Origin of the sequence: Vibrio sp. D401a (assembly GCF_030248515.1) — a bacterium.
In the GTDB taxonomy this organism is placed as follows: domain Bacteria; phylum Pseudomonadota; class Gammaproteobacteria; order Enterobacterales; family Vibrionaceae; genus Vibrio; species Vibrio rotiferianus.
In genome coordinates this window covers 173,015-230,685 of sequence record NZ_JAHGAI010000019.1, presented here as the reverse complement: position 1 = coordinate 230,685, position 57,671 = coordinate 173,015, and the positions used below count along the sequence as shown (strand labels likewise).

The 57,671-nt window shown below is 45.1% G+C and carries 51 protein-coding genes (2 of these 51 running past the window's edge); 32 read left to right on the top strand and 19 right to left on the bottom strand.

Annotated elements, in window-relative coordinates:
• Window positions 1-2,065, bottom strand: the 5' portion of a protein-coding gene (locus KIV41_RS09945; protein WP_285336209.1) for an amylo-alpha-1,6-glucosidase. Its footprint begins 812 nt before the window's first position; the window shows 2,065 of its 2,877 coding nt (coding positions 1-2,065); the start codon lies at window positions 2,063-2,065; the stop codon falls past the left edge of the window.
• A 222-nt stretch (window positions 2,066-2,287) separates the two neighbouring features.
• On the opposite strand from KIV41_RS09945, the gene KIV41_RS09940 reads away from it, so the two are divergent.
• The 4 genes from KIV41_RS09940 to KIV41_RS09925 are packed head-to-tail and all read left to right on the top strand — an operon-like array spanning window position 2,288 to window position 4,486.
• Window positions 2,288-3,199, top strand: coding sequence for a LysR family transcriptional regulator (locus KIV41_RS09940; RefSeq protein WP_010452915.1), 912 nt, complete (start codon window positions 2,288-2,290; stop codon window positions 3,197-3,199).
• 19 nt (window positions 3,200-3,218) lie between these two features.
• On the top strand, window positions 3,219-3,596 hold the full coding sequence (locus tag KIV41_RS09935; RefSeq protein WP_045385637.1) for an MmcQ/YjbR family DNA-binding protein: 378 nt from the start codon (window positions 3,219-3,221) through the stop codon (window positions 3,594-3,596).
• Window positions 3,597-3,604: 8 nt separating this feature from the next.
• Window positions 3,605-4,144, top strand: a complete 540-nt coding sequence (locus KIV41_RS09930) for a nucleotidyltransferase family protein (protein WP_045385634.1) — start codon at window positions 3,605-3,607, stop codon at window positions 4,142-4,144.
• 36 nt (window positions 4,145-4,180) lie between these two features.
• Window positions 4,181-4,486, top strand: a complete 306-nt coding sequence (locus KIV41_RS09925) for an NIPSNAP family protein (RefSeq protein ID WP_045385631.1) — start codon at window positions 4,181-4,183, stop codon at window positions 4,484-4,486.
• A gap of 106 nt (window positions 4,487-4,592) precedes the next feature.
• Here the strand turns inward: KIV41_RS09925 and KIV41_RS09920 are convergent, their stop codons facing one another.
• Window positions 4,593-5,513, bottom strand: a complete 921-nt coding sequence (locus KIV41_RS09920) for a LysR family transcriptional regulator (protein WP_045385629.1) — start codon at window positions 5,511-5,513, stop codon at window positions 4,593-4,595.
• 122 nt (window positions 5,514-5,635) lie between these two features.
• Between KIV41_RS09920 and KIV41_RS09915 the strand changes: the two genes are divergently transcribed.
• The 5 genes from KIV41_RS09915 to KIV41_RS09895 all read left to right on the top strand — a co-directional run bounded on the left by KIV41_RS09915 (window position 5,636) and on the right by KIV41_RS09895 (window position 9,752).
• Window positions 5,636-6,304 (top strand): SDR family oxidoreductase, encoded by a 669-nt coding sequence (locus KIV41_RS09915; RefSeq protein ID WP_045385626.1) that lies wholly within the window; start codon window positions 5,636-5,638, stop codon window positions 6,302-6,304.
• 100 nt (window positions 6,305-6,404) lie between these two features.
• Complete coding sequence (locus KIV41_RS09910) at window positions 6,405-7,592, top strand: MFS transporter (protein WP_045385623.1); 1,188 nt, start codon at window positions 6,405-6,407, stop codon at window positions 7,590-7,592.
• A 79-nt stretch (window positions 7,593-7,671) separates the two neighbouring features.
• Complete coding sequence (locus tag KIV41_RS09905; RefSeq protein ID WP_045385621.1) at window positions 7,672-8,301, top strand: GrxB family glutaredoxin; 630 nt, start codon at window positions 7,672-7,674, stop codon at window positions 8,299-8,301.
• Window positions 8,302-8,311: 10 nt separating this feature from the next.
• On the top strand, window positions 8,312-9,403 hold the full coding sequence (locus KIV41_RS09900) for an alkene reductase (RefSeq protein WP_285336206.1): 1,092 nt from the start codon (window positions 8,312-8,314) through the stop codon (window positions 9,401-9,403).
• A gap of 163 nt (window positions 9,404-9,566) precedes the next feature.
• Window positions 9,567-9,752 carry a hypothetical protein gene (locus tag KIV41_RS09895; protein WP_020194668.1) on the top strand — a complete coding sequence of 62 codons (186 nt, stop codon included), beginning with the start codon at window positions 9,567-9,569 and terminating at the stop codon, window positions 9,750-9,752.
• Between the two features lie 52 nt (window positions 9,753-9,804).
• Here the strand turns inward: KIV41_RS09895 and KIV41_RS09890 are convergent, their stop codons facing one another.
• The gene (locus KIV41_RS09890) at window positions 9,805-11,247 is read right to left on the bottom strand and encodes a glutathione synthase (RefSeq protein WP_285336205.1); all 1,443 of its coding nucleotides are present in this window, start codon (window positions 11,245-11,247) and stop codon (window positions 9,805-9,807) included.
• 195 nt (window positions 11,248-11,442) lie between these two features.
• Here KIV41_RS09890 and KIV41_RS09885 point away from each other — a divergent pair, with 195 nt between their 5' ends.
• A complete protein-coding gene (locus tag KIV41_RS09885; protein ID WP_005439241.1) occupies window positions 11,443-11,964 on the top strand; it encodes a DUF2058 domain-containing protein in 522 nt (173 codons plus the stop codon).
• Window positions 11,965-12,025: 61 nt separating this feature from the next.
• On the opposite strand, the gene KIV41_RS09880 is transcribed toward KIV41_RS09885, so the two are convergent.
• The gene (locus KIV41_RS09880) at window positions 12,026-12,913 is read right to left on the bottom strand and encodes a LysR family transcriptional regulator (protein ID WP_045385615.1); all 888 of its coding nucleotides are present in this window, start codon (window positions 12,911-12,913) and stop codon (window positions 12,026-12,028) included.
• A gap of 152 nt (window positions 12,914-13,065) precedes the next feature.
• On the opposite strand from KIV41_RS09880, the gene KIV41_RS09875 reads away from it, so the two are divergent.
• The gene (locus tag KIV41_RS09875; RefSeq protein ID WP_045385613.1) at window positions 13,066-14,049 is read left to right on the top strand and encodes a zinc-binding dehydrogenase; all 984 of its coding nucleotides are present in this window, start codon (window positions 13,066-13,068) and stop codon (window positions 14,047-14,049) included.
• 66 nt (window positions 14,050-14,115) lie between these two features.
• Here KIV41_RS09875 and KIV41_RS09870 read toward each other — a convergent pair whose 3' ends face one another.
• From KIV41_RS09870 to KIV41_RS09860, 3 genes are all read right to left on the bottom strand, one after another.
• Window positions 14,116-14,565, bottom strand: a complete 450-nt coding sequence (locus KIV41_RS09870; protein ID WP_020194663.1) for a YHS domain-containing (seleno)protein — start codon at window positions 14,563-14,565, stop codon at window positions 14,116-14,118.
• A 99-nt stretch (window positions 14,566-14,664) separates the two neighbouring features.
• Window positions 14,665-15,156: a DUF2059 domain-containing protein gene (locus KIV41_RS09865; protein WP_045385610.1), complete on the bottom strand. Its 492-nt coding sequence runs from the start codon at window positions 15,154-15,156 to the stop codon at window positions 14,665-14,667.
• A gap of 183 nt (window positions 15,157-15,339) precedes the next feature.
• Window positions 15,340-15,732 carry a ribosome recycling factor family protein gene (locus KIV41_RS09860; protein WP_045385607.1) on the bottom strand — a complete coding sequence of 131 codons (393 nt, stop codon included), beginning with the start codon at window positions 15,730-15,732 and terminating at the stop codon, window positions 15,340-15,342.
• Window positions 15,733-15,916: 184 nt separating this feature from the next.
• On the opposite strand from KIV41_RS09860, the gene KIV41_RS09855 reads away from it, so the two are divergent.
• Window positions 15,917-16,351: a DUF6795 domain-containing protein gene (locus tag KIV41_RS09855; protein ID WP_045385604.1), complete on the top strand. Its 435-nt coding sequence runs from the start codon at window positions 15,917-15,919 to the stop codon at window positions 16,349-16,351.
• A 3-nt stretch (window positions 16,352-16,354) separates the two neighbouring features.
• Here KIV41_RS09855 and KIV41_RS09850 read toward each other — a convergent pair whose 3' ends face one another.
• Window positions 16,355-17,221 carry a LysR family transcriptional regulator gene (locus KIV41_RS09850; RefSeq protein WP_045385602.1) on the bottom strand — a complete coding sequence of 289 codons (867 nt, stop codon included), beginning with the start codon at window positions 17,219-17,221 and terminating at the stop codon, window positions 16,355-16,357.
• A 107-nt stretch (window positions 17,222-17,328) separates the two neighbouring features.
• On the opposite strand from KIV41_RS09850, the gene KIV41_RS09845 reads away from it, so the two are divergent.
• Window positions 17,329-18,585: an adenylosuccinate synthase gene (locus KIV41_RS09845; protein ID WP_038886489.1), complete on the top strand. Its 1,257-nt coding sequence runs from the start codon at window positions 17,329-17,331 to the stop codon at window positions 18,583-18,585.
• Window positions 18,586-18,828: 243 nt separating this feature from the next.
• Window positions 18,829-20,349 carry an EAL domain-containing protein gene (locus KIV41_RS09840; protein WP_082038688.1) on the top strand — a complete coding sequence of 507 codons (1,521 nt, stop codon included), beginning with the start codon at window positions 18,829-18,831 and terminating at the stop codon, window positions 20,347-20,349.
• Window positions 20,350-20,389: 40 nt separating this feature from the next.
• On the opposite strand, the gene KIV41_RS09835 is transcribed toward KIV41_RS09840, so the two are convergent.
• Entirely contained in the window at window positions 20,390-21,226 is an 837-nt protein-coding gene (locus tag KIV41_RS09835) for a pyruvate, water dikinase regulatory protein (protein WP_005439262.1), read from the bottom strand.
• A 349-nt stretch (window positions 21,227-21,575) separates the two neighbouring features.
• Between KIV41_RS09835 and ppsA the strand changes: the two genes are divergently transcribed.
• From ppsA to KIV41_RS09810, 5 genes are all read left to right on the top strand, one after another.
• Window positions 21,576-23,945, top strand: coding sequence for a phosphoenolpyruvate synthase (gene ppsA, locus KIV41_RS09830; protein ID WP_027726571.1), 2,370 nt, complete (start codon window positions 21,576-21,578; stop codon window positions 23,943-23,945).
• Between the two features lie 183 nt (window positions 23,946-24,128).
• Window positions 24,129-24,908 (top strand): lipoprotein, encoded by a 780-nt coding sequence (locus KIV41_RS09825; protein WP_045385600.1) that lies wholly within the window; start codon window positions 24,129-24,131, stop codon window positions 24,906-24,908.
• Between the two features lie 117 nt (window positions 24,909-25,025).
• Window positions 25,026-25,847, top strand: coding sequence for a LuxR family transcriptional regulator (locus tag KIV41_RS09820; RefSeq protein ID WP_285336256.1), 822 nt, complete (start codon window positions 25,026-25,028; stop codon window positions 25,845-25,847).
• Window positions 25,848-25,928: 81 nt separating this feature from the next.
• Window positions 25,929-27,185 (top strand): tyrosine--tRNA ligase, encoded by a 1,257-nt coding sequence (tyrS, locus tag KIV41_RS09815; RefSeq protein ID WP_078609897.1) that lies wholly within the window; start codon window positions 25,929-25,931, stop codon window positions 27,183-27,185.
• 157 nt (window positions 27,186-27,342) lie between these two features.
• Window positions 27,343-27,639, top strand: a complete 297-nt coding sequence (locus KIV41_RS09810) for a Dabb family protein (protein WP_171358852.1) — start codon at window positions 27,343-27,345, stop codon at window positions 27,637-27,639.
• On the opposite strand, the gene KIV41_RS09805 is transcribed toward KIV41_RS09810, so the two are convergent.
• Window positions 27,636-27,995 (bottom strand): DUF6559 family protein, encoded by a 360-nt coding sequence (locus KIV41_RS09805; protein ID WP_045385591.1) that lies wholly within the window; start codon window positions 27,993-27,995, stop codon window positions 27,636-27,638. The two genes, KIV41_RS09810 and KIV41_RS09805, sit on opposite strands and share 4 nt — an antisense overlap.
• A 113-nt stretch (window positions 27,996-28,108) precedes the next feature.
• Here KIV41_RS09805 and KIV41_RS09800 point away from each other — a divergent pair, with 113 nt between their 5' ends.
• The 8 genes from KIV41_RS09800 to KIV41_RS09765 all read left to right on the top strand — a co-directional run bounded on the left by KIV41_RS09800 (window position 28,109) and on the right by KIV41_RS09765 (window position 38,893).
• The gene (locus tag KIV41_RS09800) at window positions 28,109-28,990 is read left to right on the top strand and encodes a LysR family transcriptional regulator (RefSeq protein WP_285336201.1); all 882 of its coding nucleotides are present in this window, start codon (window positions 28,109-28,111) and stop codon (window positions 28,988-28,990) included.
• A gap of 103 nt (window positions 28,991-29,093) precedes the next feature.
• The gene (locus KIV41_RS09795; protein ID WP_285336200.1) at window positions 29,094-30,176 is read left to right on the top strand and encodes an efflux RND transporter periplasmic adaptor subunit; all 1,083 of its coding nucleotides are present in this window, start codon (window positions 29,094-29,096) and stop codon (window positions 30,174-30,176) included.
• 9 nt (window positions 30,177-30,185) lie between these two features.
• Entirely contained in the window at window positions 30,186-33,242 is a 3,057-nt protein-coding gene (locus tag KIV41_RS09790) for an efflux RND transporter permease subunit (RefSeq protein ID WP_285336199.1), read from the top strand.
• A gap of 2 nt (window positions 33,243-33,244) precedes the next feature.
• Window positions 33,245-34,735, top strand: coding sequence for an efflux transporter outer membrane subunit (locus KIV41_RS09785; protein WP_045385579.1), 1,491 nt, complete (start codon window positions 33,245-33,247; stop codon window positions 34,733-34,735).
• Between the two features lie 207 nt (window positions 34,736-34,942).
• Complete coding sequence (gene gltS / locus KIV41_RS09780) at window positions 34,943-36,169, top strand: sodium/glutamate symporter (protein ID WP_285336198.1); 1,227 nt, start codon at window positions 34,943-34,945, stop codon at window positions 36,167-36,169.
• A gap of 148 nt (window positions 36,170-36,317) precedes the next feature.
• A complete protein-coding gene (locus tag KIV41_RS09775) occupies window positions 36,318-36,572 on the top strand; it encodes a hypothetical protein (protein ID WP_038886516.1) in 255 nt (84 codons plus the stop codon).
• A 400-nt stretch (window positions 36,573-36,972) separates the two neighbouring features.
• Window positions 36,973-38,001 carry a GGDEF domain-containing protein gene (locus KIV41_RS09770; RefSeq protein ID WP_010452981.1) on the top strand — a complete coding sequence of 343 codons (1,029 nt, stop codon included), beginning with the start codon at window positions 36,973-36,975 and terminating at the stop codon, window positions 37,999-38,001.
• A gap of 67 nt (window positions 38,002-38,068) precedes the next feature.
• Complete coding sequence (locus KIV41_RS09765) at window positions 38,069-38,893, top strand: helix-turn-helix transcriptional regulator (protein WP_010452983.1); 825 nt, start codon at window positions 38,069-38,071, stop codon at window positions 38,891-38,893.
• A gap of 54 nt (window positions 38,894-38,947) precedes the next feature.
• Here KIV41_RS09765 and KIV41_RS09760 read toward each other — a convergent pair whose 3' ends face one another.
• Complete coding sequence (locus KIV41_RS09760) at window positions 38,948-41,356, bottom strand: glycoside hydrolase family 2 protein (RefSeq protein WP_285336197.1); 2,409 nt, start codon at window positions 41,354-41,356, stop codon at window positions 38,948-38,950.
• A gap of 292 nt (window positions 41,357-41,648) precedes the next feature.
• Here KIV41_RS09760 and KIV41_RS09755 point away from each other — a divergent pair, with 292 nt between their 5' ends.
• A complete protein-coding gene (locus KIV41_RS09755; RefSeq protein ID WP_285336196.1) occupies window positions 41,649-43,232 on the top strand; it encodes a BCCT family transporter in 1,584 nt (527 codons plus the stop codon).
• A 105-nt stretch (window positions 43,233-43,337) separates the two neighbouring features.
• Here the strand turns inward: KIV41_RS09755 and KIV41_RS09750 are convergent, their stop codons facing one another.
• The gene (locus tag KIV41_RS09750) at window positions 43,338-44,939 is read right to left on the bottom strand and encodes a long-chain fatty acid--CoA ligase (protein ID WP_285336195.1); all 1,602 of its coding nucleotides are present in this window, start codon (window positions 44,937-44,939) and stop codon (window positions 43,338-43,340) included.
• A 303-nt stretch (window positions 44,940-45,242) separates the two neighbouring features.
• Here KIV41_RS09750 and KIV41_RS09745 point away from each other — a divergent pair, with 303 nt between their 5' ends.
• The gene (locus tag KIV41_RS09745; RefSeq protein WP_285336194.1) at window positions 45,243-45,902 is read left to right on the top strand and encodes an HAD family phosphatase; all 660 of its coding nucleotides are present in this window, start codon (window positions 45,243-45,245) and stop codon (window positions 45,900-45,902) included.
• Between the two features lie 158 nt (window positions 45,903-46,060).
• On the opposite strand, the gene KIV41_RS09740 is transcribed toward KIV41_RS09745, so the two are convergent.
• From KIV41_RS09740 to KIV41_RS09720, 5 genes are all read right to left on the bottom strand, one after another.
• Window positions 46,061-46,915 carry a DNAase gene (locus KIV41_RS09740; RefSeq protein WP_285336193.1) on the bottom strand — a complete coding sequence of 285 codons (855 nt, stop codon included), beginning with the start codon at window positions 46,913-46,915 and terminating at the stop codon, window positions 46,061-46,063.
• A complete protein-coding gene (locus KIV41_RS09735) occupies window positions 46,915-47,532 on the bottom strand; it encodes a hypothetical protein (RefSeq protein ID WP_285336192.1) in 618 nt (205 codons plus the stop codon). The genes KIV41_RS09740 and KIV41_RS09735 overlap by 1 nt, the downstream gene beginning before the upstream one ends.
• Entirely contained in the window at window positions 47,504-48,139 is a 636-nt protein-coding gene (locus KIV41_RS09730; RefSeq protein ID WP_285336191.1) for a hypothetical protein, read from the bottom strand. The genes KIV41_RS09735 and KIV41_RS09730 overlap by 29 nt, the downstream gene beginning before the upstream one ends.
• Before the next feature lie 176 nt (window positions 48,140-48,315).
• Window positions 48,316-50,190 carry a DUF4105 domain-containing protein gene (locus KIV41_RS09725; protein ID WP_285336190.1) on the bottom strand — a complete coding sequence of 625 codons (1,875 nt, stop codon included), beginning with the start codon at window positions 50,188-50,190 and terminating at the stop codon, window positions 48,316-48,318.
• Window positions 50,191-50,264: 74 nt separating this feature from the next.
• Window positions 50,265-50,747, bottom strand: coding sequence for a DUF3015 family protein (locus KIV41_RS09720; RefSeq protein WP_038884464.1), 483 nt, complete (start codon window positions 50,745-50,747; stop codon window positions 50,265-50,267).
• Window positions 50,748-51,058: 311 nt separating this feature from the next.
• On the opposite strand from KIV41_RS09720, the gene KIV41_RS09715 reads away from it, so the two are divergent.
• The 3 genes from KIV41_RS09715 to KIV41_RS09705 are packed head-to-tail and all read left to right on the top strand — an operon-like array spanning window position 51,059 to window position 56,128.
• Window positions 51,059-51,715: a TetR/AcrR family transcriptional regulator gene (locus KIV41_RS09715; RefSeq protein WP_027726685.1), complete on the top strand. Its 657-nt coding sequence runs from the start codon at window positions 51,059-51,061 to the stop codon at window positions 51,713-51,715.
• Complete coding sequence (locus KIV41_RS09710) at window positions 51,702-53,030, top strand: efflux RND transporter periplasmic adaptor subunit (RefSeq protein WP_045483781.1); 1,329 nt, start codon at window positions 51,702-51,704, stop codon at window positions 53,028-53,030. Before KIV41_RS09715 ends, KIV41_RS09710 begins: the two co-directional genes overlap by 14 nt.
• Entirely contained in the window at window positions 53,027-56,128 is a 3,102-nt protein-coding gene (locus KIV41_RS09705; protein WP_285336189.1) for an efflux RND transporter permease subunit, read from the top strand. Before KIV41_RS09710 ends, KIV41_RS09705 begins: the two co-directional genes overlap by 4 nt.
• A gap of 104 nt (window positions 56,129-56,232) precedes the next feature.
• On the opposite strand, the gene KIV41_RS09700 is transcribed toward KIV41_RS09705, so the two are convergent.
• Complete coding sequence (locus KIV41_RS09700; RefSeq protein ID WP_285336188.1) at window positions 56,233-56,937, bottom strand: hypothetical protein; 705 nt, start codon at window positions 56,935-56,937, stop codon at window positions 56,233-56,235.
• 681 nt (window positions 56,938-57,618) lie between these two features.
• A protein-coding gene (locus KIV41_RS09695) for a hypothetical protein (RefSeq protein ID WP_010453008.1) crosses the window boundary here: on the bottom strand, window positions 57,619-57,671 show its 3' portion. Its footprint extends 214 nt past the window's final position; 53 of the gene's 267 nt are visible here — the last part of the coding sequence; its start codon lies beyond the right edge, outside the window; its stop codon occupies window positions 57,619-57,621.

Here is a 57,671-nt window from a genome sequence, read left to right as displayed (position 1 = left end):
CCACTGGATAGTAACCGTTTGACTCGCCTTGTGCTTCTGGCAGGTGAATCGTCACAGAGTAATTTTTACCCTTGAAGCTAAAGTTCTCCAATGTAATCTGATCTGATTGAGCAAAAAGTTGATTGCGAACCCATCCTGTAATGAACGGTTTAACTTCCAATTGTCCTGTTTCAGTGTGAATACCAAAGATAGTTTCGACTACCATATTGAGGTAACCACCTACCGACCATAGCTGGCGCTGGGAGTTAATTACTGGGCCATCAAGAGAAGCATCTGCACCATGATCACTGTGAATAATGAACGATTTACCAGACAACCACTCCAAATTTTCCATATTTGACAGGTTCGTTGCGGTACCACGAACTAGGGATTGAATCGCATTGTTAGCCGCTGCCACGTTTTGAGTATGATGTGCAGCGCGTAAGCTATATGCGGTGACAAATGGCCAAATCGCGCGGTTGTGATAAACAGGAACACCTGGCTGTTGAGGGAAATAAACTGGCACACCAAACTCACTATGAGGATAGTTTTCCATAATTTGTTTCGCCTGAGCATCACTGGCAATGCCACTTATAATTGCAAGCGCTTCACCTAGCATGTCATATTTATCGACGGCAATATCCTGCCCGTTGTCAAACAGGTAGCTGACGTACATACCGCGGTTCTCATTCCAAAAGTGCGTATTGATTGATTGCTTCAACTGATTCGCCCAATCGGTATATTTGACGGCATTTTTAGAGTCAAACTGCTCTGCCAACTTCGCTGCTAAGCGCATTGCTCGATAGTGAACAACGTTTGTTGATAGCGCCTTGCTACTACCAATCGCATTAACATCATCTGGCGTCCAAGTAGAATATGTCTGTTCACGCCAATCCAAGAAAGACTGTTCGCCAGTGTATAAACCTGAGTCTTGATCAAACGCTGCTAATCGATCTGCTTCTAGTGTATTGCTAACCGCATTGTAGGCGCGCTCTGCAAACTGGTTGTAGTCTTCCCCATCAAGTGCCGACAGTAAACGTTCTGCCCCTAGCGCCCAAGTTGTTCGGTCGGTACTGATCGGCCAACTGCCACCAGTGCCTGTATCTTGGACGATTTGCTCACCGTCATATTGTTTATCGGTTGAATCACGGAACGCAGATAATTTGAATTCCAAACCATTTTCAACACGAGTAGGGTTCATCAATGCCAAAGACAAATCAGCCGCATAGGCAAGATCACGTGTCCAAACATAGTGCCATTTAGCGCCTGTTTCGAACACTTCTGCTTTAATTGGCTTGTTGTAGTTATAGTTGCCATCTTTGATCTCAGAGACAGCGAGCTGGTCGAGCTCTTTAAGAGTTAGCGCAAACAACGCGTCAAACGCAGTGTCACCAGACACAACTCGTGGGCCATCCTGCTCGGTAATCACCATACCTTGATCGAGAGCATCTCGTAACTCAGTTGTCGTTGATATACCAAACTCACGTTGTGCCGCTTTTGGATCGTTGACTGAGAAAGTCACCGTTTCATTACTACCGTCGTAATTAGCGAAGAGTTTGACTTCTTTTACTTGGTGACCTTCGTGCACCATGGCTGGATCAATAATAGCATCAGAATAGTACTTCTCGGCTTCGGCCTGCGTCGCTTTGGTGACCGTCATCGTTGCGCTACTTTCATTGGCAAAGTTCACTGAGAACTTGTAGTACCCTTTATCAGCGAACGTAATTTCCGAGTTACAGTCATTGTTCATGCACGCTTCATTCGTCTCTGGCTTAGGCAGATAGTCTTGAGGCTGGTCAAATACCGCAGGATCTGAAAAGTGTGTGTATTCAATTTGCCAACCCGGATCGGCAATCTTGAATTGGTTACTACCACGAGCGACGCGCAGAACCGTCTCATATTCATTGTTGCCTAAATAGTTAAGCTTAGCGTGTTCGGCGGTTCCCCAATCGCCGTTTAAGCCACGTAAGTACAGGTCAGCAGAAATAATTGGTTTGTCCACTACTTCCGGACTATCTGAATCGGAACCGCAGCCCGATAAACCGATACATGACGCGACAGCAAGCGCAATAATACTTGGTTTCATAGTTATCCCTTAGATTGTTATTTTGGGCGATAGTCTAAGAAACCATTGGTTCAACGGAAAATAGGCGAACCACAAACAGATATAGATAACATCTATATCCACTAAACCGAACGTGACTGAGATCTACGAAAGGCATTTATCTTCGAATAAATGAGGTTTTAAATTTGTGATTTATAAATATTATTGTGCAAAATACTCCCACTTAAACTATGGGTAACGCGTATGGATAAATCACTTCAGCAGTTTTTACTTGTAGCTCGCTGCAAAAGCATCAGTGCAGCTGCAAGGTTAGCAGGGTTAAGCCAACCTACGGTCACCCACAACTTGAAAAAGCTAGAAGACAACCTTGGTGTCATGTTATTTGAACGACACGCAAACGGTATGGAGCTAACCGAGTATGGGCGCATCCTCTATCGTCATAGCAATGCAATGCAGCACGAGTACAACCAGATGATGCAAAGCATTGGTGAACGAAAACAATACCAAGTAGGCAAAATTAAAATGGGAACGGGCGATGCGTGGTGGCCTTTGTTTGCCAAACGCGCACTCGACGAGCACCTTGCTCAATCTCCCTCCGCATCTACTCACGTAGAGTTTGGCAATCACCTCGCTTTGATGGATTCGTTAATCAACGAGCAAATCGAATTCTTTATTGGGCATGAGATCGTTGGCCTATCAGAAAAATGTGATGTCACGTTTATCCCTTTGTTTCAAACCGCTGATGACTTCTTTGTTTCACCAAGCCACCCTCTTCTCAGTCAAGTCGTCACAGAGCGAATGCTGCACGAATACCCAGCGCTCTCAGTAACTTATGACGCAAAAAAGTTCAATCACGTCATTGATAATCCCATTCCAAAGCAAAATGAAAGAGAACGCCAGCAACTGGATGATAGACCGACGTACGAAATTGACTCATTACTTGCCAGCATTGATACCCTTAAAGACAGCGTTGCTGTAATGTCCTATACCAGCCATCTGAGTGATTATTTGGAGTCGTTCGGTTTGCAGAAACTAACTATGGAAAAAAAAGCTAAACCGGGAACGGTAGGAATTTATCGTCACCGACGAGAGACCTCGGAATCTCACTTAGCTTTGATCGAAAGAATAACGAAACTGGCACAGAGTTTAAGTTGAAAATGGACGAGGTGTAACGATGACATACGATGAATTTAATCAGTTCTGTGGCTCATTCGCTGCCACTTCCCATATTGTTCAATGGGGCGACGCGCACGTTTGGAAAGTAGGCGGAAAGGTGTTTGCTATTGGTGGCTGGAGTAAAGACAAGCAGCCTGCATTTACGTTTAAGACTTCCCCTTTAAACTTCGATTTTTTAAGTGATTATGAAGGCTATATTCCTGCCCCTTATTTCGCAAACCGAGGTATGAAGTGGATTCAGCAAACGGAAACCTCTGGACGCCTAGACGAAGAGCTAAAGTACTATTTATCAGAATCTTATCGATTAGTTGCACTTGGCTTGAGTAAGCGGAAACGCGAAGAATTGGGCATTGAACTGCCACTAGCCAAATCCTAAGGATTAACATGGAAGGTCTTGTTAACTTATTGCTCGCCGACCCTGAGCGTATGAGGGTTATGAAGTGCGTTCGTTCACTGGCTTTACCAGATTGCTACATTGCTGCCGGCTTTGTTCGAAATCTAGTTTGGGACCATCTTCATCACAAACCGCAGCCAACCCCACTTAATGACCTTGATATTGTCTACTTCGACCCAAATGAAACAGATGACAAGGCAGCGTTTATTTATGAAGCCCAGTTAGCTGCAATGATGCCAGAGCTCAACTGGCAAGTTCGCAATCAAGCAAACATGCACCTAAGGAATGGTGATATACCTTACCAAAGTACCTTGGATGCGATGAGTTACTGGCCAGAAAAAGAGACGGCTGTTGCTGCAAGACTGAACGAAAAGAACCAGATAGAGTGCATCTCAGCGTTCGGATTTGAGTCTTTGTTTTCTGGTTACCTTACTTGGAATCCAGAACGACCATTGGTTTTATTTCGACAACGATTAACTAAGAAAAATTGGCTAACAATTTGGCCAAACCTAAAACTTGTACTCAAGTAACCTCAACATAAACTAAATAAGAAGGACTTTATCTTTATGATCACTTGCTACGTTCGTTATGTCATTGATGCCAAAAAGACCAAGGAGTTTGAAGAATACGCAAAAATGTGGATTCCGTTAGTAGAAAAATTTGGCGGACAACACAACGGCTACTATCTTCCATCTGAAGGCGCCAACAATATTGCACTGGCATTATTTACATTCCCAAGCCTCGCGGCGTATGAGGAATACCGAGAAAACTCACTCAACGATGAAGAGTGCATCCAAGCCTTTAAATTCGCGGAAGAGACCGACTGTGTATTGAGTTACGAACGCAGCTTCTTCAGACCTGTTTTTAGCTAACTCAGACACACCGCGCTTGATGCCAATATCCTTAAAAGCGCGGTGTTACTAATCCCCAACCTCTGTACGATGCAACCTTTTCATGCGACACATCGAAACGTTCGCCTTATTGAAATTGAGTGTGAAAACGCTCAATCAAGAAGTCCAAAAACAAACGAAGTCGCTTGGGTTGATATTGGCGACTCAGGTAAATCACATTCAAATCTGCACCTGCGGAAGAAGTTGATGCGTTGAAGTTCTTCATATAGCCATTTAACACCGTCACTAAACGCTGCTGTTTGATGTCCTCTTGTACATCAAGAATCGATTTCAACGCAATACCTGCCCCATCTAACGCCCATTGACGAATCACTTCGCCATCATCAGAAAAACGCTTCGGTACGACAGTAACTACATTGTGCTGCTCTTCATCTTGAAAGTGCCATGTTTTCAACTCTTCATTGCTGCGAACCATGGCTAAACAATCGTGCTGTGCTAAATCTTGTGGCGTGATCGGCGTGCCTTTCTTTGCCAAATACTGAGGAGAAGCGCAAAGCACTCGGCGACTGGACGCCAATTTGCGAGAGATAAGGTTGCTGTCGGCTAGCTCCCCATATCGGATAACGATGTCCAAACCGGACTCAGCTAAGTTGGATAAGTTATCGTTCAAATACAGATAAGGAATCACATCGGGATAGAGCTGACTAAATTCCGACAGTATTGGCGAAATGTATTGCTTTCCAATATCACGAGGAGCCGAGATTTTAAGTGTGCCGCGCACTTCTTTGGTGCCAGTTTGGAGTAAGTTCTCCGTCTCTTTAACGCTGTCGATGATTTCCAAGCATGCCTGATGGTACATAGCGCCAGAATCCGTCAGTGAGATATGCCTTGTACTGCGATTAAGTAATTTCACCCCATAACGGTCTTCCAGCGACTGCAATCTTGCCGTCACTGTTGCTGGCGATAAGCCGAGCTCTCTACCAGCCGCCGCCAGCCCTTGGTTCTTCACTATGCTGACAAACAGCGTCATATCCGAAAACTTGTCCACATTCCCTCCTAAAACCTCATTATTCGACTGAACTGAATAATCAATTCAAATATTACCCAATTATCAAATTTCTTCCAATCAATATACTGGCTTCAACGAAACAAGAATTGGAGAAACAAATCATGAAAACAGAAAAAACTGTTTACGTCGTACTAGGTGGCACATCAGGTATTGGTGCTGAACTTAGCCAACAACTTGCAAGCGACAATGCGATTGTCCACGTCGCAAGCCGCAAAACAGGGTTAGACATCAGCGATGAACAGTCGGTTTACCACTACTTCGAAACCATTGGTGCTTTTGACCACCTGATCGTCACAGCAGGCTCTTATGCTCCGGCAGGCAAAGTGGTGGATGTAGAAGTTTCCCAAGCAAAATACGCGTTCGATACCAAATTTTGGGGCGCAATCAACGCGGCGAAACATGGCGCACGCTACATCAAGAAAGGCGGCTCAATTACGCTAACGTCTGGCATGTTATCGCGCAAAGTTGTTGCTAACACCTACGTCAAAACTGCCATCAACGCGGCCATTGAAGCGACCACAAAAGTGCTAGCGAAAGAGTTGGCTCCTATCCGAGTGAATGCGGTCAGCCCTGGTTTGACTAAAACTGAGGCGTATCAAGGCATGAACGAAGACGACAGAAATGCCATGTTCAGACGCTCACAAAATAGCTTGCCCGTAGGCAAAGTTGGTGAAGCCAGTGACGTTGCAAAAGCTTACTTACTTCTGATTGAAAACAGCTACATGACTGGCGCCGTGATTGATGTTGATGGTGGCGCACTGCTTGGCTAACAACACACGTTCAGCTAACCGCAAATAAAAACAAGGTGCCAGAGCAATAAAGAAGCATGGCACCAATGGGTTCAAACGAAATAAAAAAAGAGACTCCCCCATGAATAAAGAAAAAATGCCGCTGCAGGTATGGATCTTAACGCTTGCAGCTTTTGCTATCGGTACCGCGGAATTTGTTATTGCAGGAATCCTTCCTCAAGTCGCCAACTCTTTGTCCATCACGGAAGGGCAAGCGGGTTATCTAATCAGTGCCTACGCGCTTGCCATTGTGTTTGGCGGCCCGCTACTTACGATTTACTTGGCACGCTTTAACAAGAAAGCCGTACTGGCTGGGCTGATGGTGCTGTTTATTCTCGGCAACGTATTGTCCGCTTTCGCACCGAACTACTTTGTGTTGATGGTCAGCCGAGTGATCACAGGTTTGGTTCAAGGTCCTTTCTACGGCATCGGAGCCGTGGTGGCGACCAATTTGGTTTCAGAAAAAATGGCAGGTCGTGCGGTCGGACAGATGTTCGCAGGCCTCACACTGGCTAACGTTTTAGGTGTGCCTGGCGGTACTTGGATTGGCTTGCAATTCGGCTGGCACACCACTTTCTTAACCGTTGCCGCTTTTGGTTTAGTGGCTCTGTTCTTTATCACTTCAGTGATCAAATCGACTGGTCATGGGGAAGCAAAAGATGTCAAAGCGCAATTGGCTGCGTTCAAAAACCCAATGCTACTTATCAGCCTTGCGATCACCGTATTTGCTTGGTCGGGGTTTATGACTTTGTATGGCTACATCGCCCCTATCGCCATGCACATCACTGGCTTTGGTGAAAGTGACGTGACTTGGATTTTGGTTATCGTTGGTGTCGGTCTGATTGTCGGCAACACCATGGGTGGTCGCTCATCGGATAAAAACCTACAAAAAGCGTCCATGTTCTGGGCTATCGCGATGATTGTGTCACTGGTACTGGTCGGCCTAACTGTCGACAGCAAAGTTCTGTTTATTGCCACCGCCTTTGTATTTGGTATTGCGTCATTCGCTAACGTGCCAGCAATGCAGCTTCGAGTAATGAACCACGGTGGTGAAGGTCAAGAGCTAGCGGCGACGGCAAACATCTCTGCGTTCAACTTAGCCAATGCCTTTGGCGGCTTCTTAGGCGGCATGGTGCTCGATAGCCAAATGGGCGCTGGCATGCTCCCTTACGCAGCCATCATTGTTCCACTAATTGGTTTGCTATTCATCGCCAAGGCAAACCGCAAAGAAAGCAAACAAACTGAGCTAACACCAAGCTTCAACAACTAATTTCATCCCTACTGGTAGCCCTGACTTAACGCCTCCCGAACAAGCGGGGCTACCCAATACGAATCACCAGGAAAATACTATGAAACTCTACATTTACGAACATTGCCCATTCAGTGCTCGCGTCCGCTATGTTGCTGGCATGCTGAATATCCAACTCGATGTCATCAATATTGCTTATGACGACGACAAAACCACAACAGACCTGATTGGAACCAAACAAGTACCACTTCTTATCAAAGACAACGGTGAAGCGATGGCAGAAAGCCTAGATATCATCGCTTACTTCCTTGAACTGGCTACATCAAGTGAAACAAGTCACCCATCTCAACAAGCGCTAGATTGGCAAAAAATCGCGTTTCTTCCACTGCAGAAGGTGGGTTACCCACGTTGGTCAAACATGGATTTACCAGAGTTTGCCACTCAGTCTGCACAGCTCGCTTGGCGCGCGAAAAAGGAAACTGACGCACTCAATTTTGACGCACTTCTGCAAGACACACCAAACATTGCCAAAGAGGTAGAAGCGCTCATCGAACGTGCGAAAAGTGTGTTGAACCTAGACTCTTATCAGCATGTGACTTTGGTAGACGAAGCGATCCTATTTTCTATTTTGCGCGGGTTCTTCAGCGCCGCAGAAATCCAATGGGACAACGCCGTGAAAGATTGGATGGAATCGGTAAGCAACAAAACCCAAGTACCACTACTTAAGTAAGGAACCAATCATGAGCAAGCTATTTGAACCAGCACAGCTGAAACAACTAACTCTACAAAACCGCGTAGTCATGGCACCAATGACCCGAGCGCGCACTAGCCAACCGGGAAATATTCCAAACCAAATGATGGCGACTTACTACAAGCAGCGTGCAACCGCAGGCTTAATCATCTCTGAAGCCACCCAGATTTCAGATGATTCGCAAGGTTACTCGTTCACACCAGGCGTCTACACTGATGAACAAGTGGCAGGCTGGAAAACCGTCACTCAAGCAGCAAAAGAGCAAGGCGCAGCGATGTTTTGTCAGTTGTGGCATGTTGGTCGTGTATCACACCCAACATTCCAAAAAGGCGAACAGCCTATTGCCCCATCAGCACTAAAACCCGTAGAAACCCAAGTGTGGATTGCCGACGAGCAAGGCAATGGCAACATGGTCGATTGTGTAGAGCCACGAGCGATGACTCAAGCCGATATTGACCGCGTAGTGAGTGATTTCGCCCATGCCGCGAAACGTGCGATTGAAGCAGGCTTCGATGGCGTCGAAATCCACGGCGGTAATGGTTACCTGATTGACCAGTTCCTACGTACCAATTCAAACCACAGAACCGACAACTACGGCGGAACTCGCAAAAACCGACTTCGCTTTTTGTTAGAAGTGGTCGATGCGGTGAGCGAAGCCATTGGTGCCAACAAAGTGGGTGTACGACTCGCACCTTTCATCACTTTCAAGGACATGAACTGCCCAGACATTGTGCCAACCATCCTTGATGCATCGAAACAACTTCAAGCTCGTGATATTGCGTACTTGCACCTGTCTGAAGCGGATTGGGACGACGCACCAGTGATTCCAGAAAGCTTCCGCACCGAACTGCGCGAATACTTCACCAACACGATTATCGTCGCTGGCAGTTACACCCAAGAGCGTGCTGACGAGGTACTTGAGAAAAGTTATGCGGATTTAGTCGCGTTTGGACGCCCATTTGTGTCTAACCCAGATTTGGTTGCGCGCTTACAGTCCCAACAACCTCTGGCAGAACTGGATAGCTCGACACTATTTGGTGGCAGTGAACACGGCTATACAGATTACCCAGCGCTTGGTTGAGAGGCTTTACCCGCTTGTGATAGCGATTCATAGCGTGCCGTATTTCTCAGATTAATCAGTTGCTATCCCATAAAGGGAAAAGCGCAACGCAGCTCAACGTTTTCTTAAGTTTGAGTGTAATAAACTGACTGCATATTCAGAATGCAAATTTAGGAGAACGCTCGTGTCTGATGAAAATACAAAACAAGAAGTGACGGTTGTTGATATTAAGATGCCATTTATGTCGATGGTGATCTTTATGGTCAAGTTCGCTATCGCTTCAATCCCTGCGATGATCATCTTAGGTATTATTTTCAGTATCTTGGGTGCGCTTTTCGGTGGGATGTTCCACGGTATGGGCCACATGTAACCGACTAATCCACAAACACTCTCCACGTTTTACTCATGGAGAGTGTTTCTTTTTAATCCACCAGCACTAAAGAATCTAAGATGCCTTTACCGCTGTGGATGCCACCTTCGTTTTCACTGGCTGGTTTACTGCGAATCAAATAACCAGCGTAGCCATCCAATTGCGTTACAGGTTCACCTTGATAGTGCGCCGTGAATAAACCAATTTCACTCACAAGGTCCGTCACCACGCTCTGCTTTGCATCACGCACTGCAATCGTCGGTATTTCTCTTTCATGCGGATACAAACGCTGCATTAAAGCCCAAGCGCTGTATTGCTCTTGTGGCAGTCGACTCAGTTGTTTCGCTATATCTTCACCAAAGATACAGTGACCACCGCCCTCACCTTGGTTTTTCAACACCCATTCGTCTTTGTTGCCAGAGGCAGCAAACCATTTAATCGTGTCAGTGTTAATTGGCTTCATCTCTGCCAATACGCTTTTGACCAACTCGGCTTCTTCAAGATTGAGCCCCCAGCGCTGATACTCACATGCCGGCATCATGGTTAACAACATTTGCATTGATTTACTGGTAGCCAACTGTTGACTAATGGTCGCATTCATCGCTACGTAGTGCTTTTCCATGAACAAACGAGTTTGGCTCAAGGTGTGGCAACAGATTGGTTCATTTAGCTCTGGTGAGAAGTAGTCCATATATTGATAACCAGCGCGCAAGTACACAACGTCAAGACCGCCAATGTTTTCTAACAAGAGGCGTTGATTGTCACCACTCGATAGCTGTGAACTTAGCTGCTCAAAGGTACGTCTTACCGTGCGAACGCCAAGCTCCTGCAATTCCACTTCGAGTAAGTGTTGGTCATACACATTGTCTTCGTTTTTCTGCACCACCATCAAAAACGTCGGTGCACCTTCTTCATTAAAATGCGCTTTGACTTTTCTCGCGGCAGTGGCAATGCCAAGCGCAAGTTGCTGCATGCCTTGGTTATCAGCTGGTGTTGCCGTTTTATCTTCTAAGCATTGTTGGTAGACGCTGCCCCACTGTGAGCTTAGGAATTGATGCAGCTCTGTGGCACGCTGACCAAAAGGCGCCATCCCAGCCGCAATGCCATTAAACTCGATGACTTTCGCGCCGTGTTGACGATCATCCATAAAGTCGGTTCGCATTAACAACAGGGGTTGGCGTGCTGCTTCATGGTGAACCTCTTTATGCAGTTCCAACAAACGCTCAAAGAAAGTATCGGCTTTGCCTAGCTCGGCTAAGGAGGTTTGCAGGAATTCATAATCCTCAGACACATGACTGATCAGCTTGGCGATTAACGGCGTCACTTTCTTCAAACGTGCGAACACATCGCGCTCTATCGTCATTGGCGCAAAGCTAAAAGGACAGTGTCTTGCGGTGTTATCTGCTTGACGAAATGCCACACCGTGCATGATTGCCCACTCACAAGCTTCTTCGATCACTTGTTGCGGGATGGTTTGTTTGTCTGAGGTACTCATGTTTTTGCTTCAAAATTTTTCGCCTAATGTACTTAAGACGCTGGAAGTTGCAATAAGACGCACACTTTCTCGATTTATTTTTCGTTTTTTTGCTCAACAAAGCGCCGAGTCATATCCCGCCGTATGTTTAACCCTCTTTCTTTGCGGCGGATGACTGGTTAAAATGCACAAAATTGCGCACTAACTGGATAGATCATGGCAAAACTTACCCTTCAAGAGCAGATGCTAAAAGCAGGCTTGGTTAACGAGAAAAAACTGAAGAAAGCGAAAAAAGGCTCTAAAAAATCACGCGTTCAAGCTCGCGAAGTAAAAGCGGCGGTTGAAGAGAACAAACGTCAGCAGTTAGAGCGTGACAAGCAATTGAGCGAGCAACAAAACGCAGAGCGCTTGAACAAAGAAATCAAAGCGCAAATCAACCAACTGATTGAAATGAATAAGGTTGATTTGAAAGATGGCGACATCAAGTACAACTTCACACACGGCACGCTTGTGAAATCTCTGTACGTTGAGTCAGAGATCCGCGAGCAGCTTATCAAAGGCATCTTGGCAATCGCGATTGTTGGTGAAAGCTACGTTGTCATCCCACGTGGTGTAGCAAACAAGATTGCTCAACGCGATGAATCTGTGATCATCGAACAGAAAGAACCAGAAGCGGACATCCCGGCAGAAGATGACCCGTACGCAGATTTCGTCGTACCAGACGATCTGATGTGGTAATGCTCCACTACGTGGAACCCAAATTGAAAAAGCCGCGACCATCGCGGCTTTTTTGTGTTTGCTATTCGCTCTCTTGATGGCGTTGTCGAATGTAATCGACGATGTGTTTTATCTGGCTCTGCGCGTGTCTTCGTCCTAAATAGTACGCGTACATAACACGCTTACGAGGCTCTAAGTTTTCAATTTGTAACGTCACGATGTTTTCATCCTTCACCATAGACGCTGGCAACATACCCATGTATTTGCCTGACTGAATCGCGTGATACGCCAAACCAAGATCATCCACCGTCAAACCTTGCTGTGGCGATACAGCGACTTCTTCAAATTGCTTGTTCACAAACATCCAGTTCATTGCAGGACGAGTTATCACTCCCGGCAGTGATTCCAACTGTTCGATGGAAAGAGTGAGTTCACTCAGTTGATGGTTTACAACGTAATCACGGTGGGCACAAACGACGTATGGAATATCCCATAAATGCAATGCGATTGCAGAGGAATCGACAAGTGGACCAACTCGGAATGCTAAATCGATGTCATCTTTAATCAGATGCTTATTGTCGTTCGACAGAGAAACATCAAGCTGAAGATCGGGGTGCTCTGCTGCAAAATCGATAAGCCACGCCCCAAGAAAATCAATGCCAGCACGAACGGGCATCGACACATTCAACTTCCCCTTAAAAGCAACTTCAGAATCCACCGCAAAATCTATCGACTGGCGAATTGTCCCAAGCAGAGCCGAGCAGTTTTGATAAAGCTCCTCACCGCGGGTAGACACTTTGACTTCACGGGTGGTGCGATGAAGCAGCACTAAACCCAAGTTGTTTTCTAGCGCTTCAATACGTCGACTCACCGTACTGTGAGGAATTTCTAACCGCTCAGAGGCGCGCTTTAAACTGCCCTCTTCTACCACGGTGCAAAATACCTGCAAATCATCCAACACTCGTTTCACGCACAACTCCTTTTAGCGAGTATGAATTTCTATTATCCCATTTTTGGAATAGTGATACTCAATATCGCCAATTTTTTCTCTCCGCGCAAGCGTCTAGTATTTGATTCACAGACAGGGCAAACGCCCATTAATCGAATCACGAGGATGACATCATGAAAGCAGTATTACTGACTCAAACAGGCGGCAGCGACAAACTGGTTTACCAAGACGTTGCACAACCAACATTGAAAGAGGGACAAGTTTTGGTTCGCATTCACGCCGCACCAGTGAACTTCATTGATACCATCATCCGTAAAGGCAATATGCCTCCAGGTATGATGCCAGAGTTGCCATACATCTCTGGTGTAGAAGGCAGTGGCGTGATTGCCGATTCAAACAACACAAGCTTAAAAGAAGGTACGAAAGTCGCGTTTCTTGGCCCAATTGGCGCATCAACTTACGCAGAGTTTACTGCTGTCGATGCAGATAAGTTAGTCGTGCTACCAGAATCGGTCGACCTTCAAGAAGCCGCTGTTCTACCTGTTAACTACTTTACGGCTTACCACATGCTACATAACGTTGCTCGCGTTGAAGAAGGCAAAACAGCGCTGGTTTACGCAGCGTCCGGTGGCGTGGGTACGGCATTGATTCAATTGGCGAAGTTAGCAGGTCTAAACGTTATTGCTTTAGAGCGACAAGCCCACAAAGCAGAAAACGCATTGAAGATGGGTGCGGACCACGCATTTACCTCTGATAGCGATTGGGTAGAGTCAGTTAAAGAAGTCACCGAAGGTCGCGGAGTGAACTACATCTTTAACCCAGTAGCTGGCGATACCATAGTGCAAGACTTGGAAGTACTGGCACCACTTGGTCACGTTGTTGTGTTTGGTTTCTTGGCGGGTATGGGTGAGACAAACTTACAAGCCGAGGCGATTAAGCACTTTAGCAAAGCGCCAACCATTACTTACTCAGAAATCTACGCGACTTACTTCAACGACTACCCATTAGTGAAATCATCCATGGAAGCGCTTTACGAACTCCTAGAGCAAGGCAAAATTAAACCTGTGTTTACCACTCTGCCGTTGTCCGAAGCGGCGCAAGCACACGATAAAATCGAAAGTGGTTCGGTGATGGGAAAAATGTTGTTGCTACCGTAACTCTAAAGATTCCCCACAATCAAAAAAGGTCGCTGTAATAGCGACCTTTTATCTTATCGGACTTCGTTATTCTGCAAGTAACTTCGGCCAGTTTTTATCCCCGCTCGCAATGTTACCCGGAATGTCTTGTTGCCAAGAGGCTTGAACGGATTTGCTGTAGTTTAGGTAGAGCTTTCCATCGTGAATATTCCACGCATTGGGGTCTATCTTCGCGGTATAGCCTTTGCTCACTGCCCAAGCACAATAGCCGCCATATTGCGGTGCAAATTTCTCCGGATTTTTCACGAATGCATCTCGATTTTCAGCCGATGAAAAGTACCATTTGGCATCATTCCAACGGTAAGTAAAATCGCTGTCACCTTTGACTGGTTTTGATTGAGTGAAGTAGGCAACAGGGTCGTAACCACGAATCGCTTTACCGAGAAAATCGCTATAAACAGGATCAAGAGCGAAAGCAGGAAGCGTCAAACTCCCCCAAATGAAGAACACACTCAACAGTTTCAATATCAGCTTCATCATCTCCCCCTTGAAATAGATTTGAATATTAACCAACTCTTACAAGAGACAGGTAAACTCAAATCAAAATTTCAAAGGAGCCAAAAAAACGTCACCTGCTTACAGTTCTTTCTGATTTTCAATATCAGCATGAAGTTGCTTGATTCTTGCTTGAAGCCTTGGTGCTAAATTCTGCATCATAGTTTGGCTTAAAATCATCGACTCTTGGGTCACTTGAGGCATCTTCTTCAAAATGCTCTGGCCTTCGTCCGTTTGATAGAAAGCTAGCATCGCTGAAATCTCAGCTTCAGTGAACTGTCTCATGTAGACATCCATTGTCATAGGCTTAAGTTTAGCCCAACTCACTTCCTCTCTCAGCATCTGGTTAACATCTTGGTAGTACTGCTCAATAATGGCTTGCTTCGACTCTGAGACGTTAAGCCCTTTAGAAGCTTGTATAGTAACCTCGTTTACCTGAGCATGAATTGTTTCAACAATCGCATCCATGTCCATAATCTCAAGCAGTTCACTAAGTTTTTCTAGTTTGGTTTCTTCTGAAGCCATTACATGTAATGGCAACACAAGCAACAGAACTAGCACCAACTTCCTCATCACTCTTACCTCATCCTATAAAGCTATTGATATTTTTGAATATTCACATAATTGCTTAAACAGGCATGACTTTATAAGTTCGCGAGCAACATTGCACTACTGCTGATCACAATAACGGACTTCCTCACTACATAAGCCAAGATAAATGACTACCAGCACCGTAAACGTGTTCAATATGCTCTTTCAAAGCATCTCTGCCTCAAAGCGCGCCGTTCGCGCTTGCGCGATGGTACAGTTTGTTTCTGACATCAACTCTGCCAAAGTAATATTTGGGTTTTCTGATACCAATCTAACGAGCTTGGCTTCCAAAGGTTCGAGCTTATCGCTGTGTTTGGTGAGACCAACTTCTATTTTGCTGATCATAAATCGCATCGGCTCAGCTTCTTCGGCCCTAATGTGATCGAGAAACGCTTTCAAATCCAAAGCCTCACCAGTAATTTGCCAATTACGTGAACGTCGGATGCGCTTCAGTTCGCACTTTTTCTCTGCAGCGATAACTTTAGCTCGTTTGGCATGATCCCCACCAATTCGGTGAATCAAAGATGGTAGAGGGATGGAGATAATCTTGTCAGTCATCACAATAGTGGCATGGTTAATTTCGTCGCCTATGATAAACAGCTCGCCTCATTTTTTCATCGAGAAAACCTAATCGTTTTCAAAGCGTGGTGATTTTGGTCGAAAATACGAGGTTTATGCTTGCCCACTCAATAGGCTTTAAAGATTCTGACACCTTTCATTCTTGGACAAGGTGATATAAGAAATGGAGCGTATTTTAAGCCCTTATATTTCTGGCTATTTACATTTAAATGGCAAGCCCGTCGAGGGCATCAATATAGAAAGGACGATTGTTTTCGAAGGTGTTGCTTCTGACTCGACGCAATCTGATGCCGAAGGGCACTTTGTTTTTGAAGCTGTTCTATTAGATTCAAAACACCAACAGCATTCTTTGCAAGATATTCGAGTGAAGCTGGATCTGAGTACCGAGTTTCAAGGTGATGAAGTGAAGATATGGCAATCAAAGGTACACTCATTTCACCCTTCTCCCCTTCTGTTCATTTCTCTTGAAAGCTTGACCTGTAAATTGGACGCCCCACTCAAAGTCTTCACTTATCCGACAACACAAACGGAACCAGTCACCAATGAAATCTATAGTGTTTGCGACCTAAATGCGCTTACTTTCGAAGAGCTTTATTAGGGATTACCCCACTACAGACACATTCTCTGCTACCCATTTAAGAAGCTGTTTCGCGGCTTTAGACAGCACTTGGTTTTGGCGAACAATATAGCCAAAATCGGTGTTGGGGAAGCTGGGTAACGGCGTTACTTTTCTTGAGAGTTTCAATCTTGGATCGAGTGAGAAGTCCGGCACAATTGCGGTTCCGAATCCGGCTTCTGCCCAATCAATTTGAGCCTCCACACTGCCCACTTCCATGACTCTATGTTTTGGCAGGTTTAGCTCTGGAAGAGACGCGTCAATCAACTCACGAGTTCGGGTATCGTGGCCGAGCAAGATAAGGGTTTGGTTCTCTTCGCTGTTATCTCGCCAATCGAAGATGTTATCGCCGAAAGCACACCAATGAATCTGGGTCAGCGACGTAAAGTGCAGTGGTTGACTCTCTTTCTGCGCAATAACAAAACCGATGTCAGCACGAGCACTTTTTACCAAATCTACCGCTTGCGATGAAGTGGTGTTGAACAGCGCTAAGTCGATACCGGGATATTCGTTTTTGAATTGTTGGAATGGCTTGATAAGTAACAGGCGCGAGACAATATCACTCGCCGCAATCGAGAGCGTTCCTTGCGTTAAGTCATTAATGGCATTGAGATCAGACTGGCAGATTTGCAGCTCATTCAACATGTGCTCGGCAGTGTCTAATAATCGCTTACCTGCCTGAGTCAGTTGTACAGGGTTCCGCTCAATCAACTTAGCCCTAGTAGCTTGTTCAAGTTGTTTGATATGAAGACTGACATTTGGCTGCGTCATGTGCAGTTCAATCGCTGTTTTGCCGAAATGTTTTACTTCTGCCAAGGTGACAAACGTACGTAACCAGTTCAAATCTAACATAGAAAATTACCCGATATGATTTTCTTATCAAGTTAATGAGTATAATTAATTTCTCTTATTCATGCGAGCATCCTAAGATTTTCCGGTCTGTTTTTGGAGAATGAATTATGTCGTCTATCGTTGTTGTGGGTGCAAACTGGGGTGATGAAGGCAAAGGCCGCATCGTTGACTTTTTGGCAGAGCAAGCTTCTGCAAGCATTCGTTTCCAAGGTGGTAACAACGCGGGTCACACCGTGGTTAACGACCTAGGTACGTTCAAGCTGCACCAGCTACCAAGTGGCGTTTTCAACCCTGACTGTTTGGCAGTTTTAGGTCCGGGTATGGTTATCAGCCCTGCGTCGCTGTCTGAGGAGATTGCGGAAGTTGAAGAAGCGGGCGTGAAAGTGAAAATGTGCATCTCTGATCGCGCAACACTGTGTCTACCTCTACACGCACTAGAAGATACGCTAGAAGAACAACGCTTAGGCGACAACGCATACGGTTCAACTCGTCAGGGTATTGCCCCTGCATACGGTGACCGTGTGATGAAAAAAGGCATCCTAGTTGGTTGGTTGAAACAACCAGAAGTTCTAGTAGAACGCATCAAGTTCTGGATGGACTGGAAACTTCCACAACTACGTGCACTTTACCCAACGTTCGAATTCGAACAAACCGCTGAAGAGATGGCGAACTGGTTACTAGAAGTGTCAGCACCTTGGCGTGATGCTATCTGCAACGTAACGCTTCCGCTAAAAGAGCTGCAAGCAAAAGACCAAACTCTACTATTCGAAGCACAGCTAGGTGCGGGCCGTGACCTTGTTTACGGTGAGTACCCATGGACAACCTCTTCAAACGTTGTGTCTATGTACGCTGGTATCGGTAGTGGCCTTCCTGCTCTGCGTCCAGAGCGTGTTATCGCAGTAGCAAAAGCGTTCAGCTCATCAGTAGGTACAGGTACGCTGATCACAGCAATGGAAGAGCAAGATGCATTCCGTGAACTAGCGGGTGAGTTCGGTGCAACAACCGGTCGTCCACGTGACATGGGTTACTTCGATGCTGTTGCAACGAAGAACGGCGTTGAGCTTCAGGCAGCGACTGAAATTGCACTAACAAAAGTAGACTGTCTGACTGGTCTTAAAGATCTAAAAATCTGTGTTGGTTACGAAGGCGAGCACAGCGAAAACCCAATTTGGCCTCAAACGGCTGCACTAGCACCAATCTACGAGAAGATGGAAAGCTGGAGCGAAGACATTACTGGTTGCCGTAAATTCGAAGAGCTACCAGTTGCGGCACAAAAATACGTTCTACGTATTGAAGAACTAATGGGTGTACCAGTGAAAATGGTATCGGTTGGTCCTGGTCGTGAACAAATGATTATGCGCTAAGACGTGGATTAACACGTCTATTGGCAAGCGGCTTTTATCTTTTCCGGGGTAAAGCCGCTTTTTTTATAACCAAATATCTCTAGCTAAATTTTTTATAAGATCGGGCTCACATTCTACGTAGAATAATTCCTAAATTTGAGACGCTTCATATAGCTTTGTGTAACTTTTCGATTTTGCTTCCAAATTCTTGTGAATTATCATCTTCTTACTCGTACTTATCGCGGCTTTGGTGACAACTTTAAGATGCTTATTGTCGCGGTGATATCTTTCTCCGTCACCATGTTGGCAATGATTCCAATCGCCAATCAACATCACAAGAGCCTCACTTTAACTGCCGTTTCTCAGATAGAGTCTGAATTGTTGTCGAGTATCGATCAGCTAAGTTATTTACTTGAAGATGATTTCTATGAGCAAAGTTGTGACCACTTAATCTACGAGCTACGAAGTAGCATTTTCAGTCTAGGTATGGCTAAGGAAGCGGCTACGTTCGACACTAATGGTAAAGTGCGCTGCACCAGCAGTGAGCGCGCACCATCCTTCCACATATACAAAACGATACTAGCCCGCCTTGCGGAGAGTGAATCACATGTCACTCTATCGTACACGCGTAGTGCCTTAATCCCAGATAAAACCTTGATTTTATTATTCTCTCGCTACAATGGGAGAGGAGTAAGCGTTCTTTACCCCAAAGAATATCTCGTTGAAATGGTAGAAGATATTTTTAGCTTTGGTGATATGGATTATCGAATCGATGTTATTGGCCGAACGGTGAAAAGCGCGAAAGGCAAAGAGCCAATCAGAATTGAAGAAATTGAGTCATCCGTTTTTCCGCTTAAGGTCTTCTCTTGCGTTGGGCTAAATTTCTACTTCACCTACCTCCTGAGTAAACTTTGGATTGGGTTATTGGCAATGACATTTTGCATGCTTGCTTACCTGATGTATTCCGCGAGAAAAGTGGAACAAAACAGCTTAGAGTTTTCTTTGGCTAAAGCGATAAAAAATAAAAACCTAACGGTCCACTTTCAGCCTATTGTTGATCAAAGAGACAACAAAGTTATCGGTGGTGAGTCACTGGTCAGATGGATTGATCCTGTTCAAGGGTTTATTTCGCCTGGAATCTTCATACCTTTAGCAGAAAAAGTCGGCCTGATCGACAAGATCACCTACTTAGTGCTAGAGAGGGCGGCCTTGTTAATAGAGAAAAACAAATCCCATTTCCAAGAGCGCTACATCAGCGTGAATATTAGCCGCTCCCTTATTTTACGAGCCGATTTTATCAATGAAATTGAGGCTCGGCTGAGATTCAGACACTTTATTTGTGAGAGATTGGTATTCGAAATAACGGAAGAAGCGATATTTTCTGAGTCTGAACTATCAACACTAAAAAAACACCTCAATAGCTTATCTCTGCTAGGGATACGAATCGCGATTGACGATTTTGGAACTGGATACTCAGGGCTAGATTTTATCACTCAGTATTCTTTTGACATCATCAAAATCGATCGCGTCTTTGTCAATAACTTGAATGACAGTCAAACCATACGACCTTTACTCGAATCTATGCGCACACTAGCAACAACACTCAATATGTCTGTTGTAGTGGAAGGAGTAGAGGAAGAATCACAACTAATGGTTTTACGCCAATTAGGCTTTTACAACATCCAAGGCTTCTATTTCTCGAAACCTATCCCTCACGATAAGTTTATGACTTTTGTTGAGCAAAGCGACAAAGCCGCGGACTCAACTAAGAGCGTAAACGGTTAGACAAAAGAGCGCTCTGCGCGCTCTTTTACTATGGCTCTGATTAACCAAACAAGCGACGCTTCATCCCTGCTCTTTCAAGAATGCGCGTAGTAATTTCTTCCACCGACAGCGATGACGTGTTGATGTAAGGAATGGCTTCTCTTCTAAACAGTGCTTCTACCGTATCAAGCTCCAACTTACATTGCTCAGTGCTGGCGTATTCGCTGCCTGACAAGCGGTTCTCACGGATTTCATTCAACCGTTCTGGGTTGATGGTTAAGCCAAACAGCTTGTGGCGATGGATTTCAAACTCCGGCAATAAACGCATCATCTTGACGTCTTCAGCAATAAACGGGTAGTTCACCACACGTAAGCCAAATTGCATCGCCATGTACAGACTGGTCGGTGTTTTGCCACTGCGAGAAACACCAAGAAGGATAATATCGGCCTCATCCAAGCCTTTAAGCGTGATGCCGTCATCGTGAGCAAGCGTGTATTCAATCGCAGCGATACGGTCGAAATAGGTATCCGAATCTTTGCTTACGCTACGTGAGCGCTGCATCTTTGGTTGTGGCTCCATCTGAATGTCATCTTGCACTTTCTGCACAATGCTCTCTAGCACGTCATAGCTATGAGCCGGGGCTTTTAGCAGCATTTCACGAATTTCTGGCACAACAATCGAGAAGAAAACCAAAGGTTTAATCCCATCACGCTGGTAGGAAATCTCGATTTCTTTGATGACATCGGCGACTTTGTCTTCACTTTCGACAAAAGGAAAGGTTTTTTCATTAGGAATGAAGGAAAACTGACCCAGAACAACATGCCCTAACGTCTCACATGTTATGGCCGTTCCGTCAGAAACATAGAATACATCACGACTTTGGCTATTTATTTGCATTTTAGTTTAATTTTTAAAATTCATTTGAGTAGGATGGTTTACATAATATTAATAAATGAGTTTGGCTTGCAATTGCGTGCCCCACAGCTTTGAAAATTCTTCGGAGTTTTTTTAAGCCAAGACGTAATCGTTTGCCTTTCATATCAACCACGAAAAGTGTTGAACCATGTTTGCGTCGGAAAATTCGTTTAAGCCCCAGTTGGGAAGTTGTAGTTAACGCCCCTTGTCTACAATGGCTGCTTGTCAGCTCGATACTGCGTCTTCAATGACATTGACCTGCAAGGATGCTCAACCGCTGTTCGAGGTTGGTATAAATCCCTACAAAGCTGCAATGTTTCTGGAGAAAGACATGCAAAAGAACACCCTCTGGTTCAATGGACTATCCATGGATGATGTCGACAAAGTCGGCGGTAAAAATGCTTCACTTGGCGAAATGGTTTCTAACCTAGCCAATGTTGGTGTATCAGTACCAAACGGTTTTGCGACAACCTCGTATGCGTTTAACCAATTCCTTGACCACGAAGGTTTGGATGAGCGTATTCACCAACTACTTGATGAACTGGACGTTGAGGATGTAGAAGCCCTGCGCAAGACAGGTGCCACCATTCGTCAATGGGTATTAGAAGCCCCGTTCCCTGCGGATCTTGAACAAGACATCCGCGATAACTACAAAGAACTGACAGACAATCATCCTGAGATTTCTGTTGCCGTTCGTTCTTCTGCAACTGCAGAGGATCTACCGGATGCGTCATTTGCTGGTCAGCAAGAGACGTTCCTAAACGTAAAAGGCATTGATGCAGTATTAGAAGCGACCAAGCACGTTTACGCTTCTTTGTTCAATGACCGTGCAATTTCATACCGTGTACACCAAGGCTTTAACCACCGTGGCATTTCGCTATCGGCAGGTATTCAACGCATGGTGCGCTCGGACAAAGCCTCTTCTGGCGTTATGTTCACCCTAGATACGGAATCTGGCTTCGACCAAGTCGTATTCATCACCTCTTCTTGGGGCTTGGGTGAAATGGTGGTTCAGGGTGCGGTTAACCCTGATGAATTCTACGTTCACAAGCCAATGCTAGAAGCGGGTCAACACCCAATTGTTAAGAAGACCTTTGGCTCTAAGCAGATCAAAATGATCTACTCAGACCGTCAAGAGATCGGTAAGCAAGTTGAGATCATCGATACGTCAGTAGAAGAGCGCAACGCCTTCTCTCTGAATGATGAAGAGATCAAAGAGCTAGCAAAACAAGCGATGATCATCGAAAAGCACTACAAACGTCCTATGGATATTGAGTGGGCAAAAGATGGCATCGACGGCAAACTTTACATCGTACAGGCACGCCCAGAGACCGTATGTTCTCAAAGCGAGCAAAACGTGATTGAGCGTTACGAGCTAAGCAACAAAGCAGACGTTTTGGTTGAAGGTCGTGCAATTGGTCAGCGTATCGGTAAAGGCCCAGTGCGCTTAGTCGACTCTCTAGACCAAATGTCATTGGTGCAAGATGGTGATGTGCTGGTGACAGACATGACTGACCCAGATTGGGAACCAGTGATGAAGAAGGCATCTGCGATTGTCACTAACCGTGGCGGCCGTACTTGTCACGCAGCGATCATCGCACGTGAGCTTGGTATTCCTGCAATCGTTGGTTGTGGTGATGCCACCAGCAAGCTAACCGACGGTGAGACAGTGACTGTATCTTGTGCAGAAGGTGAAACGGGCTACGTTTACCAAGGCGAGCTGGATTTCGAAATCAAACGCTCTGCGGTCGATGAGCTTCCGCTGCTTCCAACCAAAGTCATGATGAACGTGGGGAACCCAGACCGTGCATTCGACTTCGCTCAAATTCCGAATGAAGGTGTGGGTCTTGCGCGTCTTGAATTCATCATCAACAAGATGATTGGTATTCACCCGAAAGCGTTGCTGAACTTCGATGCGCAAAGCGATGAGCTAAAAGCTGAAATCACTGAGCGTATTCGTGGCTACAAAGATCCAATCGATTTCTACGTTAGCAAGCTAACCGAAGGCATTGCGACTATCGCGTCTGCATTCTGGCCAAAACGCGTGATCGTTCGTATGTCTGATTTCAAATCGAACGAGTACAGCAACTTGGTCGGCGGTAAAGGTTACGAACCACATGAAGAGAACCCAATGCTGGGCTTCCGTGGTGCGTCTCGCTACATTTCTCCAGTGTTTGAAGACTGTTTCGAGCTAGAAACTCAAGCAATCAAGCGCGTTCGTAACGAGATGGGTCTGAAGAACGTTGAAATCATGATCCCATTCGTACGTACACCAAGCGAAGCGGCATCGGTTATCGACCTACTAGCTAAGTTCGACCTACGCCGCGGCGACCAAGGTTTGAAAGTCATCATGATGTGTGAGCTACCGTCAAACGCAGTACTTGCTGAAGAGTTCTTGAAGTACTTTGATGGCTTCTCTATCGGCTCAAACGACATGACTCAGCTTACGCTTGGTCTTGACCGTGACTCTGGCGACGTTGCTCACCTATTCGATGAGCGCAACCCAGCAGTGAAAGCCATGCTGCAAATGGCCATCGATGCGGCAACCAAAGCAGGCAAATACGTCGGTATCTGTGGCCAAGGCCCATCAGACCACGATGACCTAGCGGAATGGTTGATGGAACAAGGTATCAGCTCTGTGTCATTGAACCCAGATACGGTTATCGATACTTGGTTGAAGCTAGGTAAAGTGAGCAAGTAATACGCTCCTTCCCAACTCGTAATGCAAAGCCCTCAAAGCTCGGTTTGAGGGCTTTTTCTTTGTCTATCATGTCAAAGCTCTGTGAGTTCGTGACGACAATCCCAACCTAAACGGCATGCTAATTTTCCCTCTGAGATTTTTCACCTAGAATGAAAGAATCTGATTTCATAAAAGAATGAACCTATGAAAAAGCCACTTGCACTTGTTACCGCTTTAACGCTACTCGCCTCTCCGGCTTACGCAGATTGGGACGACATTTCTAACAGTCTCTCAGACCTTGGTGACGCCGTCTCTGATACTGCAAAAGACACTTGGGATGACACCAAGGCGTTCTCTAAACAAGCTTGGCAAAATTTCACTAACTGGTCTGAAGATGCGATCAACACTGCGGGTGAATGGACTGATGCCAGTATTGAGACCAGTAAAAAGTGGATCGACGATGCCGATAAGAAAATCGATGAATTGATGGAAGGCGATACGCCAGAAGAAGCGCGCCAAGCGATTGATTTGATGGCAGATAGCACCCTGCTAAAACTCTTCAATGAGAAACCAGAAGCGAAAGATCTTTACGACAACGCTTACGGTTATGCGGTGTTTGATTCACGTAAACTGTCGCTGATGTTCCATACCAACTCCGGCTCTGGGGTTGCAGTCAACAAGTCAACGGATAAGCGCACTTACATGAACATGTTTGGTGCGGGTGTTGCCCTTGGTGTTGGCGGTAAGTTCTACCAACAAGTCGTGCTGTTTGAGGAAGAAAAAGACTTCAACACCTTTGTCGAGGAAGGCTGGGAAGCATCGAGCGAAGCCTCTTTAGTTGCTGGTGAGGATGGCGAAGAAATGACAGCGCAATTCAACAGCGGCGTGGCGGTGTATCAGCTCAACACCACAGGCTTGTTGGTTGATGCGAACGTTTCTGGCTCGAAATACTGGGTGAATAAAGAGCTGACCGATTCGCAGTAATCGCTTAGTGACAAGGATTTATTGATGGGGAGCACAACGCTCCCCTTTTTGATCACTTTGGGATCACTGTCTGTTGCGTTATGCTTATCTCAACCTTTATCGCACGCTCGAATTCCCATGCCTAACGACGCATTCAACACTCAACTTGCAGAAACAATTTCTGCCCTTAACTCACCAAGCTTTACGCCTAAACTCATGCGCGTTATAGCTTCGTTATTGAGTTTTGATTGCGCGGTGATACTCGGCTACCGCGAAGGCAAACACCCTATCTATCTGTATGATTCGATTGAAAATGAGCGCGAGCTTTTGTTCCAGCGTTACCTCACCACCTCTTTTCAAAACGACCCGTTTTACCAGAAGCTTAATGCCAACAAAGAGCAAGGCATCTTCACGCTCAAAGATGTAGTAGGCAAAGACGTCGTGCGTAACGATCTCGATTACCAAGCCTACTGTGAGCAGTTTTACCATCAAACGGGTTGGAAGGATGAACTCAGCATGCTGATTGAAATCGAGCCGACACGTTGGGTGATGCTCTACTTTGGGTTTATGCAGGACGATAATCGCTTCACCAAGCCTCAAGTAACCAAGCTTAAAGCTTACTTCGCCATTATCCAGTCTTTGTGCCAACAGCACTGGAAACAAACCGAGTTTACACTCGCCGAGCCAGTGTTTAGCCCTAACGAATATTCAGGACAAATGCGTACGGCGATTGAATCTGCACTGGCATCGTTTGGACAAACCGTCCTCACTAATCGAGAACAGGAAATCGCGGCATTGATCGCGCAAGGCTATGACAGCAAAGAGATTGCAACGCAGCTAGATGTTGCAGAAGGCACAGTTAAGAACCACCGCAAACGCATCTACGCACAACTGAATGTGGCGTCTTTAAGCGAGTTCTTTCAGTTGTTTCTCAACCACCTGATCACTCAATCAAGATAACAAACTGTCCCTTTAGGGATATATCTCGATTCCGCATCGCCTTTTAATCTGAATACAACCAAACCAGATAAAGATAAGACGATGACACTGATTGAAGATTTACAAGCTCGCGGTTTGATTGCCCAAGCGAGCGACTTAGACCAAGTTCAACAACTGCTATCTGAGCCACAAACCTTGTACTGCGGTTTCGATCCAACCGCAGGTAGCTTGCACATCGGCCACCTTGTGCCACTGATTATGCTCAAGCGCTTCCAAGATGCAGGGCATCAAGCCATCGCTCTGATTGGTGGTGCGACCGGTATGATTGGTGACCCGAGCTTTAAAGCCACAGAGCGAAGCTTAAACTCAGAAGAGACCGTAACGGGTTGGGTACAAGATCTGTCGAATCAAATTCAACAGTTGATGAATAACCAAGTCAGCAAACCAATGATCATGGTAAACAATGCGGATTGGGTGAAGCAGATTAATGTGATCGACTTCTTCCGCGACGTAGGTAAGCATTTCTCCGTGAATACCATGATCAGCCGAGAGTCGGTGAAGCAACGCTTACAACGTCCAGATCAAGGCATCTCATTTACCGAGTTCAGTTACGCACTGCTGCAATCTTACGACTTCGCAGAATTAAACCGTCAGTACGGCTGCCGCCTACAAATCGGTGGTAATGACCAATGGGGCAACATTGTTAGCGGCATTGACCTTACTCGCCGCCAAAATGGAGAGCAAGTATTTGGCTTAACCCTACCTTTGATCACCAAATCTGACGGCACTAAATTTGGTAAAACCGAAGGTGGCGCTGTGTGGTTAGATCCAAGTAAGACCTCACCTTACGCTTTCTACCAATTCTGGTTGTCTGCGGAAGATGCCGATGTTTACCACTTCCTGCGCTACTACACCTTCTTGAGTTGCGATGAGATTGCCGCGATTGAAGCACAAGACAAAGAAAGCAAAGGCAAACCACAAGCACAGCGTATCTTAGCAGAGCAAATGACGCGTTTTGTCCATGGTGAAGAAGGCTTAGCAAGTGCAGAGCGAATCACTCAAGCGCTATTTAGCGGCAATGTGCAGCAGCTAAGTTTGAGCGAGCTAAAACAGTTGGAACTCGATGGCTTACCGAGCATGCAAAGTGCTGCGCAAGACTTGGTCGAGCTTCTGGTTGAATCAGGCTTAGCCAACTCAAAGCGTATTGCTCGTGAACTGATTGGCAACAACGCCATCAGTGTGAACGGCGAGAAAGTTGACGCAGAAAACCCAAGTTTGAACTTCCCGTTGTTCGATCAGTACTGGTTACTTCAACGCGGTAAAAAGCATTTCTACTTGGTGAAACGCATTGAGGGTTAACGGTTCCCATCTAACGACCAAGCTAGACCAACTAAAACGCGAGCCAAAGTGCTCGCGTTTTTGTTTCCCTATTTTGTGAAGCCAAAAGCTAACTTTAGAGTGGATGCCCGTTATAGTGTTGTTCTTCAAACACAACAAAATATAACAACACAAAGCCATGATCAGACACATTCTACTCATCAAATTTAAAGCTTCTGCCACCGACGACAAAATTCAACAACTTCGAGAGCTATTCGAAGCCATGCCAACGAAAGTGGAAGGCGTAACCGACGTTGAATGGGGCTTAAACAACAGCCCAGAAGGAAAGAACAAAGACTACACACACGCCGTGATGATGACGTTTGCCGATGAGGCGGGTCGTCAGAACTACCTCCCCCATCCAGAGCACGATGCATTGAAAGAGGTATTTAGACCACTGCTTGAAGACATCATCGTGTTTGATTACGAGGTTTAGTATCGGCTATTCATTCCAAATCGGTGGGACATATCGTCGTCCATACGACCGCCTTTCCAACCACCCGAACCAAGTAGATTCAAAACATCTTGTGCGGTGTAATCACCACCATCGAAGAAATCGTTAGCAACATCAGAACGCAGAGACTGAATTTGAGCTGCTTCTCCTGAGTTAAGTTCTTCAGGATTGGCATAAAGCGCTAAAGCAATTTGCTGTTGGCGCTTGCTCAACTCGCTTGTGCTGCTTTGCACTTGTCCGATAGAGAAATACTCGCGGCTTCCATAGCCCTTAATCAATCGGGCGGAGAGCAGCTTGATGACCTTCTTAATTCGACGGCGTTGAATGACTCTAAGCACATTAATACCCTATTTTTCTTATAGCAAAATTGACGTTATATTTTGTGCATAACGTTATGATGCTTTAGAGTGTCACGGTTTAATACAGTGTTCAATAAGCATGGAGCGCCATTGTGAAAATCGACGATCTTAAACTCTTCATTAAAGTGGTTGAGCTAGGAAGCTTTACCGCCGCGGCAAACGCATTAGATCTGCCGCGCGCGAATGTGAGTCGACGAATCGGTGAATTAGAGCAGTCCCTTGGAGCCCAGCTGTTTCATCGCACCACGCGCAGTTTATCGCTGACCAACAACGGCGAAGCCTATTATGAGAACTTACTAAAAGCGCTCACGATGCTCGACTCTGCGAACGAACAAGTCAGCAATAACACCAACGAAGTTCGTGGTCGTATCAAGCTTGGATTGCTACCAGAAACTGACGAACTGGTTCGTCCAATTTTGTTCGATTTCCACGACCAATACCCTCATGTTGAGTTAGATATCCGCAACATTAACAACGGCTTTCATGACATGTTCCAGCAAGGGCTAGACATCGCCTTTCATGGCGGTGCTTTGTTTGATTCCGATATCGTCGCACGCAAGTTACTGACGCTCGACCGCTGTTTAGTCGCTTCTCCCAATTACCTTGAAACACACGGCATGCCAGAGAACCTAGAACAACTGAAGGAACACCAGTGTGTCTGTTTTCGTTGGCCAAATGGCGAGGTAGACAATGTATGGCACTTCCAAGAACAAAGTGTACAACTGCACCCGAAGCTCATTTCCAACAACATTGGCTTTATTAAGAACGCGACGATTTTAGATCGTGGTATCACCTTTATGCCCAAACTACTGGTGAAGCGAGAGTTGGAATCCGGCAGCTTGGTGCAGCTATTGTCACAATATTCTGTCACTGAAGAATCGGGGTGGTTGCTTTACCCTCAGCCTAAGACATTGAGTCAGGCGAGCCGCTTACTTATTGACCACCTCATTAAAGAAGTCCCAAAACTCGTTTAGCTGAATGCATTGTCTCATTTTTTGAGACAGTGAGTCTCATTGTCGAGTGATTATCTCAACATTGTACAATTGTATGATGGCACCAAAATTATGGAGCCATCGTATGAATCGTCTATTCAAAACTACTGCATTAGGTGCCGCGACATTGGCACTGTTTGGCTGCAATCAAAGCCAAAACACGTTCACCGAACCAGAGTCCCCTCGCCCAATTCAAGTTGTTGAAGTCACGGGTGAAAATACGGCGTTGAACAAATCGTTTAGTGGCATTATTCAAGCAAAAGAGACCGCATCCCTTTCTTTTCGCGTTCCAGGCACCGTTGACCGCGTTTTGGTGAAGAAAGGCGATCATGTCGAGAAAGGACAGATCATTGCTACGCTTGATCCTCACGATTACCAAGTTTCTTTGGAAGAACTTCAAGCGCGCATGCTGGAAGCGAAGTCTGCGCATAAACTCGCAAAGGCCGAGCTAAAACGCGTGAAACAAGCCACCGATGATGACGCGATTGCCAGTGTGAATTTGGATCGAGCCATCAGCGGTTATGAGCGTAGTTTGTCTGCGGTTAAAGTGGTAGAGAAGAATATCCAACGCGCGGAAGATGCCTTGGCTTACACCACACTGCGTGCACCATTTTCTGGCAGCATTGGCGAGGTACGAATCGACGCATTCGAGCAGACACTGCCGGGCGTTAGCGTCGCCACTCTTCAACAAGACGGTCAGTGGGAAGTGGATATCGATGTGCCTGAGAACATGATTCGTCAGTTTAATCTTGGGCAAACAGCGGCACTGTCTTGGTATGGTTCAGAGCAAACATACCGTGCGAACGTCGCTGAAATCGCGCCTAAAAAACATCTCATCAAACAAACTTACCCTGTCACTCTAGCTATCGATTCGATTTCTAGTGAGCTGTTCAATGGCAAAGCCGTTACGGTCACAACCTCATTTCAGCCCGATCAATCCAGTCATTGCTTCCCCTATTCTGCGATTTTAGGTGAAAAGAAAACGCTACACGTCAATGTCGTTCGTGACGCTATCGTGCATACCGAGCCAGTGAGTTTGCAGTCCATCGACTCTCACCAAGCCTGTGTCTCTGGTGCTTTCCACCAAGGCGACTATGTGGTCATCAGCGGCACTCATTATTTGCAAGCTGGCGACAACACGCCGAACTTAACCATCAAAACGCTATAGGTTCGAATCATGATCAATTTAGCTGAATTCGCGATAAGACAGCGCACTTTCGTGTTGTTCTTTATCGCCTTGAGTGTGGTGGCAGGACTGTATTCTTACTTCGATTTAGGCAAGCTGGAAGACCCTAGCTTCACGGTTAAAACCGCCGTCGTCGTCACCTTGTATCCGGGCGCATCGGCGGAAGAAGTAGAACAACAAGTCACCGATACCATTGAGACCAAGCTGCAAGAAATGGCGGAGTTGAATCGCCTGCGCTCATTGTCTCGTCCGGGGATGTCGATGGTATTTGTCGACTTGAAAGAGAGCCTCAATTCCAAAGCGCTTCCGCAGCAATGGGATTTACTGCGCCGCAAAGTCGACGACGTAAAACTGCAACTGCCGTCTACAGCGCAAATCAGCATTGTTCAGGATGAGTTCTCTGAAGTGTATGGCATGCTTTTCTCTATCCATAGCCAAGACGCCGCACCTGAAGAATTACGCCGCTATGCAGAAGAATTGCAACGCCAAATCAAAGCTGTAAAAGGCATCAAGAAGATTGAGCTACACGGCGTGCAACCACGAGTGGTTTACATTGATATGCCTGACGAACGTCTGGCTCAATATGGCTTGTCTGTCGCGCAGGTGTGGAACCAACTCAGCACACAGAACATGACCTTTGAAGCAGGCAAGTTCGATGCTGGCACCGAGCGCATTCGCATCACTCAAACCAGTGAATTTCAATCATTAGATGATATTCGCAATTTGGTCATCAAAGGTGGCGTGAGTGAGCTAGGTACAGGCTTGATTCGCTTAGGTGACATCGCCGATGTATCCATGGGCTACCAAACACCAGCGCTAACAGAAAGCCGATTTAATGGTGAGCCTGCGGTGACGCTAGCGGTCAGCCCTGTTGAAGGTATCAATGTGGTCTCGCTCGGCGACACGATTCGCGACATCATCCAAAACTACCAACAAACCCTACCGCTTGGCGTTGATATTTCTACTGTGGCTTACCAACCTGAAGAAGTGCAAAAAGCGATTGATGACTTCGTCGGTAACCTGCTCGAAAGTGTCGGCATTGTGTTTGTGGTGCTGTTGGTCTTCATGGGCTTTAAGAGCGCGACAATTGTGGGTTCGAGCTTATTGCTGACTATCCTGCTCACGCTGATCTACATGAACATTGCAGGCATTGATTTGCACCGAGTCTCGTTAGGTACCTTCATTCTTGCTCTAGGTATGTTGGTAGACAACGCCATCGTGATCACTGACATGATGATCGTAAAACTGAGCAAAGGCATCGAGCGCACACGTGCTGCTATTGATTCAGTTAAGGAAACCGCCGTCCCTCTGCTTGGCGCGACCGTCATTGCCATCATGGGTGCAAGTCCAGTTCTGTTCTCCAAAACCGACTCAGCCGAGTTTGCGGGTTCAGTGTTCTACATCGTCGCGTCTTCGCTTCTTTTGTCTTGGTTGGTCGCGATGACCTTCACTGTGCTGATGTGTTGGATGTTCATCAAACCAACACCTATCGATGAAGATGCAAAGCCAAGCCGTTACAAGCAATTGGTGTTTTGGACGGTTGATAACCCAATGAAAGCACTGACAGCATTGATTCCACTGCTTTTGGTGACTGCTGTTGCTGTACCTTACGTGGCGGTGAACTTTATCCCGCAATCGGATCGCCCTATCGTGTTCCTTGATTACTGGCTACCGAATGGCGCCAAGATCGAACAAACCTCAGCTGACATGCGCAAAGTCGAGCAGTGGCTACTCAAGCAACCAGAAGTAGAAAGCATCTCTAGCTACATGGGCGCAAGTGCACCGCGCTTCTCGGTGACCGTAGAACCAGAGCCGCTTGATCCTGCATACGGGCAGATCTTGATAAACACCAAGGATTACGAAAGCATCAGCCAACTTGTTGAACGTGGTGACAAGTGGTTGCAAAACACTTTCCCAGATGCCGAACCTCGCTTTAGAGCACTAAAACTGGCGACCTCAGACAAGTATGCGGTAGAAGCTCGCTTCTCTGGCCCTGATGAAGCGGTGTTGCACCAACTGGCGGATCAAGCGAAAGCGATTTTTGCCACGCATCCCGATGCCAAATACGTTCGTGATGACTGGCGTCAAGAAAGCAAGGTGCTGAAACCCATCATCAATCAAGACAAGATGCGCCAAGCTGGCATTAACCGTGCGGACATCGCCTTTGCTCTGAAACGCGCTTCTGATGGCATGCCACTAGGCCAAATGAACCTCAATGATGAGTTGATTCCAATTCAGCTGCGTGGCACGTCTCAAAATATGGCCTCACTGGAAACTCTGCCAGTACGTTCGCTGCTTGGCATGCACAGTGTGCCTCTCGGCCAAGTGGTCGATGGCTTTGAGCTAGTACCAGAAGAGAGCATGATCTGGCGCCGCAATCGCGTCAAAACCATCACAGCACAAGCAGGTGTTGAGCGTTCAACCACACCAGCAAGAGTACGCAACGCGGTGAAAGATCAAATCGAAGCGATTCCTCTGCCAGTCGGCTACAGCTTGGAATGGGGCGGCGAATACTACGATGAACACAAAGCGGTTACTGACATCTTTAAACAGCTACCAAAAGCCATGCTGATCATGGTGATCATTCTGGTCGCAATGTTTAACGGCTTTAAGCAACCAATCATCATTCTAGCCACGCTACCTTTGGCGGCTACCGGTGCCACCTTTGCTCTGCTTGGTTTTGATAAACCATTCGGCTTTATGGCGTTGATTGGTGCCATCACCTTGACAGGCATGATCATTAAAAACGGCATTGTGTTGATGGACCAAATTGAGTTGGAACGTGCGAACGGCCGCCCATTATCGGATGCCATCAAAGAAGCCACCGTTAACCGCACCATGGCGATTTCGATGGGTGCACTAACAACCGCACTCGGCATGATCCCGCTGCTATCGGATCTCCTGTTCGACCAAATGGCAGCCACCATCATCGGCGGTCTGGCCGCGGCGACCGTGTTGTCACTGTTCATCATGCCGGCACTGTATCGCTTGGCATACAAAGAAACATCACCAACCACGCAAACTGACGCTGAATTGAAGGAGGCGTAATCATGAGAAAGTTCGTTATCGCGCCACTGGTATTGGCAATGAGTTTATCCGGTTGTGCCGTTGGGCCAGACTATCAAACGCCAACCACCAGCATGGCAGAAACTTATTTGTATGCTGACCAAAATGGTGTCAGCCGCAATGCTGAGACAGAACCATTTTGGTGGACAGAGTTTAACGACCCAACGTTGAACGATTTGGTGCTTGATATGCAAAGCCAAAACATCCCGCTTAAGGTCGCGGCAGAGCGCATCAAAATGGCAGACAGCTATAAGAGCGTTGTTGAGTCATTCAAGGTGCCGACCATCAATGTTGGTGCCGGATACGTCAATTATCAGCTCAGTAAGAACGACTCGCTGCTTGGCCCTGCGCTGAACCCAATTGGTGATTCCGCCGCTGGCCTGCCACCACAAATTGCCAATACAACCTTGTTGGACAATCAGCACGATGGTGTGTTTGCTGGAGCGAGTATCGCTTGGGAATTGGATTTGTTCGGTCGCATTGATCGTCAATCCAATGCCGCACAAATTCGTGTTGAGCAAGCAGAGATTTATCAAAGCGGACTGACGACTTTGCTTACTGCGGACTTGATTCATAACTACTTGCAGTATCAAGGGGCAAGCGAGCGTCTCGACTTAGCTAAATCAAACCTTGAAGACCAAAGAAAAACCATGGACTTGGTCGAGAAAGTGGTTCGTAGCGGTTATGGCTCGGATCTCGATTTAGCGCAAGCCAAAGCGACGCTTGCAGCGATGGAATCAATCATTCCTCAATTGGAAATCGCGCAGCAAGTACACAAACATCGTATCGCGGTACTGCTTGGTGAGCCTTTATCGAAAGTCGAAGTGCGACTTGCAGAAACTCAAGGTGTACCAGCAATGCAGAATGTCGTGCCAATCGGATTACCTTCAGACTTACTCCAGCGTCGCCCTGATATCCGCTTAGCAGAGCGAGAAATGGCAGCCATCAATGAAGAACTTGCGGCAAGTATTGCCAATCAATATCCGAAGTTCTTCTTAACCGGCGCTCCGGGCGTGTCTGCTTCTAGCTTTGATGATTTGTTTAGCAGTGATTCTTTCGGTTGGGTTGGCGCGGCAGGCATCAGTTGGAATGTCTTTGATGGTGGTCGTGGCGATGCTTTAGAGGACATCAACCAAGCTCGTTTTGAAGCAGCAACACTGACTTACCAACACGCTGTAGATTCGGCTTTTGCTGAAGTGGATTCCACCCTATTTGCATATGGCAGAAGCCAAGAGAATCAACGTCGTATTGATGATGCTCTGGTTGCGACAGATAAAGCTGTGGGGAAAGCCAAATCCCTCTACCGTGCTGGGTTGATTGACCACTTGTCGGTACTGGATGCTCAGCGCCAGCAACGCATGATGCAAGACCGACAAATCGCAGCCAAATTGCAAACGGCTCAGGTCACTGTCTCACTCTACAAATCATTGGGTGGCGATTGGGAGTTGGAAAAAACGACAATTCAACAAAATTAAATGAACAGTTTTTGATTTTGGGGAGCGAGTTACGAATTCATAGGGGACCAAGAATTCAACCGCTCCCCTTTTTTATCCATAGCAATCCGACTAAGTTCAAATTCGTCGCTATGTAACTGGATGAAATGTAAACATGTCAGTATGTTTAAAAGATGAGCATACGGATTGATTCTCATATCGTGTGTATTCACCTCAACAGGAGTGATTATGAATTTTGTCGACGGCGTATTACAAGTCGAATCTTTTCTCGCGGTGACCCTTGGGATCGTCGTTTTATTTTTGGGCAGGCGCTTAACTCAGGCAAGCTCATTTCTCAAAGAGTTTAGCATTCCAGAACCTGTGTCCGGAGGCATTTTGGTCTCTGTGCTATTCACTATTCTCCACTACGTCACTCAGATAGATGTACAGTTCGATCTAGCAACTCGAGACTTACTTTTGGTTTACTTCTTTACCACTATCGGCATCAACGCCAGCCTGCAAGACTTGTTCAAAGGCGGTAAGCCTCTATTGATTCTGCTTTCAGTGACCATCGGCTATATGCTAGTTCAGAACCTAACAGGGATTGGTATTGCTACCATGCTTGGACAATCAGAAGCAGTCGGCTTGTTAAGTGGTACTGTATCGTTAATTGGTGGCCATGGAACAGCCATAGCTTGGTCACCAAGAATTGCTGAGATCTTCGATCTCAATACCGCAATGGAAATCGGTATTGCCAGCGCAACATTTGGTCTAATTTTAGCAAGTTTGATGGGGGGCCCAATTGCGAAATACCTCATAAACAAGCACAACCTCAAACCCACCACAGTAGAAGAGATGGACGTTGGCACCGCGAAAAATGAACCTCAGCCATCCATCAATGCTTACGACTTCTTAGATGCGATGCTCGCGATTCATGTTTGTATCATATTGGGTGCGATTTTGAATGAAGGGATCAGTAGCTTAGGTCTCGAGCTTCCGCTATTTGTAACCTGTTTGTTCGCCGGTATTTTGATTTCTAACGTTATTCCAGCATCGTACCCTCGTATTACAGGCACACGTTGGCCAGCAAGGAAACCTGCTGTTGCATTAATTGCCGATATGGCGCTTGGAGCATTCCTGGCAATGTCATTAATGAGCATGCAACTTTGGGCTCTGGTTGATTTGGCGGGGCCTATCTTTATTATTCTTGGCGCGCAATTTTTGGTGGCAATCTGCATCGCAATCTTCGTTGTGTTCCCATTGATGGGGAAAAACTACGATGCGGCGGTAGTGTGTTCTGGTTTTGGTGGAATATCTTTAGGCTCGACGCCAACTGCGATGGCCAATATGTCTGCGGTAGCGCAAAAGTACGGTAATTCACACCAAGCCTTTATCATCGTGCCACTGGTGTGCGCTTTCTTTATCGATTTAGCGAACGCGCTCATCATCCCCTACTTCATTAAATGGATTGGCTAATTAAAACACCAAACGGTTAAAAAGAGGTCACTTCAGTGGCCTCTTACTTTATTTGCATAAATATCGCTACCACCTCTCCCCGTACTCAGTTGTATAATGGCATCTCTGAAATATTTTGTTACGTACTCGTTCACCCTTGAGAAAATACATGAACAGCAGCAGATGGGCAGGCCTTATGGTTGGCACCCTCTTTTTAATCGGCACTCTTATTCTATTCGGTTCTACCGTGCACTCAGCATGGTACAAAATTCCGTTGGAAGCTGTGAATGGCATTGCCTTCACCCTAGCTTTTGGGTTGGGTTTGAATCACTTCTTTGCTTACGTCTCAGCATTCATCACGCTAGCAGCGCTCTTTTACATTGGATACGCAATCGGCTCTCGCATTTTCAACAAGATAAGATAAGCACCTCCCCCATATATACCTAACTAAAGATAGTGGCTTTAAAACAGCCGCCATCTCCTTCCTAAAGGCACTCGGGCCGAGCTCAAGGTTACATTGGCACCAGTATAGCCGCTCACTTTTTCTATAAGCATATTGAGATCGAGCCATTTTCCCGAAAACCGAATAGTGTTATGCAACTTCGAACAATAAAATGGTTTATAAAAACGGCGGTTTGTATCGAGTAATTCTATAAAGGTCGGTGTAGTGTGCTTGGGAAAATGAAGTGTTAATACAAACCTTTGGCTACCCTTAAAGATAGAATTACCAGCGTATTTCCTTGTTTCATTGGAAAAAAACAAACATCGATACTAGATAAAAATCGACCTCTACTTCGCCTTCGTTGCTCCTCAGAGATGTTTGTATGGAAAGAACTTCCTTAGATAGGGTATTTGCGTTTTACTATGTTTGCTTAACGAGCTTGGGGATTGCTGTTACCTTAGTGGTGAGTGTGTACAGGAATGAACCGACTATCACTTACATTCCTTACCTGCTATCAGCATTTATCTGCAGCTTGTATATTTGGTTTGGACAAGCCTTAAACACCTCCCCGAATCAAAAGCTAATCATCATAGCTCTAATTTTTGGCTTCTCGCTTAGCTTCTATGTCTATTATTTTTGGGGCAGCCAACTCGTCTTCTCTTCTTTGTTAACCGTAAATTTGTTGTTTGTCCTGATGGAGCTAGGCTTCATTTGGTCCTTATTCATTTATGGTCTGGCATCACTTATCTATTTTCACATAGACCTATCCGCGATAGTTAAAAATCCATCGAGAGAAATAGATACCTATTCATTTGTTTTTCAATACAGCATGCTATACCTTTTTAACTTCTTCGTGTTTCAGGGGCTCAAAGCCATAGAAAAAGCATTCAACAACTACCGAAGCCAACAAAATGAAGTTCAACAGAGGCTCCTTAGACTACTAGAGATAGATGAACTCACCGACTGTTTATCTCGATTTAAAGGGAATCAACTTCTCGATCAACAGTTTGAACAAGCGAAGCTACACAATGAGACTTTCGCACTCCTCTATATCGACCTAGACGGCTTTAAACAAATTAATGACTCATATGGGCACGTCTATGGCGATGAAGTTCTTAAAATCACGGCTCATCGTATCTTAGGCCTGTTATCAGACACGCAGTTTGCAATTAGAAACGGAGGGGACGAATTCATTCTCTGCCTACCAAACATAGATAACTTTGAAGAGATAGAACGTTTCAAAGCTCTACTTCTTCAGGTTTGTAGTGCACCCATTTTGCTTGACTTCCACGAAGTTGAAATTGGTCTGAGCATTGGTATTGCGCGTTATCCACACGATGGCGATAACCACCAAAGCTTAATTCATCGTGCCGATGAAATGATGTATCTCACCAAGAAATCAAGAACATAAGGCTTAGGCTCATCAAGGAGCAGCCCCTATAACAAGTACAAATATAATGAGTTCAGGACATAGGTGTATGATCAGTAAATTAGAGTTTTCGCATGCTGTGACTGCGATTCGACGAGAGAGGGAAATAACACAAGGACAATTAGCAGATGAACTAGCAAGAAGTTATAGCCTTTTTGAAAGCTTAAATCAGTCGACGCTTAGCCAGTGGGAAAGTGGTAAAGTCACTCCTAGCCTTCTAAAGCGGTTAGCCTTTGCTCATTACCTTGGTGAAAAATATCAATACACTTCAAATGAATATAAACAAGTTAAGGCATCTCAAAGTAAAAACATCTATCTGAGCTTTAAAGACATTGTGTATCAGTACCAAGTTACCGATGTAAAGAGCTGTTTTCTTAGCCAAGTTAGCCCATCAGAGTATGAGCAAATCAATACTGTGCATAAACAGCTCATTACTCCGGGTGGGTTACAAGACACCATCAAACAGTTTAATGCAGAGACAAGTAAAGCTCGTCTTTATTACTGTGAAGGAATGTTAGTTGGGCATCTTATTTACCAAGAGTTAGGCGGGGAGTTTCGAATTCTTAGCTTATGGCAACTAGGCCGCTCGATTTTAAAGTTTCTCGTTCAAGACATTATCCAACTTACCGGGAATGCTATCATTCACCTCCCGGTACATGAACCAGTAATCAAACAACTGTTAATAGATATATTCATTAGAGATTTCTATCACCATAGAAAAGTCACTTTCTTCAAAGCACCAGCGACAATAATATTCAAAAACCCAATGGTGGAATACTGTTTTGATGGGCTACTCGATTTGGTTCTATATCGATTCCATCAAGTCGGTAATGAGTTCATGCAGCCTAGAATTCGAAACCGTGAATACATTTAAAAATGTATGATAAGGGGCGCGACACTGCGCCCCTTATTTGGTTCTGAATCAACGCTATTGCATTAGATGGTAGACGCGTAGCGATTCCGCCATCGTTGCCATGTCTTCACCCAAGAACTCAACCGTGACAGGTTGGTTTGCCAATAACGTGATGCTTGAGTCGTCAAAGCGTCCAGCCGTATCACATTCAAGATGAACAAAGAACGCTGGCTTATCGGCAACGAGCGTGACTTTATTGGCTTCAATCGTTACTTCAATATTCGCTCTTTCCATCGGCAATGTTTTTAGTTCATGAGTGCTAAACCAAGTGTTGGTAGTTCGATCTTTCCCAACTTGTGCTTCTACGTAGAAGAAACCCGATGCCAACTCAGACGAATCAAACTGCTCATCCAACTGCCAAACAATGGTGTTGCTGTCATTGGAAACGGTGCGCTCTAACGACCAAGTTTGTTTCACTTCATCTTGCCAGTTCACCCAATGCAATTGCGCACTCACATCAACTGATTCTTTGGCATCATTTAACAAGTGAAGACTCAACTTGCCAGTATGCTCCGAGAACACCAAGTACTGCGGCGCAAAGAAGCGTTTCGCATGGTAATGCAATTGCTTCCAACGGCCGCTGTACTCCAAACTGGACCAAGAACTCACTGGCCAGTTGTCATTAAGTTGCCAGTACACCATGCCACGACATACTGGAGAGATCGCGCGCCAATGGTCACAAGCGGTTTTGATTGCCATCGCCTGTTGCACTTGGCTGAGGTACAACATTTGTTCAAAGCCGGAAGGGAAACGGAAGTAGCGAGTAAACATCTCAGTGATGATACTGTTACCGCGCGGGTTCTTTTGGTGCTGCTCAAACGTTGGTGAGGTAACATTCCAGTCCTGCTCTGGTACGAACTGTTTTGTTTCAGCAAACGAAGGCCAAGATTGGAAACCGAACTCGGAACAGAATCGTGGGTTGATGTTTAGATAAGCATTAAACGATTTTCCTGAGTGCCAAACATCCCAGAAATGCATGTCGCCTTTACTGTCATCGTGCCACGCATCGCCAAAATCCAGCTCGCCGTTGCAAGGAGAGCTTGGCCAAAATCGACGTGACTCGTCTTGCTGACCGATGACTTGTTCGATCATTCGATTCAAACGATCGTAGTTCACCGTGTATTTGACTTTGTTGTGCTTGGATTCGTCGTACCAACCAATTGCACCAATCACTTCGTTGTCACCACACCAAAGCGCAATGGAAGGATGTTCTTTCAAACGCGGGATTTGGAACAGCAGCTCTTGTTCCACGTCTTTTAAGAAATCATCATCAGATGGATACAGCGAGCAAGCGAACATCATGTCTTGCCAGACCAACAGACCCAATTCATCACACAGGTTGTAGAAAATTTCGCTCTCATATTGGCCGCCACCCCAGACTCGAATCATGTTCATATTGGCATCGACAGCGCTCTGCAGAAGTGCACGATAGCGGCTTTCACACTCACGACCCGGCATTGCATCCACAGGAATCCAGTTTGCGCCTTTGGCATTGATTGGTGTGCCGTTGACAACAAACTCCATCGCCGAACCATGCTCATCAGCTTGGTTATTTAAGCTCAACTCTCTCAGACCAATCTTGCGTGATAGCGATTGATCACCACAAGATACTGTCATTGGGTAAAGGTAAGCTTCACCATAGCCCGCAGGCCACCAGCGTTTTGGCTCGGTAATATGGAACTGGCAGTGATAGTGACCACTTCCTTCGGTTTGAATCGATTGGCGCTGACCATCAAATTCAATCGTGATTTCATGAGGTTGAGTATCGGTTTCTACTTCGGTTAATACATCAACCAACACACTGCCGTCGGCCTGCCATTGTTGCTCTGTTGAGAATCCTTTGAGCCACACATCACCGACAGCCTCAATTTGAATCGGGTCATAGATACCAGACACCATCAAACAAATACCCCAGTCCCATCCCGAGTGACATTGTGTTTTGCGAATCAAGTTCATGTGCGGGATCTGGTTGTTCCCCATCGCCGAAGGAATAGGGAATGGTAATTTCTTCGCACGTTCTAGCCCTTCTATATCCACACGGGCAAACTCAACTCGAATCGTGTTAGTGCCTTGTTTTAAGTAAGGTTTGATATCAATACGTTGCTGGGCAAACATGTTGCTGCTAGTTAGTGCTTGCTCACCATTGATATAAAAGTTCGCTAAGGTGTCTACACGGGTGAGCGTCATCCACACTTGTTTGGCAGAGAGCACAGAACCATCGACATCAAACTCGCGTGAAATGTGCCAATCGCAAGTTTCAATCCAACGAACTTTCGCTTCATTATCAGCAAAATAGGGATTCGGGATGAGCTCTGCTTGCAATAATGCGGATACATTGTCACCGGGCAAAGTCATAGGAATATCGATATCTGGACGATGTGGCGAGGTAAGCTGCCACGTCCCGTTGAGTTCGATTTGAGCCATAGGGTAAGACCTTTAATTTTTATTAGAACAGGTTGGCTCAATGTAATCCTGAGGTGTCCTTACAAGAATAAGGGGAATGTCATTTACGTATGAAATGCGGCGCACTTCACGCAAATAATCTCATTCCATAAATCAGTTATTTACTTTAGAGATCGACAATTAATCGCGCTCTGCGGTTATATTGAGGTTCTCAACGTGCTAGTATCAGCGGCTTTTTGATCATCCTCACACTTTTCGAGCTATTGGTGTGAGGGAAATGCACGGCTTCCGAGCCCTAAAAAGCGAAGTAATTATGTCAAATATGACGAACGCCGCCTCTCATGCTCCTATTCAGGAGGCAGACTATTCTGCGATCCATCCTCCTTCCCTTCTAAAGCGCCTTGAACTCACTAACCCAGTATTCTGGCTAAGTGGTAGCTTCCTCACCGTGTTTGTATTACTTGCTCTGACGAATACAGACTCTCTGACCGCAATGGTTAACGCAGGCTTCGGGTTTGCGACTCAATACTTCGGTGCCTTCTGGCAAGTATTACTCCTTCTGAATTTCCTTATTGGTTTGGCTATTGCGCTTGGTCGTACGGGTTATGTGCGCTTGGGTGGTTTAGCGAGACCGGATATCGATACCTTTAAATGGTTGTCGATCGTACTTTGTACCCTACTCGCGGGTGGCGGTGTTTTCTGGGCTGCAGCTGAGCCTATCGCTCACTTTGTTTCTGCGCCACCGCTATATGGTGAAGCTTCACCAAAAGCTTCTGCAATCAATGCACTTTCTCAGTCTTTCATGCACTGGGGCTTCCTTGCTTGGGCTATCTTAGGTTGTCTTTCTTCTGTGGTTTTGATGCACCTTCACTACGATAAGGGCTTACCACTTAAACCACGTACTCTGCTATACCCTGTATTTGGCGACAAGGCCATTAACGGTTGGATTGGTGACGTGGCTGACGCCTGCAGCATTATCGCCGTAGCCGCTGGTACTATTGGTCCAATTGGTTTCTTAGGCCTGCAGATCAGTTACGCGTTGAACTCGCTATTCGGCTTGCCAGATACCTTCATCACTCAAAGCATGGTGATTGTGGCTGCAATTCTAATGTACACCTTGTCAGCACTGAGCGGTGTGAGCAAAGGCATTCAGCTTGTGAGCCGCTACAACATCATTTTGTCTGTGGCTCTAATTGGTTACATCCTGTTCTTCGGCCCAACCAGCTTTATTGTCGATGGTTACGTGCAAGGCATTGGCCGCATGGTGGATAACTTCTTCCCGATGGCACTTTACCGTGGCGACACAGAATGGCTAAGTTGGTGGACTGTATTCTTCTGGGGTTGGTTTATTGGTTATGGCCCGATGATGGCAATCTTCATCGCGCGTATCTCACGCGGCCGTACCATTCGTCAGTTGATCCTTTCTATCAGCATCGCTGCACCTCTGATTACCTGCTTCTGGTTCAGCATTGTTGGCGGCAGTGGTTTGGCATTCGAGCTAGAAAACCCAGGTTTGATTTCATCCGCATTTGAAGGCTTTAACCTACCAGCGGTTCTGCTTGCGATTACCTCTGAACTGCCATTCCCAATGGTGATTTCGGTATTGTTCTTGATCCTGACCACGACGTTTATCGTGACAACCGGTGACTCAATGACTTACACCATCAGTGTGGTAATGACAGGATCAGCAGAGCCAAACGCTGTGATTCGCTCGTTCTGGGGCTTAATGATGGGTGTGGTGGCTATCGCGCTTATCTCAATGGGCTCTGGCGGCATCTCTGCTTTGCAATCTTTCATCGTGATTACGGCCGTGCCCGTGTCTTTCATTTTGCTACCAAGCATTTGGAAAGCGCCAAGCATCGCCAGCCGCATGGCAAAAGAGCAAGGTTTGGTTTAACTACGTAACCCAAGTCTTTCTCTTAATTAGATAAGAAAACGGCCCCGACACATAACCTGTGTCGGGGCCGAATACTATGGGTTGGACTCAAACAGCGTCACTACTTTACAGATGAAGTTTACGCAGCTCTTTCTTATCCACTTTACCTACACTGGTCTTGGCAATCTCGTCCACCAGCTTCACTTTGAGTAGTAGCGCTTCTCTGGCAAGGATGCCTTTCGTGATAAAGTCTTTCGCAAAGCCTAATAGCTCTTTCTCTGTCACTTCAGCATCTTCTTTCAACGTCACCAACGCTAGTGGCACCTCGCCCCACTTATCATGAGGCATACCTATCACTGCAACTTCGGAAACCGCTTGGTGTTGATGCAGAATGTCTTCTAGTTCTAGAGAGCTTACCCACTCACCAGAAATCTTAATCATGTCTTTTACACGGTCAGTGATCTTGATAAAACCTTCATCGTCGATATGCGCGACATCACCCGTATGCAGATAGCCCCCACGCCAAAGCGCTTTAGAGTTCTTGTTGTCCTTGTAATAGTTCGGCGTTAGCCAAGGTGCACGTACGACAATTTCCCCTGCAGTTTCACCGTCGTGAGGAAGTTTGTTCATTTCATCATCGACAATATGAGCTTCTACCATCGCGACTTTCTTACCGGTTTTCGAGCGATATTCCGCTTGCTGATCGAGGTCGAGTTCAAGCTGCTCTGGAGTCAATTGAACAATAGACAAAATGGGTCCTGTTTCGCTCATGCCATAACCTGCAAACACGTCGATATCGCGTTCAAGGGCTGATTTACACAATGCTTTTGGCAGTGCAGCACCACCAATCACAACTTTCCAACCCGAGAAATCAATAGACTTGGATTTTGGCGAGCTCAACAGCAGATGCAGGATGGTTGGCACACAGTGCGAGAATGTCACCTTCTCCTGCTCAATCAAGTTAAGCAGAACATCTGGAACATATTTGCCCGGGTAAACCTGTTTAACACCAAGCATGGTTGCCATGTACGGAAGTCCCCAGGCGTGGACGTGGAACATTGGCGTAATCGGCATATAAATATCGCCTTGATGCAATCGACCTTGCGACGCATTGGTGCCGATTGTGCTCAGTATGCCAAGTGTATGCAGAACTAGCTGGCGATGAGTAAAGAACACGCCTTTCGGGAAGCCTGTCGTTCCCGTTGTATAGAAGGTCGTGGCTACGGTGTTTTCATCAAAATCTGGGAAGTTGTATTCGGTACTTTCTTGCTCAAGCAGACGCTCGTATTCACATTCATCGTTATCGCGCAAAACCACGTAACGCGTGACTGTATCAATTCGACCTTTGATCTGATCCAGAATTGGCAGAAACTCTTCGTTGATCAGGATAATGTCATCTTCCGCATGGTCGATGGTGTAAAGAATCTGCTCTGGAGACAAGCGCACGTTGATCATGTGCAGCTTTGCACCAATCATCGGGATGGCAAAGTAGCATTCAAGATAACGGTGTGAGTCATAATCCATGACCGCTACCGTATCACCTTTCTTCACACCCATTTTGGTCAGCGCGTTAGCAAACTGTTTCACACGGTCATGAAACGTTTTATAGCTGTGACGACGGTGGTTCGCGTAGACGATTTCTTGCTCGGGGTTGAAAGCAACTGGGGAAAACAGCAAGTTTTTAATTAACAACTGATAATTGGATGGATCATTTACATACTGGTTCATATCGGGGTTTCTTTTTGTATTTTTCTTAACGTTCGCTTTGCGAGTGACTCTATTATCGTTCAAAAGCGTTACTGTATTCAGTACACAAGAATGAGATTAGATTCGAAAGTTCTATTGTAGCTCTCTAACCCCAACTCAGAAATGCTTCACCCCTAATCATTGAAACTAAGTTTTGTGATAGTCCGAGAAAATGCAACGAAACCGTCACAGTTTGTCGTTAGCATACCTCACACACTCATAAACCTCGCTCTATACTGAGCGATACGTTCCGTCGACCTCGATTCAAACTGTGAGAAGCCAACTATGTCCAAGCCTTTGTATGTTTTTGATCTGGATGAAACCTTAATCAACGCTGACTGCGCAATGATTTGGAATGAATTTATGGTTGAGAAAGGCATCGCAACTGAGCCTAACTTTATTGAGGAAGATCTGCGCCTAATGGGCTTGTACGCAGAAGGCAAAATGGACATGGAAGATTACCTAACGTTCTCCATCAAGCCGCTAGAAAACATGCCTATTGAACAGGTAAACGCCTTGGTAGAAGAGTGCGTTGAAAACCATATTCTGGCTAAACAGTACCCTCAAGCCAAAACGCTCATTGAGCAACTGTCTGGCGATGGTATTGATATGGTCATCATCTCTGCAAGTGTCACTTTTTTAGTGGCGGCTGTTGGACGACATCTGGGTATTCCGACGGCTCTCGGAATTGATTTGGTGGAAACAGAGAACCGTTATACCGCAGAAGTCGACGGCATCCCAAGTTACCGCGAAGGCAAAGTTACCCGATTAAAACAGTGGCTAAAAACTCAGCCTACCAACTATTCTGAAATCCACTTCTATACGGACTCAATCAACGACTTACCGCTGTGCGAGTATGCGGATTACGCTTACCTGGTTAATCCATGCCTTCGCCTGAAAGAACACTCAGATAGAACGAATTGGCGAGTGTTGAGCTGGGGTTAATATGTCAAAAGACTGTTGCTCGTGCTAAATAATATCATAGTATTTATTTAACACTTGATTTGTGAAATTTCACTACAACTAAATACAAAATTAGCATTGAGGCTAAATATAATTAACCCAAGCAGTATATGTTTAAAGTTATCAGTAGTGAATATAAATTAACTTTTAATTATCTCACTATTTTCAAATACAATTTTCAACTTATCTTCAGAACAAGATTCAATAAAATCAGAGATTTCAAGCTTCTCTAGAAAGTCTTTTTCAAAACCATTATCTGATTGATTGATCCAATCTAACAATTTTCTTTTTGAAAGACTACCTTCAGAAATATATATGAATTCTATACTTAAAAAATAACCATCCCTAATTGGAGCATTATAAGACCTCATATATCTCAGCTTTCTTTCAAGATCACCTTCTGAGTATTTAGAGTAAGTATGCTGACCTATATTTACAAGTTCACATTTAATCGGAGGAAATCCTCTTAGTAGTCTTACTAATAAATAATCGTCTCTTTTTTTCTTAAAATCTATATCTTTTGGATTATTTCCCCATCGACTATTGGCATAATCTATAGCTTCACTCATAATCGATGTATGCTTGCCCCTCAATGAAGTTTCACTTGGACTGGGATCATGATAATAGTTTATGTAGTTCTTTTCCAATTCTTCAGATAAAATTTCTATATTTTCTACGTTATTATCAAAGTTTTTAATCTTTAGTCTAATAAAAACGCCTTCATTTGTTAGATTGCTTATTATAAATTTAGAAAAAATGTTACCAAATGAAAAGTAAAAATAAGCAATTTGAACTAATTTCTCGTGCTCTTCTATAGATAAAACCTTAGGAAAATTAGATAAAATAAAAGAGTTATAAAATATCTCATATTCTTTAACATTACTCGGGCATTCAAATAAAACTACCATATCGTCAATGCTAAAGTGTATTGGTAGAGATTTAGAAAAATCAGGTTTACCCCGAAATCCATCCTTGAGCAACTGATAAAAACTCATTAAACGCTCCGAATTTTCATATATTCATTGACACATTTTAACCTTTTTAAGGCATTTTTTTTTCCAGACATTATTAACTGCTTTCGGTAAGATTCAACACCAAAGTAAGGCAACGTATGAGGACTTTCTGTAATCTCCCCATTCATAACTAACCCTAGAAACTTACAACACCTTACCAAACTACTACATGTCAATTTATTCTCTCTTGCAGCAATATTTGGGACGATATCAAATGGATTTGTACGTGTTTTAGCGCTGTTGATTCTTAAGCCTATACGCTCCGCGTTTCGTCCCAACGTCTTGGTATTTGTTCCTCCAGCATGAACAACAAGCTCTTGATTGCTTAGCTTCAAACTAGGATTGTTTTTCCTCACATGAACCAACGCTGAGTTGAATATAATCGCACCTTGACTATGTTCAGTCCACTTTACTGGTTGACCATTTTTAGCACACTGTTTCATCACTGCTGCAAGATGTTGTGCATTATGGGAAGTTTTCCAAGTCTTATCGAATGTACACTCTATAAGATCTAGTTTAGAGCCATCAGTAGGGTTGTGAAAGAGTGTATACTCTCTAGGGTTATCTTCGTTATAGGCGACTTGAGTATGAATCCCCATTAATCATGGCAGCTTTATCATATTGGTTGAGCATTCCATTTACAGTGGCATGTAGAGTATTTATGTTTTGAGTAAACCTCGAACCCGCGCTATCCCACTCAGCCATAAGTGCTTCAGCCTCATTTACGTTTTGAGTTCCGTCATATTTCCCATTTGCACCGAATTTCTTCTGAACGTGGTACATTTGAGTTCTTTGCTTTGAATGCACACTAACGTTTGCCCCATGCAACGTTTCATCGAACGCAATATCATGAATAACAACCTTTCCATCCTTTAGGACGCACGTTATTAGATAGTGGTAGTTTTTGAATGGATAGGTCGTACGAAAAATCCTTAGCAATGGATTTCGCTTGTGTCTAACAACAGATTTAGCGTTTGGATTGGCTGAGACAAAATATATTTCTTTTACTACTTGCTTTTGATCATACTCGTTTAGAGAGGAGAGCATAACAAGTGCCTGTCTCGAGATATTTATCTTTTTTGTATTAAATAACGAAACAGGGAAACTAATTCTTTTACTAAGAAACTTTTCCAGTTCGTTAGCTGATTTATTATTTACTGTTATGTAATCGAAGCCATCTTTTCTTTCTATAAATTCCCAAGTCATTTTGTTATCTCATGAATACGATAATACAGAATGGTAATTGATATAGAGTCGAATTAGAGTTTTCTAAATGGTGATAGTGTTATTTCTTTGGTTTACTATAATAAAGTAGACTAATGATAGACAAATCAGTTTCATTATAACTAAACTGAGGTTGTATTTTTAAATACTCATTTCTATCAAAAGTAGCGAGCATAACTCATGCTAACTTCACTGCTCTTATTATGCTTAACATTTAGTCTCACATCCCAGTCCATTTCATTCCCAAACCTGCTTTCCCAATCTATCAATAATTTCTGTTCTGAATCAGCCCCCAAGCTAGAAGCAGGCATCAATTTCAAATGTGTTTTCCAATATTCACTAGCGGTATACAACGCACCAAACGTTATGTTTAGCTCTGAGTCTTTATAGTTTGATAGGTCGACATTTACTCCTGGCATGGCGTAAAAAGAAATGACGCCCTTGAGTTTCGTAGCCTTTCCTAACGCTCCAAACCAACGAGCACGCTCGCAGTCATTGCAGCTTAAGTCTTTCTGTTCAATCGTGAAACGGGTACTCCATGCAAATTGACTATCTTCAAACAAGTCAACTTGTCGGATATTCAATGTTGAAACATTGAATACATCAAATTTATCTAACCAAATGTCTTGATTCGAAAACCTTACATTTCCGTCAAAAAATGTAGCATTTGAATCATTAAAACGCGAAGTCTCGAGATAAAGATAATCATAATATGCGGCCCTAAAATTGAGTTGACCAAATCCACCCAATTCTGAGTTGTAGCCTGTAGATAAACCTATTTTCATCGGATTTTGTGCGAGATGTGGCGGTGCAGATTTGGACATTTCCCACTCCAGATCTAAAGCTGGCAGTTTAAGCCTTTCTTGCATCAGCTTAATTTTTCGACTTTTGGCAAGATTCGCTTCATCTTCACTACCATCAACTATCGTCAGTTCATAATAATCAAACATCACGTTTAGCACTCGGCTTTTCTCATAAGATGAGAGCTGGGCGTATGAATTGTTAGCAAAGAGCACTTTATCAATCGTCAAACTTTTAGCAGCTTCTTGCTCACGCCCTGTGAGTGCTAAATATTTATCTTTAATGCGAGAGTACTTCGACTCTCTTTTGTCGATCGACTTCACTAAAGGCAAGTTGTTATGTTGCTTATTTGGCAGCGCCTTGAAGATATCTAGAGGCATGTCCCAAGGTTGAACATTTTTGAGTAAAGGTTCTTCTAGAACAATGCTAACGAAACTAGCCATATAAGTCGCGCAGTTCCCGTCTAAGAAGTAATAGCGAAACTCTTTGCCTTGCAACTCCCAAAGGTGAGATTCCAGTAATTTGAGCTCATCTTCCGTTAGGTTTAGTTCATATTCCCAAAGCTCACGCTGCTCTCCTTCAGCATACCCAAACTCATACCGATAATAATCCTCTTGGCTAAAACTCGCACTGTAGCCTCCCAAAAGTCCATAGGTCACATATTTGATTGGATTGTCTCTCTGCCCCGTATTTGCACCAAAGTTAACGCTACTATCGAGTAGAGGTGTCTTTGAGCTGTAATATTGTCCTTTTTTGTTCAACTTCATCAATAAATGACCAAAGAAAGACGCAGGGTTTCCCATATACCCCGTCACGAAAATCAAGCTAATCGAATCTAGTTGATTCTCTTCCTGCCAACCTTCGAGCTTTTCGCAGTGTACTTTAGGCGTAGAGAATTGAGATCCTAATTGCTTTTTCAACCACAGATATCGTGCAGGGAAACGGCATTGAGCAAGCTCCTGATTTGTTCGATTGGCGTCGTTTTCAAATTCTTCTAATGTTGCAAGCAACTCGGCCTTTGGGTTCACGCGACCTTCAAGCGCAAAGAAAAACGCATCCGACTCAATCAAACTTTCGCCCCTTTGAAAGTGCAGGAGCTTTAACCATTGTGGGTGGTTTCCTAGCTGTTCGACAATTGCAGCTTTTTGGCTATCGATAGGTGAAGCGCTAGCGTTGACAGGGAGAAAAGCAACAAAAGATAAGTAGGCAATAGATAACAAAGGTTTGAGCATGGGGTCTAGTAAACTGCAATTATAAAAAGAAAAGGAGCGCTTTCGTGGCGCTCCTTTAAAAAAGAAACTAAACGCTATGCAACGTTACATTGATTTGCAAACTGGCTAACTTCTTTCACTACAACGTTGTAGTAGTTTTGCGCTTTCTCAGTTTGAGTAGATCCTACATAGTTTGCATCTTGAATCATTTTGCCGAAATCCTGACGAATTCCATTAACGATTTCTGGGCGTACTGAGTTATCACACTCAAAGATATCTAGCATCGCCATCATATGTTCACCACTTCCCTGAACTGTATCCTGCTCGATTAGCGGGTAAGTATCATTAATAAATTTTGCTGCAGCCCAAAATGGGCCAGCACAAATTTCAGGTGTAGAAACATGTGAGGTCGTCGCCGTCGTTCCTAAATCCCAAACAATGTTGGTTGTTAGTGCTGGGAATCCTTTCAGAGTTGGGCCAGCTATCCAGTGACCTATACCACAGTCTTTCCAGAGGTTTGAAGCAAGAGAGGGTGTTGCGAATGCGATTAATACCACTGCAAGAAAAATTTTCTTCATATTATCCACTACCGTATGATTATTATAGAAATTTATAAAAAATTTTGAGTAATGAACTCTATTGAACCAATAAGATACAGTCAATTTATTTGTACAACGAATAACATATTCAGTGACATATGCGACAACAAGCCCCAAATACGCTCCGAAAATTGCAATTAATCCCATATGGAAAGTATCAGTCGTAATGTATCCTTTACTTTCTTAGCAAAAATTAATCACTTGATTAAATACTGATTAATTTTTCGCATGTCGTATAAGAAATCAGCGTCTTATAATTAATCAAATGTTTAATATCTTGAGAGACGATTGTGACGGAAGCTCATCGAAGGGCGGGAAGACCCACAGATAAAATCGACGCACGGGAGAAGCTGATTTTCCATGCGCGCGAACTCTTCACCATTATGGCTTACGACAAGGTGTCAACTCGCCTAGTCGCGCAGAAAGCAGGCGTGAACGTGGCGATGATTCGCTACTACTTTGGCAACAAAGAGGGCTTATTTGAGACCATGTTGCGCGAAACGCTGTCACCGATGCAAAAGCAGATGCAGGCATTGATGTCAGACAGTAACGAAAAGAACTTCCTCGACTTAATGCGTACCTACTACCGCGAGATGATCAAAGCACCACAGTTCCCGCGTTTGATTGCTCAAGTCATGCATATGCCTCCTTCAGAGACCCAACGCAAGCTTCTCGAAAAAGTTATCGCTGATATCAGCAAGCCAATGCAAGGCGTGATCTTTGATAAGTTGATCGACAGTGGCGTTTTACGAAAAGACGCCGACCCTCAACTTTGTCGCGTTTCTTACATCAGCTTAATGGTGTTTCCTTTTATGGCACCTCCCTCGTTGCTCGCCCTTCATGGTATCGAGCTCTCTGAAGCCTTCTTGAACCGATTGTTCGAACACAACATACAACTGATGAAACATGGATTTTTAGACTCGGGCGACCAATATGAAAATGAATAAAAAGCTGCTGTTCTTTCCTGCCCTTGCTGTTGGGGTCGTCATTCTATTTTTGGCGATTAGCCTCAAGCCAGATTTGCCCGTCAAGCCTGCGGGTGATCGTGCAAGGTTGGTCGAGACAATTCCTCTTGAGCTGAAAGCAATTGCACCTGTTGCTATTGGCTTTGGTAAAATCGCTCCGAAAGTTGAATGGAAAGCGATAGCCGAAGTGACCGGCAAAGTGGTTTACCGTCATCCGCAACTGGAAAAAGGACAAGTGTTGCAAGCAGGAACGGAAATCTTGCGCATCGACCCACTCGATTACGAGTTGAAACTGGTTCAAGCCCAAGCCGATCTCAAATCTGCCCAAACCTCTCTCGCTAAGCTGAATCAAGAAGAAGCGAATCTTAAAAGCACACTCAAGATAGAAGCCAACCGTCTGGTTATCGCCAACAAAGAGTTAGACCGTAAACAAAACCTGCGTAAGAAAGGTCTAACGTCTCAATCTGACGTAGATCAGCAAGAGCAAAGCGCGCTCTCTCAACGTAAGTTGGTGTTGGATATCGAAAACCAAATTGGTTTGATGCCGGATGAAAAACGTGTCGCGGAAGCCCTAGTTAAGGTCAATGCATCAAAGGTGGACGAAGCGAAACGCTCACTTGATAAAACCATTATCACCCTTCCTTACGACTTGCGTATTGCAGAAGTCGAAATTGAACAAAACCAAGTGGTTAACCTACAACAGACCATGGTGACAGGACATGGCATTGATGTCATGGAGGTTGAAGCTCAACTGTCCATTCATGACATGCAAACTTTGGCGGCGAGCATCGGTGAGTTTGTTCGTGATGAATCTGGTATTCCACAACCTGATATGAATGCGATTCATGCCAACATTGAACTCAGCAGCGGTAACCTCTCTGCAAGCTGGCCTGCGAAAGTTGCACGCATCAGTGAAACGGTTGATCCAAGCCAAGCGACTGCCGGTGTGATTCTGGAAATTGAACAAGACTACCGTGCATTAAACCCAACTTCTGCTCCGCCATTGGTGAACGGCATGTTTGTGCGTGCCTTGATAGAGGGACAAGAAAACCCGAGTTGGGTCATTCCAGAACGTGCACTTCATGGTGATAAGATTTACCTGATGGGCGATGACAATCGTCTGCAAGTCGTGACGGTTGAAGTGTTATATCGCCGAAATAACCAAGTGGTGATCGATGGCGAATTGGAGCAAGGTCAGAAACTGATCATCAACGATTTGCTGCCTGCAATTAACGGTATGCTATTGAAAGAGTCCCCTGAACAGTCCGAAGCGGCTATTGAGGAGTCTGATTCATGATCCGATTCTTCGCCAAGCACCCAACAGCAGCCAACTTGCTGATGCTAACGCTGCTGATATTGGGGATTTCTTCACTTTCCACGATTAAGCGGGAAACCTTTCCTGAGTTTGATCCGCCCTACATCCTAGCTGGTGTGGTTTACCCTGGCGCTTCCCCGCAAGAAGTCGAAGAGAGTATCTGTGTCCGAATGGAAGATACTGTTGATGGTCTTGCTAACATTGAAGAAACGCAATGTGAAGCGATTGAAGGCTCCGCGCGTCTTATCTTAAAACTGAATGAAGAAGCCGACATCGGGCGCATGCTGGTCGACGTTCAAACTCAGATCAACTCGATTAATGACTTCCCACAAGAAATTGAATCTCCCGTTGTACAAGAGCTAGATTGGAATGAGCCAGTTGTGGATGTCGCGATCACCGCAGACACCACATGGCCAGAGTTAAAAGCTTACGCAGAACAACTTAAGCGCACGTTAAAGCTCGATTACGATGTGTCTTTGGTTGAAGTTGCGGGCTTCTCTGACCACCAATACCGAGTAGAGTTAGATACTCAAGCTATCCGACAACTTGGCTTAAGTGTTGGTGATATTGCTGAGCAGATTGGTCGTCAGAACGTCAAGTTGCCAAGTGGTAATGTCGAAACGCCAGATAAGAACTTTCTGATCCGCTTTGACGAACGACGCGTAACGCCAGAAGAGCTTGAGACTATTGTCGTGGGCTCTGGTCCAAATGGATCAATCATCCGTCTAAGAGACATTGCGACGATTACCGACCGATTTGAATTGGACGAACAGAAAGTCCTCTTTGATGGTCACCCTTCTGCGCTACTAAAAGTCAGCAAAAACAAAGAAGACGATGCACTGCGCATTAAAGAACGTGTTGCTCAATTTGTCGAAGAACAACAAGCCATCGCACCAGACGGTGTGATGCTACAAATGACCAATGACCTTTCATCTGTGCTTTGGGATCGCCTGACCATGATGGTCAAAAACGGTTGGCAGGGTATCATTCTGGTCTTCGCCACCATGTGGTTGTTCTTTAGTTTTCGCTATTCCTTTTGGGTCGCAGCAGGTTTACCCGTTGCCTTCTTAGGTGGGTTATTTTTGATGGCGCAACTTGGCCTGTCCATCAACATCATGTCTTTAGTCGGGCTACTCATGGCCATCGGTATCATGATGGATGACGCCATCGTTATTGCCGAATCGATTGCCGCTCACCTCGACCGAGGAGAAGAGATCGATGATGCCGTAATTAAAGGCGTGAAAAAGGTACTGCCGGGGGTTATCTCTTCCTTTTTAACTACGGTGTGTATTTTCGGTAGCTTGTTATTCCTGCAAGGTGAAATGGGTGCGGTACTTAAAGCAGTTCCTCAAGTTCTGATCCTCGTACTGAGTTTGAGTTTGGTGGAAGCCTTCTTGATCCTACCTAACCACCTTTCTCATTCACTGCATAAACAAAAGCAAGAGCGAAAGACACCGAAGTTCAAACAAAAGCTGCTCGCTTCTTTTGAAAACTTCCGAAACACCACCTTGGTCAACGCAGTCGATAAGGTGGTCGAGTATCGCTATGCCTTTATGGGTGGTGTGGTTGCCTTGCTTCTTATCTCCGCAGCCACGTTAGTAGGTGGTTTACTCAAGTTCCAACCCTTCCCTGAGTTGGATGGCGACATTGCAGAAGCGCGCATTATTCTTCCTCCGGGTTCTTCTCTGTCTCAAACGGAAGCTGTCGTCGATAAGATCGTCGCTTCCGCTCAAAAGCTAGATAAAGAATGGACAGAAAAAGTGGAAGACGGCAATCCATTGGTTCTGCACATCACCAGTCAATTCAATGCTAACGCCGACGCGAATGAATCTGGCCCTCACATTGCCACGGTACGTCTGGATTTGCTGGGCGCCGAGAGTCGTAACACACTCATCGATGAATTTATCGACGCATGGCGCGAAGACATTGGTGAACTTGCCGATCCTATCTCACTGGTATTTAAACAACCGACCATGGGGCCGGGTGGACGAGCGATTGAAATTCGAGCGAAACATGATGATCTGGATGCGCTCAAAGCGGCCTCTATCGACATTCAGCAATACTTGAACGAGTTTGACGGTGTTCATGGCGTGTTGGATGACATGCGTATGGGTAAAGAAGAAGTCTTGGTTAAACTGCGTCCGGGGGCAGAAGCTTATGGGATTAACGGGCAACTCATCGCCAATCAATTGCGCGCGGCTTTCTTTGGCCAAACCGCAGACGAAATCCAAGTTGGGGTTGAAAACATTTCCATCGAAGTTCGCCTTGATAAAGCGCAAGCTGGTGACTTACAGCAATTGGCAAACTTCCCAATTATCTTGTCCGATGGCAGTCAAATTCCACTCGCGACCATTGCGACTTTGGATTTCCAACGTAATTACGTAAGAATCCAGCGCATCGATGGCTTGCGCACTGTGAGCGTATTCGGCGATATCGACAATACGAAAGCCAACTCAACCGCCATTATTCGTCAGTTCCAACAGGATGAAGCGCCAAAGTTGATGCAAAAGTATCCTGGTCTTCGCTTTGATTTTGAAGGCGAAGCCAAAGATACCGCTGAAACCGGGGCATCAATGGGTAAAGGCTTCTTGCTTGGTTTGTTTGGCGTGTTTGCGATTCTGAGTTACCAATTCCGCAGTTATTTGGAACCATTCGTGGTCATGCTTGCGATTCCCCTCGCCTTTATTGGCGTGGTATGGGGACACATCCTACTTGGTCACTCATTAAGTATGCCAAGTATGATGGGCTTCGTCTCACTAGCGGGGATTGTGGTGAATGACTCGATTCTGTTAGTTCAGTACATACGCCATCATGTCGATGAAGGGGATAATGTGCACGACTCGGTAGTCAAAGCCAGTCGAGAGCGCTTTAGAGCAGTATTCCTGACATCAATGACCACTGCAGCAGGTTTGCTTCCGTTACTGACTGAAACCAGCCTGCAAGCACAGGTTATCCAACCGCTGGTTATCTCCATCGTGTTTGGTATTTTTGCATCCACTCTGCTGGTGTTGTTTATGATCCCTGCCGCGTATGCCATTTTAGCTGACTTCGGCCTAGTCCATAAACACGAAGAAATCTAATGAGAAAGGCGCTAAAACAGCGCCTTTTTTCATGATGCTGTACCGTCCTAAATAAGGTTGACACATTTCCAAAATAGGACAATTGAGACAAAGGCTGGCTGATGTTAAGACTTTACTTTCTTTTTGATTGGTATCGGCTTTACCCATGGTTTCATTCGAGGGCAACGCTTTTTTGCCAACTGTACTATATTTTTTGCTTCATTGAGACTAAGGAACACCTCGCTAAAAACATAGTACACACCTTGGATATGATGAACATCTAGTGGAATTCCCGCGCAATTAAACTCTTCAATATTCGGTTTTGTTTTCCCTGCATAAAACTGCACGATATTCACTGTTACCATTGCAGATTCATTAGCTATTGAAGTTTTGATTTTCCTTTGTGTCGAAATATTAGATTCGTTAACTTTTGGCTTATCCGAATCTTGAGTCAGCAAAGAACAAGAGTCTTCATTTATTGGAAACAACAGAGGTTCATTTGTCCCATTCAAGATAGAAACACGCTTTACTTCTCGCTTTAACTCACATTCATTTGCAAGAATGTATACGGCCAACTGATCAATGCGACATTTTTCTCTTGTCACGACATTGAGGCTCGAGCCCGTCTGCTTCACTGCTAACGTACAGTGCGGCGCTATCGTTTGATGTGGCTCACTTTTGTTCCATTCATTTATAGCTCTCTCTAAAGCCTTAGGGACTTCAGCCCATGAAGAAAATGACACCAGAGAGAAGACCGAAAAAACAACAACTGTGGAGAAAAGCCTAACTAGGGCAATCTTACAAAATCCAACGTCATATAGTTTTTGCATTGTAACTTCTAAACATCAGCGGACAATTTCAATATCATATAACGAATAATATGCTTGGTGAACAAAACAAGGACAACACCACAAACAAACAACAATTGCGCAACAAATACATCTTATTGCATATAGATATGAACTTATATTGAAAATGATTTCAGATTAAGATTTATTTTAAAGTTATAAGAAAAAAGAAACGCCGAACATTTATTTATATGAGGCAGCAACAATACGCTTCAACATTACACAAAACACACAAAACCACCCCGATAACTAACGATAATGGAATCATTGTTTTAACAATTAACATTTTAACAATGATTTAAACAATGTTAACTTTACCTACGTTGGTCGCACTGGTGGTAAGCCTCTCACCAAGCCTATTGTCAGTATGATATGGACGTTCGACCACCTCCAAAATGAATAGACACCAATTTGGTGCCCTTTTTTCGCCCGTGAAGGTATTCTTCGCGGGCTTTTTTCTATCTGCCGTGTTTCTCCTACTCAATTCCCAGTTTTAGCGCCCCCTTCTTAATCAACAGGCATAAAAAAGCCAACCCAATTGATAGGTTGGCAAACAGAGCAACAAGGTTGACGCAGACTGCTCACTAGCGCCACACTTGTATCGGATGCACTCTGGTTAATCACTCATCCTTGTGACTAACACGGAATCTTTGTGGTCAGAGGTTATGACTTGGTTGCCCCTGTCTTCTGGCATTTGATCTTTACCAGTTGAGCTT

Excerpts from the sequence above, each read along its gene's own strand:
- KIV41_RS09875 (WP_045385613.1), top strand. The coding sequence starts at position 13,066 with ATGAAAGCAGTATTACTGACTCAAACAGGCGGCAGCGACAAACTGGTT.
- KIV41_RS09735 (WP_285336192.1), bottom strand. The coding sequence starts at position 47,532 with ATGGGGATTCATACTCAAGTCGCCTATAACGAAGATAACCCTAGAGAG.
- KIV41_RS09860 (WP_045385607.1), bottom strand. The coding sequence starts at position 15,732 with ATGACTGACAAGATTATCTCCATCCCTCTACCATCTTTGATTCACCGA.
- KIV41_RS09885 (WP_005439241.1), top strand. The coding sequence starts at position 11,443 with ATGGCAAAACTTACCCTTCAAGAGCAGATGCTAAAAGCAGGCTTGGTT.
- KIV41_RS09910 (WP_045385623.1), top strand. The coding sequence starts at position 6,405 with ATGAATAAAGAAAAAATGCCGCTGCAGGTATGGATCTTAACGCTTGCA.
- KIV41_RS09705 (WP_285336189.1), top strand. The coding sequence starts at position 53,027 with ATGATCCGATTCTTCGCCAAGCACCCAACAGCAGCCAACTTGCTGATG.
- KIV41_RS09730 (WP_285336191.1), bottom strand. The coding sequence starts at position 48,139 with ATGACTTGGGAATTTATAGAAAGAAAAGATGGCTTCGATTACATAACA.
- KIV41_RS09820 (WP_285336256.1), top strand. The coding sequence starts at position 25,026 with ATGCCTAACGACGCATTCAACACTCAACTTGCAGAAACAATTTCTGCC.
- KIV41_RS09770 (WP_010452981.1), top strand. The coding sequence starts at position 36,973 with ATGGAAAGAACTTCCTTAGATAGGGTATTTGCGTTTTACTATGTTTGC.
- KIV41_RS09935 (WP_045385637.1), top strand. The coding sequence starts at position 3,219 with ATGACATACGATGAATTTAATCAGTTCTGTGGCTCATTCGCTGCCACT.
- KIV41_RS09840 (WP_082038688.1), top strand. The coding sequence starts at position 18,829 with ATGCTTATTGTCGCGGTGATATCTTTCTCCGTCACCATGTTGGCAATG.
- KIV41_RS09785 (WP_045385579.1), top strand. The coding sequence starts at position 33,245 with ATGAGAAAGTTCGTTATCGCGCCACTGGTATTGGCAATGAGTTTATCC.
- KIV41_RS09890 (WP_285336205.1), bottom strand. The coding sequence starts at position 11,247 with ATGAGTACCTCAGACAAACAAACCATCCCGCAACAAGTGATCGAAGAA.
- KIV41_RS09775 (WP_038886516.1), top strand. The coding sequence starts at position 36,318 with ATGAACAGCAGCAGATGGGCAGGCCTTATGGTTGGCACCCTCTTTTTA.
- KIV41_RS09905 (WP_045385621.1), top strand. The coding sequence starts at position 7,672 with ATGAAACTCTACATTTACGAACATTGCCCATTCAGTGCTCGCGTCCGC.
- KIV41_RS09835 (WP_005439262.1), bottom strand. The coding sequence starts at position 21,226 with ATGCAAATAAATAGCCAAAGTCGTGATGTATTCTATGTTTCTGACGGA.
- KIV41_RS09700 (WP_285336188.1), bottom strand. The coding sequence starts at position 56,937 with ATGCAAAAACTATATGACGTTGGATTTTGTAAGATTGCCCTAGTTAGG.
- KIV41_RS09925 (WP_045385631.1), top strand. The coding sequence starts at position 4,181 with ATGATCACTTGCTACGTTCGTTATGTCATTGATGCCAAAAAGACCAAG.
- gltS (WP_285336198.1), top strand. The coding sequence starts at position 34,943 with ATGAATTTTGTCGACGGCGTATTACAAGTCGAATCTTTTCTCGCGGTG.
- KIV41_RS09760 (WP_285336197.1), bottom strand. The coding sequence starts at position 41,356 with ATGGCTCAAATCGAACTCAACGGGACGTGGCAGCTTACCTCGCCACAT.
- KIV41_RS09710 (WP_045483781.1), top strand. The coding sequence starts at position 51,702 with ATGAAAATGAATAAAAAGCTGCTGTTCTTTCCTGCCCTTGCTGTTGGG.
- KIV41_RS09855 (WP_045385604.1), top strand. The coding sequence starts at position 15,917 with ATGGAGCGTATTTTAAGCCCTTATATTTCTGGCTATTTACATTTAAAT.
- KIV41_RS09900 (WP_285336206.1), top strand. The coding sequence starts at position 8,312 with ATGAGCAAGCTATTTGAACCAGCACAGCTGAAACAACTAACTCTACAA.
- KIV41_RS09845 (WP_038886489.1), top strand. The coding sequence starts at position 17,329 with ATGTCGTCTATCGTTGTTGTGGGTGCAAACTGGGGTGATGAAGGCAAA.
- KIV41_RS09850 (WP_045385602.1), bottom strand. The coding sequence starts at position 17,221 with ATGTTAGATTTGAACTGGTTACGTACGTTTGTCACCTTGGCAGAAGTA.
- tyrS (WP_078609897.1), top strand. The coding sequence starts at position 25,929 with ATGACACTGATTGAAGATTTACAAGCTCGCGGTTTGATTGCCCAAGCG.
- KIV41_RS09795 (WP_285336200.1), top strand. The coding sequence starts at position 29,094 with ATGAATCGTCTATTCAAAACTACTGCATTAGGTGCCGCGACATTGGCA.
- ppsA (WP_027726571.1), top strand. The coding sequence starts at position 21,576 with ATGCAAAAGAACACCCTCTGGTTCAATGGACTATCCATGGATGATGTC.
- KIV41_RS09725 (WP_285336190.1), bottom strand. The coding sequence starts at position 50,190 with ATGCTCAAACCTTTGTTATCTATTGCCTACTTATCTTTTGTTGCTTTT.
- KIV41_RS09765 (WP_010452983.1), top strand. The coding sequence starts at position 38,069 with ATGATCAGTAAATTAGAGTTTTCGCATGCTGTGACTGCGATTCGACGA.
- KIV41_RS09720 (WP_038884464.1), bottom strand. The coding sequence starts at position 50,747 with ATGAAGAAAATTTTTCTTGCAGTGGTATTAATCGCATTCGCAACACCC.
- KIV41_RS09790 (WP_285336199.1), top strand. The coding sequence starts at position 30,186 with ATGATCAATTTAGCTGAATTCGCGATAAGACAGCGCACTTTCGTGTTG.
- KIV41_RS09825 (WP_045385600.1), top strand. The coding sequence starts at position 24,129 with ATGAAAAAGCCACTTGCACTTGTTACCGCTTTAACGCTACTCGCCTCT.
- KIV41_RS09865 (WP_045385610.1), bottom strand. The coding sequence starts at position 15,156 with ATGAGGAAGTTGGTGCTAGTTCTGTTGCTTGTGTTGCCATTACATGTA.
- KIV41_RS09930 (WP_045385634.1), top strand. The coding sequence starts at position 3,605 with ATGGAAGGTCTTGTTAACTTATTGCTCGCCGACCCTGAGCGTATGAGG.
- KIV41_RS09745 (WP_285336194.1), top strand. The coding sequence starts at position 45,243 with ATGTCCAAGCCTTTGTATGTTTTTGATCTGGATGAAACCTTAATCAAC.
- KIV41_RS09870 (WP_020194663.1), bottom strand. The coding sequence starts at position 14,565 with ATGAAGCTGATATTGAAACTGTTGAGTGTGTTCTTCATTTGGGGGAGT.
- KIV41_RS09750 (WP_285336195.1), bottom strand. The coding sequence starts at position 44,939 with ATGAACCAGTATGTAAATGATCCATCCAATTATCAGTTGTTAATTAAA.
- KIV41_RS09810 (WP_171358852.1), top strand. The coding sequence starts at position 27,343 with ATGATCAGACACATTCTACTCATCAAATTTAAAGCTTCTGCCACCGAC.
- KIV41_RS09740 (WP_285336193.1), bottom strand. The coding sequence starts at position 46,915 with ATGAGTTTTTATCAGTTGCTCAAGGATGGATTTCGGGGTAAACCTGAT.
- KIV41_RS09940 (WP_010452915.1), top strand. The coding sequence starts at position 2,288 with ATGGATAAATCACTTCAGCAGTTTTTACTTGTAGCTCGCTGCAAAAGC.
- KIV41_RS09915 (WP_045385626.1), top strand. The coding sequence starts at position 5,636 with ATGAAAACAGAAAAAACTGTTTACGTCGTACTAGGTGGCACATCAGGT.
- KIV41_RS09755 (WP_285336196.1), top strand. The coding sequence starts at position 41,649 with ATGTCAAATATGACGAACGCCGCCTCTCATGCTCCTATTCAGGAGGCA.